This is a genomic window from Chelativorans composti, assembly GCF_039541695.1.
In the GTDB taxonomy this organism is placed as follows: Bacteria; Pseudomonadota; Alphaproteobacteria; order Rhizobiales; family Rhizobiaceae; genus Chelativorans; species Chelativorans composti.
On record NZ_BAABGS010000013.1, the window covers coordinates 1 to 44,473 of the forward strand.

A 44,473-nucleotide genomic window follows, 5' to 3' on the forward strand; every position below is an offset into this window, starting at 1 on the left:
TCGCGCGGGCGGCCCTGCAACCCCAACCAGCGATGCCGCCCGCGCTGGCGCCACCACCATCATTGCACTAACAATCAAATTGGACCCGTCCGTGGGGGCCGATCATCATGACCAACGGCCCGTCGTTCGACTGGCATCTGACCAACCTCAACAACTACACCTTCCTCAATAATGTCGACCGCTCGAGCGGCACCTTTGGCAAGCTCAAGGTCGTGCAGCCGGATTCCGGTATCGCTACCGCTGGCCTGCCTTCGTCCTCGACCTCCGTCGGGCGTTTCGTCCGCGCGGCCTATTATGCGGAGTACACCGAAAAGGCGGATGACCCCGACGCCGCCATCGTGACGCTGGCCCACATCATGAACAACTTCGACCGGCCGCGCGGCGTCTCCATCGACTACCCGACCGAGGGCGGCGGTCACATGGAAGTGCCCGGCCTCTCCGAGACCTCCGACAACCCCTATGCGACGGAGTTCACCTCCTGGACGAGCTTGAGCGACCTCGCCCGCACGCTCTTCTTCGTGCGCGAGTATGGCAGCCTGAACTTCATCCGCATCGACCTGTCCGCGCTCCGCGGCCTTGATGCTCCGCGCATCGTTCCTCTGTCGAAGCTCTCGCAGGCAATGGGCGACGTCACTGACATCCTGCGCAACCCCGCCTGAGCACGCATCCTGCCGGTTCCGTACTATTGCGGAACCGGTATTCACCATCGCATCACGGTATATTGAACCGTGGCGCTCCGGCCGTATGGCCTGCCTCGTCACCCGCGCCTTCAGGCCAGAAGAAGGCGGCCGGATGCGGGTTCCACCGGCCTCAAGCGCCCGTCCGTCCGTTCCTCTTCGCCCTTCCCCAAGGATGATGGGCAGGCGACTTATCCACTATAGAGGCGAACGCTCAGGAACAGTTTCATTGCCGCAACCGGAAAGAAGTGCCAGCGCTGGCCTCGGCCTGGCGTCCAACACCCCGAGAGCAATTCCGAGACCGACATGATTTTACATAGGAACATTCTTTCCTTCGTTTCGTTTTTTCTGTTGGCTTTCAACCTGCGCCCCGCAATTACGGCGATTGGCCCGCTGGTTGGAAACATTCAGATCACGACCGGCCTGTCCAGCACGGCCGTCGGGCTTCTGAACAGCCTCCCCCTGCTCGCCTTCGCGGCATTCGCTTCGCTGGCGGACTTGGGACGCAGGTTTGGTCTCGAAAGAATGCTCGCCTTCGCCATGGCGACCCTGTTTGTGGGTATTCTGCTTCGCTCCGCCGGGCCGGTTTGGGCCCTGTTCGCAGGGACGCTGGTGCTGGCGGCCGGAATCGCGATCGGCAACGTGCTGGCGCCTGCCATAATCAAGCGCGACTATTCCGAGCACGTCGGCATGCTGACCACGGTCTACGCCCTGGTTCTTGCCCTAACGGCTTCCCTTGGATCGGGACTGGCGGTGCCCCTTGAACGCTCTCTGTCCGGAGGATGGCGCGCTTCGCTGGCGGTCTGGGCCATTCCGGCTGCAGCCGCCACGCTTCTGTGGGCGCGGTCCCTGTTGCGCGCGCCGCATTCCGCCTCCTTTCCCGAAATCGCCCCGTCCGCCTCGGTCTGGCGCTCGCCGCTCGCCTGGTGTGTGACGGCGTTCATGGGGTTTCAGTCCCTGGGCTTTTATGTCGTGGTCGCGTGGCTTCCGTCGGTCATCCGCGACAGCGGCTATGACGAAGCGACAGCCGGCCTGCTGATCACCGGCTTCCAGCTTGTCTCTCTGGTCGCGGGCCTGGCCTTTCCCCGTCTTCTGGCATTTCGCCCGGACCAGAGCGCGCTCGCCATCGGGTCAGCGCTGGTCATGACGGCCGGCATCCTGGGCTTTCTCCTCTATCCGGCCGGAACGATCCTCTGGACAGTCCTGACCGGCGTCTCCGCCGGCCTGTCCTTTCCACTGGCGATTGCCTTGATCAGCCTGCGCACGGCTGACCACCACCAGGCGACATCGCTATCGCTCATGTCCCAGTCGATGGGATACCTGCTCGCCGCCTCCGGTCCGCTCCTGTTCGGCATGGCGCACGATCTTTCCGGAGGCTGGATGCTCCCGCTTGCCGGTCTGGCCGCCTGTTCGATCCTGCAGGCCGTCGCCGGTTTCTTTGCCGGTCAGAGCAGGGTCATCGCAACGGCCTGAGCCTTGCCAGGCGAAACCGGTGCCTCGCCGGGACGCTGAGATCCTGCCCGCCTGCCCGGCAATTCGCTTCGGCCGGTCAGACTGCTTTGGCCTTTGGCATCCGCGGCACCCGTCCACGAAATTATGACCGTCACACTGCCGCATCGAGGGGCGCCGTGTCGCTTTGACGACACCACAAAGCCTCGTAACGCCGGGATTGCCGCGATGTGGCCGTGCGGCGTGGGCCAACCCCGTCTTGGCCCGGACGGCCAGTTCGGCGTAGTGCAGCACCGCATCCGTGTTGAAGGGCTGCACCCGATCCCGGAACACCTCCAGCAGGTCGTCAGGGATGACGTCCGGCAGCTCCTCCGCCTGAGCTGTGGCAGAACGCGGATACCGACAGCAATCCGGCCAGCGTGTCACTGGAGATGTAGAGGGTCTTCCGGGACCTGGTCGATCAGCCGGAGCATCATGGCCGCGTTGGGCTGTGGCCGCGTCGCTCTGAAGAGACGCGCCTTCCCACTGCCCCCACACAAAAGCCCGCTGTGACGCGGGCTTAGGTGTGTCTGGCGCCTGATCCTGCCGGCGGCTGCCGGACGTGGAATCATTCCCACTCAATTATCGAATGCAACAAAAACACATTTGTATTCAGTTACTTAATCATAACCGAGTATCACAATGCCACGAAAAATACCATGCCAAGCCTAGGGATACTAGCAGGCGTAAGCACTCGCATACCTGATTAGCCCCCGTAAGCTTCCCCGTCAAGCAGGCATTTCAAAAGTAGAACTTCCGGCGACGCGTTGGCGGTACTCGGCCGGGGTCAGATCGCCGAGCGAATCGTGGGGACGCTCCTCGTTGTACTCGAGCATCCACCAGTACGCGGCCTCGCGCACGTCGTCGAGGCGGGTGAACAGGTGCTGGTCCAGGACCTCCTCGCGGAAGGTCCGATTGAAGCGTTCGATGTAGGCGTTCTGGTTGGGCTTGCCGGGCTGGATGTACCGGATGGCCATGCCGTTGAGCTTGGCCCACTGCACGAAGGCCTCGCCCAGGAACTCCGGGCCGATGTCGGTACGCAGGACCTGCGGCAGGCCGTGGTCGCGCTTGAGCTGCTCGAAGATGCGGACCAGGCGCGTGGACGAGATCGAGGTGTCGACCTCGATGTGCAGCGCCTCGCGGTTGAAGTCGTCGACCACGTTGAAGGTCCGGAAGCGGCGGCCACACGCCAGCGCGTCGGCCATGAAATCCGCTGACCAGACGGCATCGGGCAGCAGGGGAACGTAGAGCGGTACGCGTTCGCGCTTGGGCAGCCGCTGCTTGGCCTTGCGGCGCAGATTGAGCTTCATCGCCTTGTACACTCGGTAGATTCGCTTGTGGTTCCAGTCCGGACGCGCACGGCGCAGGACCCTGCAACACTTCCAGAAGCCGCGGCTCGGGTGATTCTCGACCACCTCGGCCAGGGCCGCGATGATCTCGGCATCCCGTACCGTCCAGTGCACCGGCGGCTGGTACCACGCTGCCCGCGACAACCCAACGCAATCACAGGACCGGCTCAGGGGCCGCGTGTGCACCTCGACCAGGTACCGCACGGCCTCGCGCTTCTGCTCCGGCCCTACAGTTTTTTTGCGATCAGATCCTTCATCGCAGCGTTGTCGAGCGCCAGCTCGGCGTACATCCGCTTGAGCCTGGCGTTCTCCGCTTCCAGGTCCTTGACACGCCGCAGCTCGGAGGCCTCCAGGCCGCCGTACTTCGACTTCCACTTGTAGTAGGTCGGAACGCTGATGCCGGCCTGCCGGCAGATGTCCTTGACCGGCACGCCGGCGTCGGCCTGCTTGAGGATCGAGACGATCTGGGTCTCGGTGAAACGGGACTTCTTCATGGAACCTCCTGGCTGGGGAAAACATGCCAGAAAGTTCTACTTATGGGGTGTCTGCGNTTTGTCAACCTGTCAGGGGCCGTTATGGACCGATTCCGATGCTGCGATCTCACATCGCTGCGCAGTCATTCACTCACTCGCTTTCAAGGAAACCACTTGGCTGCTTGACCCTTGGGAATGGACGGCCAGGTTCGGGCTCTTCGAAACGAGGTACCCCAGCGGCTGATCGAGCACGAATGGATAGAGGACGACCTGAGACGATAGGGCAGAGACGGACACCGCTTTGCCGACGTAACGCAGCGCGGCCTCGACCAACCAAGCTACGGCCTGCTCGTCGCTGACCACGATCGGCTTCATGCGCACGAGGCGCTTGCCCTTCTCGACGCGATCGATCGCGCCCCAGCTTGCCTGCGACTGAAGCACCATGTTGGTCATCCGGTACGTGCCTTCACGCTCGCCATAGGCTTCGCTCATTCGGCGATGGACTTCCGCCGAAGCACAATCACCCTGCAGCGCCGAGAGGCGCCCCACCAGCTCCGCCACCTTGCCGAAGAACGGATAGGTGGCAATGGCCATGCCCCAGGTCAGGGCGGCGATAGGGACGCTCGGGTCGGCCTTTAAGATCGCGACGCCACGCTCGGCGAAGTCGGCGAGTTCCGGGCGTGGCGCAAGCCACAAACGATTCAGCACGGTCCGTGTCTTCTTTCGTGCTGCTACACCCAGTCCAGCAGCATCCAGCAGGGCATTCAGCTCATCGAGCGTGCCGAGTTCGGCGCGCACCTTGAGCGCGGCAGCTGCCCATTCGATCGCTATAAAGCGATCAAAGCCAATCTGGGGTGATGACGACGCCATTCGATTCAATTCGCGTAGCTCACTTTCACGAAGGGCACGATTAGTTCCTCTACAGAGACACCGCCATGAACCACGACCTGGTCATCCTTCGGTACGAACGCTCCGCGTCCTCCTGCGAATAGCGGCATGAAGCTCGCCGGAAGTCCAGCGACATCCAGACGGAAGGTCTTCGGATTGGCTGCCGCCGTCTCCGCGATCAAAGCCTCGCTGCGATAAATCCTGACACGCTCCCCGCGCAGCTCAGACGCGACCCCTTCGTTCGGGCGGCCAATGCCCACCGCTTCGACGTTGCCGTGGTCTGCGGTTAGGTAGACGTGGAATCCGTTGTCCAGCAGCATCGAGAACAGACGATCCACGAAGCCCGACTCGCACCAGCTTGCGATCTGGGCTGCAATGCCACGCTTTCCAAGCACTGCCCCATGGATGATCTCGTCGACGGTGTCCACGACAAGGCCAGCCACTTTCAGAGACGGATGGGTCAGGGCTGCTTCAAGCGCGGGGAGGTCATCGGTGCGTTTGATCGACCTGCGGTACAGCACCTCATTTGCGCGAAGACCATGGTCCTGCCAGAACCGTGTCCATTGCGCCGGTTCCTGAGAGGTTGATTCGATGCTGTCGGCGAACTCACGTGGGCGCAAGCCGGAGAACAACGCCTGCCGGGACACTGAAGTCAGGGTTGGCAGCCACGCAAAGCAGGCACTCTCGTCGAACATCAGCCGCTGCGACCGACTGACCACGGTCTCCCGGATCAGTATCCACTGATCTACGGCCAGCCCGTCAAATACCACCAGCGCGATCTTCTTCTCGCCGTTGCCCCGGCGCATCGCCAGATACCTCGGCACATGGTGGACCATGATTGGCCCTTTGGCGGCGGGCAATGACGGCAGGTCCGCATAATGCTTGCCTACCCATTCACGCAGCCGATCGTCAGCAGAGACAACAAGGTCCTGCATCGCGTCCCTGAGGCTCTCCGCCCGAGCCGCATCCAATCGGTGAAACCGTGAGATGACTTCGCCTAGGCGACGTGAGAAATGGGTCCAGTCGCGGTGTGGTGACTCGATGGTTGGCACTTCCGCCTTAAGGCTCTTGACGCCTTCAAACACCAGGTTCTGCATCGACGCCGGGTCCTGCAACACGCCCGCCTTGACCCATTCAGGCAGGGTGGCCGGCACGCCCTGGACCATCAGCGGGTGTAGCGTGCCATCCAGGAACATCGAGTCGACGATCACCCGGACGTCATGGTGGTCGAAAGGCAGGTCGAGTTTTGCGACGTAATCCGGCGGCGTGGGTTCACCAGTGCGGGTTCCAGTGACTCCCAGCTTGGTGAGATAGCGAAACCAGGCTTCCTGCACGACACGCAGCGTGAGGCTCTTGTGCGCAAACAAGTCGGCGATGGGTATGCCCTTGAAGGCGTTATGCTCACCGACCACTTGCTCCACGTGCTGCGCGAGCACAGGCGGAAGGGCCGCCTCGCGGTAATGGAGACGAAGGAGCTCACGCCAAAAGTCCTCCGACCGTGTGATGAGGTGCGGGCTGATACGGAAGATGTGCGTCAGCACGAACTCCTTGGTCGCCGCTTCGCCCAGCGACTGATGCGCGTGCCTCGCCTGCGCCTCGAACAGCGCGGGCAGCATCTCACTACCCAGCTGCCTCACCACGGTATAGCTCAGCCTAGGGAACAACTCAGCGAGACTCAAGGAGAGCTTGCGCGCCTGACGCAGGTAGTCCCAAGGCAAGTCGGCGACGTTCATTCCCCGCAGATGGAGGATCAAGGCACGGGAGGGACCTGGCTCGCCGCGATCCCACGCCGCCCGATAGCGCTCCTCGTACTCTGCCCGGAACGCGATGCTGTCCTCGAAGGGCAGTACTTCAAAGCCGTGCTCACGCAATCCCGACAACACCTGCTCATCCAGCAGCACATCGTCCGGGTCGGCAACGATCCAGAGCCGGGCCAGATCGACGGGAAACTCCTTCAGGATGCGGTCAACCCAGGCTGTCATGCTGGCGTACCTCCCGGGTGACCAATGCGAAGCATCAGCACCGCATTGAGATCCGGCGTGCAGGCTTCCGCGTCCGCCAGCGCTGCCATGCGTGCCTCGTGCTCAGCTACGAGCCGTTTGCGGCGGTGCTCCCTGACGGCGGGAAGGCCGATCCGACCGATCGCCTGGTAACGCGCCTCGAAGGCGTAGCGCGCCCGTTCACGCTCCTCGGCGAGCCAGGCACGGTGCTCCTCCAGCAGCTCGGTAAAAAGCCGCTCCCCCTGTGCCTTGGCCGCAGCCAGCGACGTTTCGAAGCAGGCCAAGGCGTTCTCCACCTCGACCTTCGGTGCAAGCGTCACGTTCTCGGTCAGCAGCAAATCCCAGATTCGCTTGGCGGTCGGCACGAAGGTGCGGCCATCGTCGGTGACAAACACGGGCAGGAATCGCCGCCGGGAGAAGCTCTCGGAGAGATTGGACGCGCTAATGCTGATCTCCCACAGCGACCACACGCCGTGCACCGTATCGGGCAAGCCGCTGACTGCCGCAATCGGCACGGGCTGACCTGCCACGCAGCGCGGCAGCTCGCTGATGACTGCGCGGGCGCGCGGATCTTCCAGCGTGATCCACTCCATCTCAGGATTCTGTTCGGCGGTACGCGCATCGAAGCAGACGCGGGGAGACTCGCTCCCGTCCGCCCACCTCACGCGCCAAGCGTCGCCTGCCTTCTCAGCGGCTCCACCTCGTGCAGGCAACCCGGCGGTGATCGCACGCTCCAACCAATACTGCGCCGGATGATCTCGCCACTTGCGGGCATCGTCTGCTTCCAGCGCGTGGTCTTCCGTCAACAGATCGGTGTCTTTGCGGCTGGCCGCCACCTTCTCCCGCACCTGGTTGATGACCGCATCGCATTCCTTGTCGATCGAGGACGGGTCTTGCAGTCCATGCACAAACAGTTCATCGAAGATCGGCTCCACCTCCACCGAGTCCATCACATCCGCCGCTTTGTCGACACCGAACTCCTGGGCGATGACGGCGAGCTTCTCCTCCAGCACCTCGCGCACCCGGTGCTCTACCGTGTCTTCTAGCACGAGGTTGATCGCTCGCACGACATGGGGCTGGCCGATGCGGTCCACGCGGCCGATACGCTGCTCCAGCCGCATCGGGTTCCACGGCATGTCGAAGTTGACGATGACATGGCAGAACTGCAGGTTCAGGCCCTCGCCGCCGGCATCGGTGGAGATCAATATCCGGACATCTCGTGAGAAGGCTTGCTGGGCGCGCGTTCTCTCATCCAGGCTCATCCCGCCATTGAGCAGCGCCACCGAAAAGCCCCGGCTCTCCAGGAACTCGGCGAGCATGGCCTGGGTGGGAACGAACTCGGTAAAGACCAGCACCTTGAGCTGCGGGTCGTTCTCCTCCTGCTGGAGCTTGTAGATCAGTTCGAGCAGCGCTTCCGCCTTGGCATCCGTCCCCTGTCGCTCGGTTTCGCGAGCCAGATCCAGGAGCATCTCGACTTCCGACTTCTCCCGCTCCCACCCGCTGGCCTGCACGGCAATGTCGAGCTGGGACTGGCCGTCGAGTTCTGCCCACTCATCCGGGTCAACTGCCTCGAACAGGTTCGCCTGCGCCTGAGGCGCCTCCAGCACGGCCTGGCGCTTCTCCAGGGTGGCGCGGATGGCGGCCGTACTGGACGTCACCAGGCGCTGCATCAGAATCATGAGGAAGCTGATGTGCCGCTGCTTGGCAGCCATCGCCTGGTTGTAGCCGTGCCGGACGTAGTCCGTCACGGCCTCATAGAGCCTTCGCTGAGCGGCATGCCGCTCTTGCCAAGCTACCGGGTGAAGTCGTGTGGACCGAGGCTTGAACAGCGGCTGGCCATCGGCGTCGATGGCGGCCCGCTTCTCTGTGCGGATCACGAATGGGCGCACCCGATCGCGGTCGATGCTGCCTTCGTCCGGAAACGCCTCTCGGTCCAACAACTGCATCAACCGCATGAACTGGTCGGTCTTGCCCTGATGCGGCGTCGCGGATAGCAACAGCAAGTAGGGAGCGGCCTCGGCCAAAGCGGCACCGAGCTTGTAGCGGGCAACCTGCTCAGTACTGCCGCCGAGGCGGTGTGCCTCGTCGATGATCACCAAATCCCAGCCTGCCGAGATCAGATCCTCGAAGCGCTCCCGGTTGTAGGTAGCGAGTTGCTCCAGGCTCCAGCCGCGCCGGCCCTCGATGGGTTTCACTGAATCCAAGGAGCAGATCACCTGGTCGTGCATGCGCCAGAGGTTGTCGTCGCCCTGTGCGCCGTTGTCACGCCACTGGCGGAACGCGGCCAGCTCGGAAGGCTCGACGAAGCGGAAGACCTCGCCGAAGTGCAGCCGCATTTCAGCCTGCCACTGGCGCACAAGACCTTTCGGTGCCACCACCAGCACCCGCCGCACCATGCCGCGCAGCTTCAACTCGCGCAGGATCAAACCCGCCTCGATGGTCTTGCCAAGCCCCACCTCGTCCGCCAGCAGGTAGCGGATGCGATCTCGGCTCATGGCCCGGTTCAGCGCGTAGAGCTGGTGCGGCAGCGGCACCACGCTGGACTGGATCGGTGCCAGCAGCAGGTTGTCCTCCAGCGCGTCGAGCAGCTTGGCGGCCGCCGCCGTGTGCAGGACCTGCTCCACGGTCGGGCGCACGCTGGTCAGTTCGCCCAGATCCTGGGCTCTGACGCGCACCACGGCATCTTTGGCCGGCAGCCAGACGCGATAGGCGACCTCGCCCCACACGTCCTGGCGGTCGATCACCCGGCAGGGTGACGCCTGCCGGGCATGCCAGCACCAGTCACCGACGGCGAAACCACCACTCATGCCTCATCCTTCTTGAGCACTGCCCGTCCCTGTTCGGTCAAGCGGTACCGCTGCTTGCTGCTCTGGGGCTTGTCGGGAATCGTCATTTCCAGCAAACCGGCCTCCAGGGCGGGATGGAGATAGGCATCCCCGAAGTGCTTGCGGTCCTTAAGACCCAAGGCGTCCATCAGTTCCTGCCGTGCCATCTCCCCCGTAGCCTTCATCAATAGCGCGAGGACTTGCGGGGTAACTTGTGGGGTAACTTGGGGGGTGACATGGGGGGTCACTTGCGGGGTGACTTGTTCAGTCGCCCGGGCGAATCGTTGCCGCAGCGCATCCCGTACCTCGAACAGAGTCTCGCTCACAGGCTGAAGCAACTGCTGACGAACCAGGAAATCGGCGATTTGCTTGGCCTGCTGCGTCGTGCTTACACCCAGCCCGCGAATATCGGTCAGGCTGATACGCTCACCAGCTGAGCGTCCGAGCCCGAGGGCCAGCACGTCCGCCTGCTCTCGGGTCAGGTTCACCCCGATGGCCTGGCGGAAACGCTGCATCGCCTCGGTGACCAGCGGCCTGTTGATAAGCACCAGCTTGAACTCTTTACGCGCCTTGTCGTTCTTCAATTGCGGCGGTACGCGCCCCAGGTCGTGCCAGTTGCGGAAGATGGCGCGGATGCCTGTTCCCGCCTGATCCGACAACCCGATTCGCCGGAACGCCTTCACAATGGTCGGGTTGCGTACTTCTTTCTCCGTCGGGTCCAACAGTTCCGCCTCGGTCGCAAAGGCATCGCCGGGATTCCAGAAGATGGTGCGATCGGCGAACAGGCGAATGGATGCTTTACGTCCGTGATCGCCGTAGTCCTGATGGATCAGCAGGTTGATCGCAGCCTCCCGGAAGGCCACATAGTCGGGCGGATCGTCATTGCGGCTAAGTGTCGCGGGGTCGAGCGAAAACGGGTGCTCGGCGATCCGCATGTAGCGGGCAACCAGACCCTGCCATGTCTGGAATATGTTCTCCTCGAAGACGTAGCGGTCATGCCAGCGCTGATCCGCCGACCACTGGTCGAAGGGCGTGTCGATGCGCTGATAGTCCAGCACCGGCCGCGGCAGAATCTGCCGCACATAGCGCCCATCGCCAAACAGCAATACGCCTGCGCGGGTGGGCAGCATGCTGCCGCTCTGTTCGACGATGAAATTCCAGTTGAGCAGAAACTCGATCGGGTCTGCGATCTCCGGGTGCTCCGGATTGCGACGGGCGAACTGCGCTTGATACCACTTGACCGTCTCCAGGTCGAAGCAGCGATCCACCGGGATGTCCGGAAGCGCCATACCGTCATAGCGATCCTGTGCGGCATCGCGCAGGAAACGCTCGAGCTCGCTTGGGGTGCATTGTTCATCGCCCGCGCCTCGGCGGATGTAGCTCTGGCGCGGATCACCTTTGAGATAGACCGGCTTGTCGGCCCGGGATGACTCGGGCACGTGGAAAGCGAAAATATGCTTGCCGTCGATCTCGAACTTCCGCGGCTCAACGGCGATGACGCGGTTCAACTTCTGACCGCCACGCAGCGCAGCCAGAAAATCGTTCTGCACCTTGTCCGGCTCCTCGACCCCGGTGATTTCCAGTTCCCCGTCGCGCTCGCTCACGCCGAACACCAGCCAGCCTCCGGCCGTGTTGGCGAAGGCCGAGACGGTCTTGTAGGCGTCCTCGGGCACGCCGCGCTGCGCGCGTTTGCACTCGAAATCGTTCCACTCGAAGCCGTTCAGGCGCGCGAGCAGCTCATCCTGGTTCATCGTGGCACCTCAATCGCCATCAGGAACCAGCCTCCGTACGCGTCAGCGCCTGGTCATACCAGAGCAGCAACTTTTCGTCTTCCTGCAGCGCTTCGTCCGGAATCTTCTTCGCCACCGAGATGATGGTCTGGTAGTCCTTCTTACTCCACGCGTCCTTGAAGCCGGCGCGCAGCACCTCCAGTCGGAACTCCTTGAGCTTGCGGCCGCTGTGTTGCTGGTACTGCTCGAACTCCTTCAGCAGTGCCTTTTCGCGCTTCTTCTCCAGATCCTGCGCCTTGTTCGGATCCGGCACGTACCAGCGATCCTTGGCCTTGGTGATCAGGCGTGGGTCGCTCTTCTCCAGCCCGCGCAGCTCTTTGAAGTTGGACGAAAGGTAAGCGTGGATCTGGCTCGGGACTTCCCCCGATCCGTCGTACTTCAGGAAGTTGTCCTCCAAGAGCGCCCTCAGCTCCGGCTTGGCCTCATGCTTCTTCCAGCCGGCGCCGAGTTGGGTGGTGAACTCAGGGTGAATCTCCTGGTAAGTCGAGGGACGTCTTTTCAGGAAGTCAGTCAGCCAGTCGATGGCGCTGCGCTCGTCGGAAACGAACAGCTCCATCTGCGGCGCCTGGACGGTTTGCGCGCGCTTCTTGTCGTACTCGGCCACCTGCTCGGGCAGGAAGACCATGCCGTCGCGCTCTGGAAAGCGGCTGCGCAGGCCACTCAAGAACTCGTCCGACGACAGGGGCACCGGCGCATCGTGGCGCACGAACCAGGCCACCATCCGATCGTAGATACGCCGAGGATCGCGCTCGACGATGAACTCCAATTCGCCGTGCTTGGTCTTGGCCACCGGGAGATACTTGAGGTGCGTCTGCACGAAGTCCCAGGCCGAGGCTTCCGACGCGCCCCGTTCGCGGAATCGCTGCTCCAAGCCGCCGTTGGGCTTGTAGGCGGAAATCACCAGGTCCTGCTTGACGGCATTCGGTGACATGACCTGCTGATAGCTTCCCTGTTTCTTGTCCAATGTCGTAACTTCAGCCACCACGAATCCCACTTGCTGAAGAGCAACCTGAATGGCGTTCCACACTGATGCTCGACTATTGGAAAACACCACGGTCATCCAGCGACCGGGCTTCAAAACCCGGAAATACTCAGAAAAACAACGCTGCATCAGGTGCTGATACTCTGGCACCCCTTTCTTTCGTACGCGATCAACAATCGCTTCAGGCTCAGCGTCAGTCTTCACGCCATGCCAGGACTCGACCAGGAAGTTGAGATCGGCGTAGTAGATGTTCTCGCCAAACGGCGGGTCGGTGAAGATGTAATCCACCGAATCGTCGGGCAGCGGCAACCGGGCCGCCGTGCCGGTGGTGATAACAGTATTGTTATTGCTGCTTCTCAGTGCGTTGAACGTTCTAACCAATCGTTCTAGCTTGCCTTCAAGAATTCTCCAGTATGCAGTTTCTTCATGGATCGAGGGCACATAGTAAACGCCGTTGAGCCACTGATTGACGTTAGCCTTTCCAATAAAATGATGTCGATTTAACACCGACAATCCCCAAATCGCCTGCTCCACCATGAACAGCAAGAATGCCCGGATGCGTACGTCGGGGTGCAACTTGGCCTTCTCCCACAGTCGACCCATGGCCTGCGCGGCGCGGGGAAGAAACATGTAATGGATTGCCGCGGTGTTGGTCGTTTTCATCCGCCCTACCCGCGTCATCTGACAGTCTGGAAGCCGATCCGTTGGAAGAGCAGACGGCAATTGCAGCTTTGCTACACGATCCAGTAACAGCATGTCCGCGTTGTCAGGCTTCTTGGCGAACTTGGACTTCCCAACCCTATATGCAATCAAAACGGGAATACGTTTTGGACGTTTTTCGATGTTGTTATTAACTGGGTCAATAAAAGTCTCGAATCGCAAATCCATCTGCTCTTTCGAGCTTTGAGCACCGCAATGTGGGCATGTCAACAGATCCTTAACACGCATGGATTCATCATCCATGGCTGCCGTAGTGAATACCACCTCTCCTGCACAAGATCCGCATGTCAAGACCTCGCTCCACACCGTGTACTCGATGCGCCCCTTGGTCTTGCCGTCGGTGTGCAAGGTCTCGTACATCCAGCCGATCTCGGCTTCCAGCTCATCGAGCAGTTGCCGGCCCGCCCGGGCGAAGGCTTCGACGTCGAACGGAATCGTGTAGTTGGCGGCGATGAAGGTGGCCGCGGGCGACAGGTCGTTGAGGATGACGCGGCGTGCCCCCCACTTGGGCACCGGGCGGCCTTCCTTCTTCCACTCCATCTCCAACTCATGCCGATACGCCGCCGGCGCAAAGGCGCACCACTGCGCCGCCACGCCGGTCATGCCCGAACCCGCAAAGCCGTCGAGCACGATATCGCCCGGCTCGGTGTAGTGCAGGATCGATGGCACGATGGCCAGGTGCGGCACCTTGGTGTGATAGGAATGCGCCTTGTAGATCGGGTCGGTCTTGCCCACCGATACGTCGATGGCCAGCGGCTCGCGCCGGTACGGTTCGTTCGGGTCGTAGGGCTTGCCGTAGTGCTTGACGAAGTCCGCGAGCCACGGATTCGGGCAGGCGGTGTAATACGGCGGATCGGACATGGCGAGGATGGCCTCGTCCGTTCCTTTCGGGAAACCTTCCTGCTTGCGGAATTCCGGGTCTTTCAGCTTCTCGGCGAGCAGCCTCAGAAAGTGCTCACGGCGCGCTTGGTCACTCGAAAACGTCTGCCCAAGGCACTCGACCGGGCCGGTGCTGGTTGTTGGGTTTTGCAACAGATCATTCATCAGTTCGATTCCTCAAGTTCTTCTTCTCGGCGCGTCACGTCCCAGCTTTCTCACTCGATCACAAACCGCAGCTTGCCAGCGTCCTTGCCCTTGCAACGCTCGTTCATGAACGACTCGAAGCGGCGGCGCAATTCGTCAGGCGTAGCCGGCGAGCCGCCGGTGAGCAGCGCCTTCTTGATGTCGTCGCCGGTGACCACGATCTTTTCGAGGCCGGACAGCGCTTCCTGAACCGCTGCGACGAACTCGGGCGTGACCGGATCCGGCAAGGCTTTCGACGCAAGGAAGCCCTTGATCAGGTCACGCTGCTTAGGCCTCAGCAGTTCGAAGTTCGCCTGGATGATCGGGTCGTCGAGGTTGTTCAGCAAGGTTCGCTGCCACCCTTCCAGGAGACGATCGAGTTCGTCGTCCAGGGCCTTGAGCACGTTGGCGGCCGGCAGCAGGTCGCCCTGTTCGTTGGCGGGGCGAAAACCGCAGTGCGGGCATACCGGGCTTGTTTCCAGCTCCCTTTCCACCAGGGATGCGCAGCTCTTGAGCTTGTCCAGTCTGTCTTCGAAGGTGGTGAGCTGGCCGGTGGGCATGAGGGAGATGCCAGCCAAGGCGCGCAGGGTCACCATGCGCAGATCCTTGCGCAGAGCGGACTTGGTCTTGTCCTCCGCCACACCAAGCCGGGCCTTACTGTGTTGCGCCACGTAGGCGGTGATGTAGTCTTTTTTGAGCGCGGCCAGCTGCTTCCGGTATTCAGCGGCCTGCTGCGCACTGCGATCCTCGGCGAGCTTGTCGAGAATGTCCTTGCGCGCAGCCTGTGCCTGCTGCACCCAGGAATGATTGCCAGGCAGCACCATTTCGGCTTGGGAGAGGTAGGCGGCAACATTGCCCAGCTCGGCAACCAGGTCACGCAGGCTCTCCACTGCGGCGAGCGCATCGAGGTTCTTCTTCTGAATCTCGATGTCGTCCTGGGTGATGCGCAGATTCTTGAGCTTGCCAACGGTGTTGTAGGGCGACAGCCCTTCCAGGAAGCCCTTGAGTGCTTCCAGCCGCTGTTGTCTGTCGCGCAGCTCTTCTTCGCGCAGCAGGGATTGACCCCAGAAGCTGAGGCGATTCCGCAGGTCGGTGCCGACGGTCAGCACGCGGTTGACCAACTTGGCGACCGCATCCAGCAGCTCCTTAACGGGCTCCTCCTTGCCCTGAGTCGCCATCTGAGCCAAGCCACTGGGCAATCCCAGCAGCTCGAATAGCGAGCGCAAGACGGCGACATTGATTTCCTTGGGCGGTTCGATGTGCTTGAACTGGATCAGATCGTCCAAGGATCGTTCGGCCAGGAGCGACAGCTTGCCGGCGTCGATCTTGTCGCCGGTGATGGCCAGCACGATGTCGCCTGAGTAGACCAGGCTCGCCAGCACTACCACCAGCAGGTCGGGCTCCAGACGGCAACGCGCGGGAGCAAAGTATTCAACATCAGTGGCGCCGCTAATGAGCTCGCTGCGGTTGAGCACCTGGCCGTGACCTTTGGCTTTCAACCGGTTCAGCACTTCTTGGGCGTACTTGGATCGCGTGGGCTCGATGCGATCGCCGTCCAGCATCTCCAACGCATCGAGGATGGCGATGGCGTCCTTGGTGCGCGTGCCGCCCGCCAGCGCCCTGAGAGCATTGGTGATGAGCTGCTTGCGGTTGGATTCGGTGACCAGCACCGAGAAGGTCGGATATTCCGGCGCCAGATCCGCGAAGTGGGTGCCGAGGGCAAGGCCGGCAGTTACGTTGACGATGTCGCGGAAGTTGGCGCGCTCATCCGGCCCCAACCGGAGCTTGTCGCGCATCGACACGCCCTTGGCCCATTCCTGCAGGGTCTTGGTTTTGCCCTGGTAGGTGACTTCGAAGGCGGTCATCTGCTTGTCCTGCAGCCACTTGCTCATGTCGCGCAGGGCATCCTTGGCCTTGTCCAGGTAGACGGCCTTCGCCGCACCGCTAGCGGTCGATGCCAGTTCCTGGGCTGCGGCGTAGAACGAGAGATGACGCTTGATCGCGTCATCCAGACCCTTCAACCGGAAGAACACCTCGTCCGGCTTGGCTTCGTCGCGAAAACGGGGTGGCTCGAACGGCTGGATGAAATAGATATAGAAGTCGCGCTCGGGCTGGGCGGTCGGCCGATCGTTGGGCGCTCCGAGGAACAGGTAGCCGTTGCGCTCCACGCGGCGTTCCTGCCATTCGACCTGGTGTTGCCAGATCTTGTAGCCGGTGACGTAGGCATGCTCATCGGTGCATTCCATGAGCTGCATGAGCGCGCTGTAGTAAGCGCGGTCCAGCGCGTCGTCCGACAGGGCTTCGGCGCGCTTCTCGATCTGGGCATCGTAGTCGACGTCCTTCTTGAGATCGAGGTAGTACTGCTCGGTGTCCGGTGCCTTGGAGATGAACTGGCCGTTGACCGTCTTGACGATCTCACGCAGGGTCGTCTGCACGGCGGTCAGCAGGTCGTCGGCGGGCTCACCACCCATATCCTCAATGCCGGGCTGGTACAGGCAAAGCGTGTCACGCAGTTCCTCGGCCGTTGGGCCCACCGGCACGTAGATGTCGCCGCCGGTCGTCAGCCGGTGGACAGACAGCCCCTTGATTACCCGCATGGCCATCGCCTTGTAAGCGGGACGCGTAAAGGCCTTTTGTACGCGCTCGGAGAGCACCTCGGCCACCTTCAATACTGGGCCGATATTCGGGTCTGATCGCAGCACCGAGTTGGAGGTGACCGTGTCCCAGAACTTGTCGTAGCCGATCAAGCCGGGGCGATCGGTCGGCACCTCCTCATCCAGGAGAGCCTGGATCTGGTCGCGCAAAGTGACCAGCGCGCCGCGCTTTTCGGTGAAGATCAGCCGCTCGAAGGTGCCGATGTAGTCCGGATGGACGGGAAACAGGCGGACATACTCATCCATCCGCTCGTTCATGTTGCTGTAGAACTTGGCGAAAGGCGTGAGGTAGGTGCGGATCTTGTGCTGCTGGTCCGCCGACTTCTTGAGCAGACGCTCCGCCACCACAAAGCTCACGTCCTGGCGGGCAAGCAGGACCTGGGTGAAGCGTTCGTTCACGCGACGCAGGCTGTCGGCGACATGCTGGAAGCGGCTGCTGTCGAAGATGGCTTCCTGCACGCCGGCCACAAAGCGGAAACGCAGATGCTTGGTGACCTCCCCGATCTCGCGCAGGAAGGACAGGTCCAGCACCAGATCATGGTCCTTGCGGGAGCGCAGGTATTCGAGGAACTCGTCAACGACGAGGAGGACCCCATGGTTGGGGTGCACCTCGTCGAAGGCAGCCATCATCTCCTCGAAGGCGGCCTTGTTGTTGACCACTTTGTCGGCCGGCGGGAATGCGTAGCTGACGCCCTGGTTCTCCAGGAAGATCTCGAGCTCCTGCGTGATGATGTCGCGCAGGGACATCTGGCTGGAGATCTCGATACGGTGCACCTTGAACTTGCCGGCGATCGAACCGGCAGCCTCCGCGACTTTGGGGTGGTGGATCATCGGGACGTAGGCAGCGTCCTCGGCAATCAGCGAGAGCACCGACATCAAGTGCGACTTACCGGTGCCGTAGTTGCCGACCACGAGCACACCCTTGTGGTCGACCGATTCGTCGAACGAGAGCTGCGGGATCATCTGCTTGGTGATCCGCTCGGCCATGTCGTCGGAAATGACGTAGGTGGCGACGAGCTTCTTTGCCTCATCGGGCCGGTTGGCGTCGAGCAGCTGAATGACCGACTCGATCGGCTCGAACTGAATGAGATCCCCGTAGCGCATGCGTTTCCTCTTTACCCCACCGTTTCAATCTCGAACGGGACCAGGCCGTCGAGGCCGTAGTCCTGATATTCCGGATGCCCTATCTCCGCATAGATCAGGCGGCCATCCCGTAACTCTCCCGGCCACACCGCCACCACACGCCGGGCATGAGCGTGGCGCTTGAGCAGATCCAGCGGATCGAGCTTGAGCGACTGATCAAACAGCAGCTCGATGTTGTCGAGCAGGAGTAGATCGCCGCTTGCATATTCATCTGCCAGCTCTCGCAGGGCGACGTTGGCCTGGAGCGCCCGTTGCCGCTGCGGCAGCGCCGCGAGGCGATTTCCCAGCGTGGCCCCGACATTCATTACCTTCGCACCACGCCGATTGGCCAGCTCGGCCATAAGAGCGGTCTTCCCGCACCCAGGGCGCCCAACAAGCAGGATCAGCTTGCTGTGCAGGGCCGCGATTTCGTCTACGAGACGGTCCAGTCGTGTGAGCATCCGGCAGCCCTTCACCCATTGCCGCCATGAGCCCCGCCAGGACCATCGTCGCCCTGGGCTTCCGCCGTCTGCTTCTTGATCCACAGGTCGATTTCCTGGCTCCGGAATCGCCACGTGCCACCGACTTTGAATGCGGGGATCTTCTTGCCCGCCGCCAAGCGATAGACCGTGCGTTTGCCTACCTTGAGGTAGGCAGCCACCTCGTCGAGCGTGAATATCTCTCCAGTGTCGTCTTTCATCGCTTCCCCGCCCGGCAACAGGACTGCGGCCGGTGATGATGGTAATCTTGGCAAGGATACGGCAAACTTTTGCATCTTTGAACAGCCAAGCGGCGGGAGGGGGCGTAAGCTCCCCCGTCAAGTAGACACGGTAAAAGTAGAGTTTCCGGCGGCTTGTTGACGGTACTCGGCCGGTGTGAGGTCGCCGAGCGAGTCATGGGGGGTCTTTCCTCGTTGTACTGGATCATCCATCGCCACGTGGCTTCGCGGACGTCGTCGAGCGTGGCGAACAGATGCTGGTCCAGGACCTCTTCGCGCAAGGTCCGGTTGAAGCGTTCGATGTAGGCGTTCTGGTTGGGCTTGCCCGGCTGGATGTACTGGATCGCCATGCCGTTGGCCTTGGCCCACTGGACGAAGGCTTCGCCAGGAACTCCGGGCCGTTGTCCGTCCGAAGTACCTGTGGCAGGCCGTGGTCCTGCTTGAGCTGCTCGAACACCCGCACCAGGCGCAGCGACGAAATTGAGGTGTCGATCTCGATGTGCAGGGCCTCACGATTGAAGTCGTCGACGACGTTGAAGGTACGGAAGCGCCGGTTGCAGGCCAACGCATCGGCCATGAAGTCGGCCGACCACACGGTGTCAGGCAGCTGCGGCACGTACAGCGGCACGCGCTCCCGCTTGGGCAGGCGGCGCTTGGCCTTGCGACGCAGATGCAGGTTCATCGCCTTGTACACGCGGTAGATCCTCTTGTGGTTCCACTCTGGCCAGCGCCGACGCAGGAACTTGCAGCACTTCCAGAAGCCCCAGCCGGGGTGGTCTTCGACCAGCTCGGCCAGGGCGGCGATCAGCTCGGCGTCGCGCACCGTCCAGTCCAGGGGCGGCCGATACCACGCCGCCCGCGACAGCCCCACGCACTCACAGGACCGGCGCAGGGGCCGCGCGTGCACCTCGACCAGGTACCGCACCGCCTCGCGCTTCTGCACCGGCCCTACAGTTTTTTTGCGATCAGATCCTTCATCGCCGCGTTGTCGAGCGCCATCTCTGCGTACATCCGCTTGAGCCTGGCGTTCTCGGCTTCCAGCTCCTTGACCCGCTTCAGGTCCGACGCCTCCATGCCGCCGTACTTCGCCTTCCACTTGTAGTACGTAGGCGCGCTGATGCCGGCTTGCCGGCAGATGTCCTTGACCGGCACACCGGCGTCGGCCTGCTTGAGGATCGAGACGATCTGGGTCTCGGTGAAACGGGACTTCTTCATGGAACCTCCTGGCTGGGGAAAACATGCCAGAAAGTTCTACTTATGGGGTGTCTGCGGATCGGGGAAGCTTACGCATCCAGCGTGAATCACATTCGTTCCCTTGGCAGGACCTGGCCTGATATCCAGCGTCGCAGGCATTTCGGCTTACGATCCGTCCCACGGATTGATGACCGCCACCCCAGCCGCCTCGAAGGGCGCGGTATCGCGTGACGCCACGATGAAGCCCCGCGATGCAGCGATGGCGGCGATGTAGCCATCCGGCGTCGGGAAGCCACGCCCTCCATTCCTGGCCGCCACGGCCAGCTCTGCGTAGCACCGCGCTGCCTCCGTGTCGAAGGACAGCACGCGATCCCTGAACAGCTCCAGCAGCGCGTTGAGCGCGCCATCCAGCAGGTCCCTGCGCCTGCCCTGCGGCAGTGCCTGGATGCCGAACAGCAGCTCAGCCAGCGTGACGCTGGTGATGTATAGAGTCTCCGCCGCCTGGTCATTCAGCCACGCCACGACCACTGCGTTGGGCGCCGGCTTCATCGCCTCGGATACGACGTTGGTATCGAGGACGATCATTCGAACCTCGGCGGCTCGGCGGGCGTCCTGTCGCGGACACTCTCAAGATCGGCAAAGTCTTCGTCGGTCAAGCCAATCTTCCGCCCGATGGCAGCCAGGGCATCGCCCATGCGCACGCGGCTTTCGGGCTTGACCGCCGCCGCCAGGATCTCGCGCACCTCGGCCTCCGTGCTGCGGCCATGCTGCGCCGCCCGCACCCGCAAGGCCCGGTGCACGTCTTCAGGCACATTTCTGATCGTCAGGACAGCCATGACGCAGTACCTCGCACTATGCCTTCAATGACAGCAAATTTATCACAACGACAGCATTGCTTCAAACCATCTCTGCCCCGGCTATCTGCCGGTCGGCTCCGGGGCCTCCCTGTCAAGCGCCCCGAACTGCGCGCCCGATGATCTGGTGCAGCTCTGTCTGCAAAGCCTGGAAGCGACGCATCAACGCCTCCACGTCCACCGGGCGTGCGCCCTGCCCTCGCTTCTCGGCGAGCCAAAGCTTCAGTAGCCCGGCAACCCGCCCCAGGTCGCCGTTGACCCGCCCCAGGTCGGCCACGGCCTTCAGGTCAAGGACAGAGGGGACCGGGTGGTTCAGCCCTGCCGCCCGCATGTAGGCCGAAAGGGACAAGCCGGCCTGCTCGGCGCGGGCGGCAATTTCTGCCCGCTCATCCGGCGTCACCCACACCTCAATCCTGCTTCCTCGTGGTCGGGTTCCTCCCCCATGCTTGGTGTCGTCTGTCATGACCGTCTGTCCTTTGTCGCGGCAGCGACGGTGCGCCTCGCAGAGCACGATGCCGTCGAGCCGCAGGCGAGTAAGGGGCAGTGTTGGGCCGATGCGCGCTTGCGCGTACCGGTACAACACATATCTTGCCGTCAAAACTCACTGCGAACTTATGCGATCTTTCGCGATCAACGCGCGAATCGACGATCAATCGCACGTCTTCGCACATCATCGCGTTTCGTCGCGTACGTTCGCGCTTCGTCGCATTGAATCGCACATATTCGCGCAACATGGCCTGCACGCGGTCGCGATGGGCACCAAAAGGAAAGGGGCCGTTCGGCAGATTCCAGCGGCCCCTCGATTCACAGACAAAACATGCATCTGCCACGCCACCCAGGGGCCGGACAGTCAACGGCGACACGGGTGTTGAGCCGCCCCTCGGGGGAGGTGCTAACAGATTACACGTGCCCTTCCCGGCCCTTGTTTCTTTTGGTGTCCTGAAGGAAGGCAAGGCCCCTGCCGCGCAGCGGCCAGGGGCCGCGCCTAGTGGATTATCTCTTGGATAATCTTGGAAAGCATCTCCAGATCGCTCATAAACCATTGTATTTATTGAATTTTTTTACATCACCGGGGTGGCGTTAAAGTGGGGATTGGGTGGCGTTAAAGTGGGGATTGGGTGGCGTTAAAGTGGGCCCCATGCAGGCTTGCCGCTCCAGCTGGGGTTCGGTAAGCTTGGGGCCTGGAGATTTCCCATTTGTCCTTGGTGTAGCTCGCCACTCTCCAGCCCAGCGCGTCCAGCTCAGCCAGGGCGCGGCGGACTGTCTGACGCCGGGTCTTGACCGTGTTGGCATTCACCGCTGCGTCGGGCCAAACGTACCCGCACAGAGTGTCGATGTCCGCACGGCCCGACTTGCCTGGGTCGATCCAGGCGCACAGGCGCTGGTGGATGAGGCGCGCAGCATCGGTTCGCAGAGCCCGCACCTCGCCCATGCTGATCCGCACGTGCTGACCGCCCATCACGGCACGGGCCAGAAGGGGGTTAAGCGCCACGTAGAGTTTTCCGTCGTGCTCGTCGCTGGCGTACTCCGAAAGAAGCCTGAAGCCTTGGCGCCGCTTCCCATCCTGCACGATGACCGAGACCTTCCAGAGACGCTCGATGCAGTCACGGATCGGCTTGGCGTTATCCACATTGGCGTAGCCGACTTCACGTGCCAGCGCCCGGTAGCTTCCCCTGACAACCATCGCATCCTGCCGGATCGCATCCCATTTGGGCTCAAGGAACAGCCGGAGCTGCCGGCCCGCCTCCGTTTGCGGCTCGGGTGAAAGCACCAGCCCAGCCGGCCCCGCCATGGCCACCAGGCCCTGCAAGATGCGCAGGTCGTCCGCTCCCAGCGGTTCGGGACCGCTGAACTCCACCCGCCTGCCGTCGCCGAAGTCATAGACGACATCCAGCTTGGCACGCTTGCGCTCGCCCTTCTGGAGACTCCGGAACAGGCCCGGTGCCAGGCAATGGATTGGGTCGTGGCGCGCGTGCGTCAGCTCAAGCTTGTGCACGATGCGCCCCCTTTCTGCGGCCGGTCAGCTCCGAAGCCGACAACGCTGCCGGCAGGAGCACGCCATGGCCGTCCCGCGAATACCAGCGGTCCGGCGGCGCGCTTCCGTAGTTCTGCTTGGAGACCCCAAAGCGGACGAAATGCCTGCGGCGCGCCTCGCCGATAGGTGGCACACCCTTGGGTTCTTCCCCAAGGCGTGCGGCCTCCTCCGAAGTCATGGGTGCAATGAACCCGCACCACCGGGCATTGTCGACAAGCGCCGACGCACCTCGCGCGGCTCCCTGGTGATCGGTAGCCCCCTCTCGTGCGCTGCCCTTGCTGACGTGGTGCAGGAACAAGACGGACGCTCCCGTTTCCAGTGCAAGGCGCTCCAGACAGGCCACCACCGCCGCCATGTCCCCGTTGCTGTTTTCGTCAAGACGATGCATGCGGCTCAACGTATCCAGCACAACGAGGCGCGCCCCCGAGCACCTCTCCACCAACTGGTGCAGCGTGTGCCTGTCCGTGACACTCATGGAGCTGCCTGCGACCGGCTCGACGGTCATCCGGCCCGCAATGGCCGAGCGCGCTGTGTCGCTCAGATGTCTGCCAATGGCATGGATGCGGCAATCAAGGATCGGGGCCGGATCCTCGCCGGCAAAGTAGACCACCTGCCCGGCGCGTGACGGCTCAAGCCCGAGCAGATCACTGCCGGGAGCATCCCCGCCTGCAACAGCCATTGCCGCCTCCAGCGCCCAGAAGCTCTTGCCCGCGCCACCGGGAGCCACCAGCGCCCCGACCGTACCGGCGAGAAAGCCGGGCCAGACGAAGTCGAGCGCAGGCGGATCGTTTTCGAACGCGGCCTGCACGTTGACCGTCATCGTCACTGCCCGCCTCCAGGACGGTCCGCCTGCTGGCAGGACGCTTTCCTCGCCTCGATCCAGGCTTCGACCTCAGCCAGATCCCACGCAACGTTGCGTCGGGTCAACGCGATGCGCCTGGGGAACTCCCCCCGCTGCTCCATGTTGAAGATGGTCCGCTCACTGAGTGGGATCATCGAGTGGAGCTTCTTCCGGTTGATCAACACTTTCTGCCTTGGCTCCATGCAGCAACCTCCAAGTCAATGCGAAGCGTTGCGTGATGGTGCCCGGCAGTGCAAAATCGATACAGTCAAAGATTTGTCGAATTGGTTGACATGCCGCACTTTCCCGTCATCCCTGTCTGGGAGAACTGTGATCCAGGCATTGGTGCTGCAGTCCGCAAGTTGCAGGAGGAGTGGCGGCCGTACTCGATGGCGTCGCGCAGCAAGCGCATCGACCGGCTCATCCAGCAGGTCATCGATCCGGCCGTAGCAGCCTATGCAGCCACGCTGCCGCCCGATCTGCTCCACTTTCTGCCCGGTGCAGGCTCAGGCCTCTCGTTCAGCGACATTTGCCGGCTGGTTGGCCTGAACGACGCTGCACGCCTTCAGCGCCAGTTGCTTCGCCAGTTCGTTTCGAGCCACGGCGTAAAGACTGACCAGGGCCGACGGTTCGTGGCCACACTGGAAACCCTTCTCGCACTCACGCGAGCGTGCGCGCGCAAGCCACCGCTTACCTCGCGTGCGAATGGAAAGCAGGTGGACAGGGATCGCATCCAGGACTTCTGCCGCTACTGCGGCTCCCCAACGGAACTGGCGGCCTACGCCAACGGCCGCCTGGAAAGTGACCCTGACGAGACGCTGCAATTCAGCAGCCTGTACTGTTCACGGCACCGTCCAAAGTTGCCGGATGGTGGGTGGAATCCTGAGCACCAAAGGGCCAGGCGTTCGGCCGCTCAGTTCGACGCGGAGCTGGAGCGTCTCACCCGCCAGGCAGGTAACTGGCGCGAACCGTGCGCCGGGTCAGGCGACTGGCTGGTCGACTGCTACCTTCACCACTACGTGCTCAAGCACCGCCTCCGGTATGGCGATACGTCCGAACTGCGCGATCACGCCAGGCGGATGACAGACGCCCGGCTGACCGACCGCAAGAAGCAAATCGTCATGCTGCTGCGGTACGGCATGAGCCAATCCGATGCCGCCAGCGTCCTTGGCATTCAGCGGCAAGCCGTCTCCAAGGCCAGCGCCAGTATCCCCAGCGTGTTCTGGCAGCTACCCAGCCTTCCCGAATACAGCACCGAGTTCCTGCTGTCAGGCGCGGCGCGAAAACCCGCAGCGCCGCGTTGAGCGCCGCCACGGTTACGGCTTTGGTGCCTTCGTCCACTGGTCGATCATGTCCGCCCAGTCCTGCAACATCTGCCGCCGCTGTTCCCGGTACTCGGCCTTGTTGTAGATGGCCCTGACGCCGCGCTGTTCGTGGGCGAGGCACTTTTCGATCCAGTCGCTGTTGTACCCGGCTTCGTGCAGCAGGGTGCTGGCCGTGCGGCGCAGGTCGTGCGGCCCGAACTTGCCCAGCGGCTTGCCGTCCTTCTGCGCCAGTTGATAGGTCAGCTTCATCACCTGGTTGAGCGTGGCGCTGCTCATGGGCGCACTGGGGTCATAGCGTGACGGCAGGACGTATTCCGAACCACCGGCAAAGGTTTTCAGTGCGACCAGCAGGTCCATCGCCTGCCGCGACAGGAACACCAGGTGCGGGTTGCGCCGCTTCATCCTTTCCTTCGGGATGGTCCACAAGGCCTCGCTGAAGTTGATCTCGCTCCACCTGGCGTTGGTCAGCTCGCTCTTGCGCACCATCGTCAGCAGGAGCAGCTTCACGGCGGCGCGGATCGACGGCGACGTGCCGACCCGCTCCAGGTACTGGTACATGAGGCCGATCTCTTCCGGCGTCAGGGCGCGGTCGCGCGGCGCGAACTTCGCGATGCTGGCCGGGCGGACCAGCTCGGCGGGATTCTCGACCTTCTGCCCACGCTCGATGGCCCACCGAAAGACCTGGTACACGATCTCGCGCGCATGGACGGCGGTGGCCGGCGCGCCCCGCTCGACGATGGCGTCGGTCAGGGCCCGCAGGTCTTCGTGGGTGATCTCGGTCAGCTTGAGGTTGCCGAACTTGACCTTCAGGTCGCGCTCATAGACCGAGCGCCGCATGTCGCGGGTGGAATCGGCCATCGGGTAGCTTCGAAGCCACTTTTCCGCCCAGGCACCAAACGTCTCGGCGTCGCGCACCCGGGCCTTCTCCCTGGCTTTTTCCCGGGCCGGAGACTTCCCCGCCGCGATCATCTTCTTGGCTTCGGCCAGGCGTTCCCGGGCCTCGGCCAACGTGATCCCGCCCGGCCCGTACCGGCCGAAGGTGATGGTCTCCTGGCGCCCGTTGAGGGCGTAGTTGTAGCGGAACGAAATGGTCCCTGAGGGGGTGACGGCCACATACAGGCCGTCCCTGTCCGCCACCTTGTACAGCTTGCCCGTCGGCTTGAGGTTCCGCAGCTTGGTATCGGTCAACATGACACACACGCTCCCTTGCAACACCATGCGTCGTGCGCCCTGCTTGAACCAAAGAGAACCCCTTACAAGTCAACAGCTTACGGGGACGCACCCATGGCACAGCCATCGTGACGCACACGCTTCACCGGCCATCAATACCATGCCTGGAAGACCCCATGTGGAACGACAAAAAATCGTTTTACAGCAACCACTTACACGATTCCAATACCATGGCCACCTGGGAACGAGGCGCATGGCATCGGCGGCAAGGCATGGCACAGGGCCGGTTTCGTGCCATCGACTATGCCATGAAAAATTCGTGCTTGGCCATACCCCAGGTTGCCAGTCCGTGCCAGGTTGAAAGCACAAAAAAGCCCGCAGTGACGCGGGCTTAGGTGTGTCTGGTGCCTGATCCTGCCGGCCGCTGCCGGACGCGGAATCACTCCCACTCGATCGTCCCCGGGGGCTTGGAGGTGATGTCGTAGACGACGCGGTTGATGCCGCGCACCTCGTTTATGATGCGAGTGGCGGTGCGGCCAAGGAAGTCCATGTCGTAGTGGTAGAAGTCCGCAGTCATGCCGTCGACGGATGTCACCGCGCGCAGCGCGCAGACATACTCGTAGGTGCGACCATCGCCCATCACGCCCACCGTCTGCACCGGCAGCAGCACCGCGAAAGCTTGCCAGATCGCGTCATAGAGGCCGGCCTTGCGGATCTCCTCGAGGTAGATCGCGTCCGCCTGGCGCAGGATGTCGAGCTTCTCGCGCGTCACCACGCCGGGGCAGCGGATGGCGAGCCCAGGACCGGGGAACGGATGCCGTCCGATGAAGTGCTCCGGCAGGCCAAGCTCGCGACCGAGCTCGCGCACCTCGTCCTTGAAGAGCTCGCGAAGCGGCTCCACGAGCTTCATGTTCATGCGCTCGGGCAGGCCGCCCACATTGTGGTGCGACTTGATCGTAACCGAAGGTCCGCCCGTGAAGGAAACGCTCTCGATCACATCCGGATAGAGCGTGCCCTGCACCAGGAAGTCGGCGCCGCCGAGCTTCTTCGCCTCCTCCTCGAACACCTCGATGAACAGGCGGCCGATCGTCTTGCGCTTGACCTCGGGATCCGTGACGCCGTCCAGCGCCTGCAGGAACCGCTCCGAAGCATCCACCAGGATGAGCGGCAGGTTGTAGTGCTCGCGGAACATGTTGACGACCGAAGCCGCCTCGTCCTTCCGCATCAGCCCGTGGTCGACCAGGATGCAGGTGAGCTGCTCGCCGACCGCCTCGTGCGTGAGCAGCGCGGCGACGGACGAATCCACCCCGCCCGAAAGCGCGCAGATCACGCGGCCGGAACCCACCTGCCTGCGGATCGCCTCCACCGCCTGCTCGCGGTAGGCGGCCATGGTCCAGTTGCCCTTGAGGCCGGCGATCTTGAGCACGAAATTAGCGATGAGCTTGGCTCCGTCCGGAGTGTGCACAACCTCGGGGTGGAACTGCACGCCGTAATACTTGCGCCTGTCGTCGGCTATCGCCGCGAAGGGAGCGCCGGCCGAAGTACCCACCACGCGGAAGCCTTCCGGCAGTGCCGTGACGCGGTCGCCATGGCTCATCCACACCTGATGCCGCGTACCCGGAGCCCAAAGCCCCTCGAACAGGGCGCAAGAGTCCTCGATATCCAGGAACGCGCGGCCGAACTCGCGATGGTCGCTGGATTCGACCTTGCCGCCAAGCTGCGCGCACAGCAGCTGCTGGCCGTAGCAGATGCCGAGGATCGGCAGGCCGGACTCGAAGAGAACCTTCGGTGCCCGGGGGCTCCCCGTTTCAACAGTCGAAGCCGGGCTGCCCGACAGGATGATGGCCTTGGGCTGGAGGCGCCGGAACGCCTCTTCAGCGGATTGGAACGGTGCGATCTCGGAATAGACGCCCGCCTCGCGGACGCGCCGCGCGATCAGCTGGGTGACCTGGCTTCCGAAGTCGACGATGAGAACGGTTTCTGGATGGTGTGAGATGCTCATGGCGAGGCTTTAATGGAGGTGGGCCGCAAGTGCAACGCCATAAGCCAGCATTGCGGCGTTTTCTGCACCGGATTGCACCGGTTCGAGCGATTTTCTCGTGCTATATGGGCTTTCCGGCATCAGTGTCCACGCCTCCCGAGCATGGCGAAGAAGAATCCGTCGGTGTCGGTTGTTGCTGGCGTGAGCGTGATGCCGTTCGCGCTGATGCGCACCGGCACGCTCGCGTGCGGGAAACGCGCACGCCACAGGGCGTCATGGTCGGCAAGCTCGAAAGCGGGGTTCCTCCGCAGGAACGCCTCCACCTGCCTGCCATTCTCCTCCTCGAAGATCGAACAGGTGATGTAGGCGATCACGCCGCCGGGCTTCACGAGCGGCGAGACGGCGTCGAGGATGGCCGACTGGTCGGCCACGCGCGTCTCGAGCCGCTGTGCAGAAAGCCGCCATTTGGCATCCGGCCGGCGGCGCCAGGTTCCCGATCCCGTGCAGGGCGCATCGACCAGGACCAGGTCGAACTGGCCCTCCATCCCGACGAGCCGCTCCTGGCTGAAGACGATCTGCACGTTGCGGCAACCCGCGCGCCGGATGCGCTCGTGGATCGGCATAAGCCTCTGCGGGTCCGCGTCAAAGGCGAAGATCTGTCCGCGGTTCTGCATGCGCGCCGAACAGGCGAGCGTCTTGCCGCCCGCGCCCGCGCAGTAGTCGAGCACCTGCATGCCGGGCTCCGCGCCGGCGAGTTCCGCGACAATCTGCGATCCCTCGTCCTGCACCTCGAACCAGCCCCGTTGGAAGGCCTCGGTCCCCTGCAGGCTTGGGTGTCGTCCGTAACCTTCGATCGGCGGGATGCGCACGCCTTGCGGCGCGATGCGCGTAGGCTCGGCGCCATGCCGCGCCAGCGCCTTCACCACCCTGTCCCGTGTTCCCTTCAGCGTGTTGGCGCGCAGGTCGAGCGGCGGCCGGTCACAGAGTGCCGCGCATTCCTCCACCCATGCCTCGCCGAAGACCTGTTTCAGCAGCGGCAAGCACCATTCCGGAACGTTGGCGCGCACGGTGTCGGGCATGGGGCTGTCCTTGCGGCCGGCCAGCGCTTCCCGCTCACGCTCGCTAAGCTGTGCGGGCGCGAACGGATCCCCCGCCAGCGCCTCTTCCAGCGCGGCCACATTCAGTCCGTTCTCGAGCAGGAAGGATCCCAGTATGAGCGCCCGGGGCGAATCGTCGTCCAGCAGCCAGGCCGCGGCGTGCCGCCGTCTCAGCGCATCGTAGACGAGATTTCCAACGGCCGCGCGATCACCCGAACCGGCAAAGCGATGTGACAGACCCCAGTCCCGCATGGCGTCTGCGGCCGGTCGATGGCGTGTCTCGATGTCGTCTAGAACTTCAATGGCGGCTCCAAGCCTGCCCCCGAGGCGCATGGCGTATCCTTTCCGGTTGACCCGATCCGGTGTCTAGCTAAGCGCTGAAGCGAGTTTAGGCAACCCGTCCGGACGTGCGACAACCCTCATCCGAAAGAAAAACGGAGACGCCGCCTCAAATGGAAAAGGGGTGCGGATACCCGCACCCCTCCGCCCCCTGGCCCCCAGGGGAAAATATCAGGCCGGATCACTCGGCAGCGGCGGACGTGGCAGTTGCCTCGTACCCGTGCATTTCCTTGAGCGCGCGACGGACACCCGCCTCGTACTCCGGATGAACCAGCTTGAAGTGGCCGAGCTGGCGCTCGATGATGAAGCCCGGAACGCCCTTCATCGCCGCGGCGATGTTCTTGAACAGACGCTCCCGCTGACCATCGTCGAACAGCAGGAACAGCGCGCGCGGCTGCGAGTAGTCGTCGTTGCCGATGCGGTGGTTGTAGCGGTCGGCATCGCCGGAGATGCGCAGCGGCGGTTCCTTCGCGACCGGATTCTCGACCGGACCGTTGAAGGAATTGGGCTCGTAGAACGCGTCCGGGTTGCCGGTCCTGATACCGCCGTAAACGTTCATCTGGCCATCCCGATGGTAGTGATGGACAGGGCAGCGCGGCTGGTTGACCGGAATGGACTCGTAATGCGTGCCGAGGCGGTAGCGGTGTGCATCCGCGTAGGAGAAGATGCGGGCCTGCAGCATCTTGTCCGGGGAGAAGCCGATGCCCGGCACGATGTTCGACGGCGAGAAGGCTGCCTGCTCGATCTCCGCGAAGTAGTTGTCCGGGTTTCGGTTGAGCTCGATCTCGCCGATCGTGATCGGCGGGTAGTCGGCGTGCGGCCAAACCTTAGTCAGGTCGAACGGATTGTACGGGGTCTTCTCCGCATCGAGCTCCGGCATGATCTGAACCTGGACGGTCCATTTCGGATACTCGCCGCGCTCGATCGCGTGGAACAGGGCCTCCTGGTAACTCTCACGCGACTTGCCGATGACCTGCTCGGCCTCTTCGTTCGTATAGAACTTGTGGCCCTGCTGCGTCTTGAAGTGGAACTTCACCCAGTAGCGCTCGCCCGCATCGTTCCAGAACGAATAGGTGTGAGAGCCGTAGCCGTTCATGAACATCGGCGCGACCGGGATGCCGCGGTCGGAGAACAGGATCGTCACCTGGTGCAGGCTCTCCGGCGACAGCGACCAGAAATCCCACATCGCGGTGGCCGAGCGCAGGTTGGTGCGCGGATGGCGCTTCTGCGTGTGGATGAAGTCCGGGAACTTCAGCGGATCGCGCACGAAGAAGACCGGCGTATTGTTGCCGACCAGGTCCCAGTTGCCCTCGGGCGTGTAGAACTTGATGGCGAAGCCGCGCACGTCACGCTCGGCATCGGCCGCTCCCAGCTCGCCGGCCACCGTCGAGAAGCGGATGAGCAGCGGCGTCTCGGCGCCGGGCTGCAGAACCTTCGCCTTGGTGTACTTGGAAATGTCGCCGGTGATCTTGAGCGTACCGTAGGCGCCCCAGCCCTTGGCATGCACCACGCGCTCCGGAATACGCTCGCGGTTCTGGTGGGCGAGCTTTTCGATGAGCTGATAGTCCTGCAGCAGGACCGGGCCGCGCTCACCCGCGGTCAGACTGTTCTGGTTGTCCGGAATCGGAGCACCAGCCGTCGTTGTCATCGTTGGCTTGTCGACCATGCTGTAACCTCACCACTTGGAACGCGCGGCGCGCGTTGCTGAACCATCGGAAATTTGGAACAGTTCTAACTAACCACCGCAGATCCATAATTGCCAATTGAAAATCCTGTGTTCCTTGATAAGGTTTTCTTATTATGCGCGTATCACTGAGACAGCTGGCCTATTTCGAACATCTGGCGGAAGTGCTCCATTTCGGGCGGGCAGCCCAGCTCGCAGGCGTGACCCAGCCCGCACTGTCGGCCCAGATCGCTGAATTGGAGGGCCAGCTCGGCGTGCGGCTGTTCGAGCGCGGCCGCGGCGCGATCAGGCTCACGGCGGAAGCGATCGAGTTGCGCCCCCGCATCCAGCGCATCCTCGCGGAAGTGGAAGATCTGGAGCATGCGGCAAGGCGCGGACGCGACATCCTGCAGGGCCGCTTCGGCCTTGGCGTCATTCCGACCGTCGCCCCCTACCTCCTGCCGCACCTTCTGCCCCGTCTGAAGGAATCCCATCCGGGGCTGCAGCTGGAATTGCGTGAGGCCATCACCGACACGCTTCTGGAGGAGCTGCGCAACGGCCATCTCGATGCGATCATTGCAGCCGAGCCCCTGGAGCGATCGGATGTGGACCAGCTCGCCCTGTTCCGCGATCCTTTTCTGCTCGCTGTTTCCCGTGAGGAAGTGGCCCGGATTGCCCCGCCGGTCGCCCATGAGTCCATGAGCCTCGAGCGCCTGATGTTGCTGGAGGAAGGTCATTGCATGCGCGCGCAGGCGCTGGCGATCTGCAGCAAGGTCCAACCCGTCGCGATGCAGAGCTTCGGCGCCACAAGTCTCGCCACACTGCTGCAGATGGTCTCCCACGGCCTGGGGGTTACGCTCATTCCGGAAATCGCGCGCAACTCGGCAGAACAGCTGCCCGGCATCAGCATCCTGCCCTTCGCCCAGCCGGTACCCTACCGGGACATTTGCCTGGCCTGGCGCAAGACCAATCCCCGCCACAAGGACTTCGAAGCACTTGCAGAAAGCGTGCGGAAAGCGCACCGGACGCTGGTTGCCAGCCTGTCTTCCGCCTTGCCCTGACGCGCAACGTTCGGGCGGACGCCTCACCCCATGAGGCGCTGCTGCGCCCTCACCTCAGGGTGTAGGCCGTAATAAGGGCCGCCTGCTCCGCCTCGCCGATCCCCAGTCCATCGGCAAAATAGGCTGGCACGGACCCATACTCCCGGGAGAGTTCCGAAAATGCGCTGTCGAGATACTCGGGATAAACGAGAAGCAGGTTCTCCATGATCTCGGGATCGCCTCCGGCCGTGGCGAAAGCTTCGACCATGGGCTTGTAGGCCGCAATCAACTGGTTGTTGCTGAGGAGATAATCCTCCAGGATCTCCTCCCTGCTCACTCCCAGCAGCGACAGGAACACCTCAGCCGCCCAGCCGGTCCTGTCCTTGCCGGCCACGCAGTGGAACAGCCGGGGAGTTTCCGGCTGCGCCAGCAGGGATCGGAAGAATGCACCGTAGGCGGCGAGCGCGCTCGGGAGGCTGACCAAGTTCCTGTAGACACCCAGGTATAGGTCCCGGATCCTGTCTGTCGACAGCTCGTGACTGGCCCTGCGCGGATCCTCGAACACGGGCTGCAGGGATGCGGCCAGCGACCCCATATCGTCGCTCAGGACGTTCAGCCAGATATTCTTCGCTCCGTTTATCGGAGTGTCCGGAAAGCGACTCCTCTCCTGGGCGGTCCGGAAGTCGTAAACGGCATGGATGCCCAGATCTTCCAGCTCCTTTGCGGCCTCCTCGGGCAGTCCGGTAAGCTGGGCTGAACGGAAGAGCCGTCCCGGAACGACCAGTGCGCCGTCGGACGTGATCCTGCCCCCGAGGTCGCGGAAATTGGAAATCTGCCCTGTCCACATGGACTTTGTCCGTGCTGTTGATCCCCCCCCCCCCCCCGCAAACCTCTTGCGAAGAACAGTCTACGGGTTAGCCGTCACGGGCAATGCCGGTCAACGCAACCTGCCTCACGAAATGGCGAGGCCCCGGTACCGGGGCCTCGCAAACTCGTGCATCCCGTTCGGCAGGGCGGCTCAGCGCGCGCCCGGATAGTTCGGGCTCTCGCGGGTGATGATGACGTCATGGGCGTGGCTTTCGCGCAGGCCCGCGCCGGAGATGCGCACGAACCGCGCCTTTTCCTGGAAGGTCTTGATGTCCGGCGCGCCAACGTAGCCCATGGCCGCCTTGAGGCCGCCTGCCAGCTGATGCAGCACGCCCGCGACCGGCCCCTTGTACGGCACCTGGCCCTCGACGCCCTCCGGCACCAGCTTCAGCGTATCGCGCACTTCGGCCTGGAAGTAGCGGTCGGCGGAGCCGCGCGCCATCGCCCCGACCGAGCCCATGCCGCGATAGGCCTTGTAGGAACGGCCCTGATACAGGAACACCTCGCCCGGCGTCTCGTCCGTGCCGGCGAGCAGCGAGCCGACCATGGCGGCGTCGGCCCCGGCTGCGATCGCCTTGGCGAGATCGCCCGAGTACTTGATGCCGCCGTCGGCGATGACGGAAATGCCATGCTTGCGGGCGACTTCCACTGCGCCGAGGATGGCCGCGAGCTGCGGCACGCCCACGCCCGCCACGATGCGCGTGGTGCAGATCGAGCCCGGCCCGATGCCGACCTTGACCGCATCCGCGCCCGCATCGATCAGCGCCTGCGTGCCCTCGGGCGTCGCCACGTTGCCGGCGACGATCTTCACGCTGCCGGCGATCTTCTTGGCGCGCGCCACCGCGTCTAGCACTCGCTGCGAATGTCCATGTGCCGTGTCGATCACCAGCACGTCTACCCCGGCGTCGATCAGACGCTCGGCGCGCTCGAAACCATCGTCGCCGACGCTGGTCGCGGCGGCGACGCGCAGGCGACCCTGCTCGTCCTTCGCTGCGAACGGGTTGAGCTGCGACTTCTCGATGTCCTTGACGGTGATCAGGCCCACGCAGTTGCCGGCGTCATCGACCACCAGCAGCTTCTCTATCCGGTGCTGGTGCAGCAGGCGCTTGGCTTCCTCCTGGCTGACGTTTTCCTTCACCGTCACCAGGTTCTCGTGGGTCATCAGCTCGCGGATCGGCTGGTTCGGGTTGGAGGCGAAGCGCACGTCGCGGTTGGTGAGGATGCCTACCAGCTTGCCGGTGGTATGGCCGCCCTTGCCGCCGTTCTCGACCACCGGAATGCCCGAAATGCGGTACTCGGCCATCAGCGCCATCGCGTCGGCCAGGGTCGCGTCCGGGCCTATCGTCAGCGGGTTGACCACCATGCCCGACTCGAACTTCTTGACCTGGCGGACTTCCTCGGCCTGCTCCGCCGGCGTGAGATTGCGGTGGATGACACCCATGCCGCCCGCCTGCGCCATGGCGATCGCCAGCTTCGACTCGGTGACCGTGTCCATGGCTGCCGACAGGATGGGAAGGTTGAGCTCGATGCCGGCAATGGTCGTAGCGATACTGACCTGCCCCGGCATGACTTCCGAGTGGCCCGGCTGTAGCAGCACGTCATCGAAGGTGAGTGCCTCAAATCCTGTCGCAGTCTCTATGATTTTCGCCATTGCCTGTCCTCGGAATAGAAAAAGCCGGCCACCTTGCTGTTGCAGGGGCCTGCTGCGGTTGACTTCCCTTTCAGGATTGGCGCCGGTTCGTACCACTTTCCATGCCGCTTGGAAACCCTTGCGACACAGGAAAATGTGTGTCTGGCGTTGAAATGTCACAGGATTTGGGGGCGGCAGCCCTGCTGCCGTCACGCCTCAGGCCCCTCGCCTGCCGCCTCCTCCCCGCCGGGCGCCGCCTTCCTGCCCTTGAAGTTCCGCGCCAGGATGTAGAGCTCCACGGACTCGGCCCGCGAGGCGGGAGGCTTCACGTGGTGCACCGAGGCGAAATGCTGCTTGAGCATGGTGAGCACCTCTCCCTCGGCTCCGCCCTGGAAGGTCTTGGCGAGGAAGTGACCTCCCGGCTTCAGCACCGAGACCGCGAAATCCGCTGCCGTCTCGCACAGGTGCATGGTGCGCAGGTGGTCGGTCCGCCGGTGCCCGGTCGTGGGCGCGGCCATGTCCGACAGCACCACGTCGGGAGCGCCTCCCAGCGCCTCGATCAGCCGGTCCGGCGCGTCGTCGTCCAGGAAATTCGCCTGCAGGATCGTCGCCCCCGGGATCGGATCGACCGGCAGGTAATCGATGCCCACCACGCTTGGCGCCTCAGGCTTGGACTTCACGATGTTCACCGCTACCTGGCACCAGCCGCCAGGGGCGGCACCCAGGTCCACCACCTTCATGCCCGGCTGCAGGATCTTGTACTTGTCGTTGATCTCGATGAGCTTGTAGGCCGCGCGCGAGCGCATGCCCTCGGCATTCGCCCGGTGCACGTAGGGATCGTTCAGGTGCCGTTCGAGCCAGCGCCGGGACGAGCTCTTGATCTTGCCCTTTTTCTTGACGCGGGTCTTGAGCTGCCTGATCCCCGCTCCTGCCTTCGCATCCTTCATGCTATTCTCGCTGCTGCATGGAACCTCTTGCGGCGCCACACGCCGTCGCGCGCCATCATCTCGCTGAGCATGCCCTCGCGCAGCCCCCTGTCGGCGACCCTGAGCCGCTCCGACGGCCACTGCCGGCGGATCGCCTCGAGGATCGCGCATCCCGCCAGCACCAGGTCGGCCCGCTCCTCGCCGATGCAGGGATTGGCTTTGCGCTGGTCGAAGTTCCAGCTGAGAATGCGCCGGATCATGCTGTCGACGTGCTGCCGGTCGAGCCAGAGCCCGTCCACCCGCCGCCGGTCATAGCGCCTGAGCCCGAGATGCACGCCGGCGAGCGTCGTCACCGTTCCCGACGTTCCGAGCAGATGGAACCGCTCGCTGGAAGCCACATGCTTGAGCCGGTCAGCGCCCTCGAAATTGCGCAACAGCTCGCTTACCGCCTCTACCATCGCCTCGAAGCTTTCCGGCGAGACGTCCCTTCCGCCGAACCGTTCGGCGATGGAAACCACACCGACCGGCAGCGACGTCCAGGCGACGATATTGTCCGACAGCCGCCCGCTGCGCCTCTTGGTGAGGTCCACCAGAGCGATCTCCGACGAGCCCCCGCCGATATCGAACAGCACCAGGCCGTCCGTATCGCGCCCGACCAGCGAGCTGCATCCGGCGACCGCCAGCCGCGCCTCGGTCTCGCGGTCGATGATGGTAAGCCTGAGGCCGGTCTCCTTTCGAACGCGCTCGAGAAACTGCGCGCCGTTGGAGGCCGCCCGGCACGCCTCCGTGGCGATGAGCTGCATGCCGGAGAACCGCTTGCCCTCGAGCTTCTGCGCGCAGATGGCAAGCGCCGCCAGCGCACGCTCCATGGCCGCCTCTCCCAGCTTTCCGCTGGAGGAAAGCCCCTCGCCCAGCCGCACGATTCGCGAAAACGCATCCACCACGCGGAACCGGCCTGGCCGCGTGGGCGCCGCGATCAGAAGCCGGCAGTTGTTGGTTCCGAGGTCGAGGGCGGCATAGAGGCGTTCGTCCGGCCGGTTGAGAGAATACCGGACCAGGTTCTGCCGATCGCCTCTTGCCTTGCCGGATGGAGTTTCACCCCCGGCCGCCGCTGGCGGCGCTCCGGTCCTGGGCTTCAGTTGGTCCGCCGGTGCCGCCTTCTGGACACACGACTCACCACCCCGCATAAAGACGCGTTTGCGGCTGCGCTTTCTCCGGCGCTTTCGCGTGCGTTTTACCGGCTCCGCACCCGAATCGGGGAGAGCCGCTTTTGGCCGGACTGCCATCTGCGTCCGTCCACCCCTGGCGGGGGAGTTGTCGCGAGCCTTACTCGCGACCGGCGGTGTGTCACGTTGCTCGTGGTCCACCGCTGATCCTTTCACGCCGGGCAACCGCCTCGCGGCGGGCGGCGTCTTATCTCACGTTGAATTCAGATTAGCAGTCTCTGAGGAAATGACCAAGAGGCCCGAACGCATTTGCTCCTGCACCGGGCCACAAAGTTAACCGCGTTGAAGAACGAAGTTAACCACGGAGGGCTGGGAAGCTGATCATGTGATGCGTTGCCTCTTCTAATGGCCCGCGGCCGTCGGCGCGCCAGCCCGCTTGCGCGGACTGCCCACGCCCGGTCGGTTTCTTTCAATCCCTACCATCATCTTTCTTTCAAACCCGACCACCGCGCCCATCGCGCGCCCGCGCGGCTTCCCATGCTGCCCGCGCGACCTGCGTCAGGTCCGTTCGCTGAACCCGACGCCGGAACGCCTCGCCGCAAGCCGTTCCGTGCACCTGCACCAGTCCTGCGTCACGCCCTCGCCGCATCGGGGTACGCCTCCCATCCTCACAGAGACCCAGACGAGTGTCCGCAAATCATCAGATCGGCTCACTGCCTTCCCGATCCACGCCCCTCATCGCGCTCCTCTGCCTCCCCTTATCCGGTGCTCTCCTGCCCCAACCCTGAACGAGAGCGCCAGCGTACCGCCGGATCCGGCCGTAGGCTTCCGCACCATCAAAACACCGCTTCATCAGGCAAGCCTGCCGCTCGGGAATTGATTCTGCCGCAAGAGCGATGCTTCCTGTCCCGGACCATCCCGATACTTTCGAACAAACGCCCCAATGTGAATGCAGCTCGGGCTCGATGCGAGCAACCACCGCGGCGACCCCTCTCAACCATTTGATTTTCAGAGCCTTTTCCGCACATCATCCGCGCCCGGATGCCGCGCGATGTTAATTTTGTCATTTTGATGCGATGAGAGGGTTGACTAAAGCCGCCGCATCGTTACATAAGCGCCACGTTGATTTGCTGATGGATCAACCGGCGGCGCTGCTGCTGAGGGTGTCTGGTCGGAACGTCTGACACGGCACCGTCCCTAAATGTTGTTGGGGAATAGGTTAACGGTAGACCAGCGGACTCTGACTCCGTTAGTCCTGGTTCGAATCCAGGTTCCCCAGCCATTTCTCTTCCGATCTCCTTGAAATTGCTGACCTTTTCCGTGCTTCCGATTTGGCTCCGCCGCGTCATCTGCAACTGATGCCCAAAACTGATGCCCACAGGTGATGCCCAATCGCCTCCGGGCTGGAGGGAACAAGAGCGGATGGCACTGCGACGGCACCAGGTCGAGAACCTCGTCTTGCGCGGACCGGTCTTCTACTGGCGGGCCCGCATTCCGGCAGGCTTCAATGCTGCGGGCAGGAACGCTCGCCTCTCATTGAGTCTTCGCCTGTCTGACCGTAAGAAGGCGTCTGTGGTGGCGCGTCGCCTGAACGCGCTGCTCTTGCAGTTGGAACTTGTCCCCAAGGCGCGGATGGCAACGAAGGAACAGCTGGCCAGGATCTTCGCCCTCGAAATCGAGGCGATGCGCGAGGAGATCGAGAACCTTGATCGCATGGCGAGGCGCAATCGGAGCTTGCGCGATCCGGTACATCGCCAGGCTGACCGCCAGGCCGGTCTGACCTACCGCGTGCTGGAGCGCTACGGCCCTTGGGAAGACCTCGATTTCGATCCGGGCAGTGAGGTGTACGCCGAACTGCTCGCCGCCGGAGCCACCGAAGATGACATCCCGTGGATCGCCGAGATGTTCCGGAGCGAGCGCAAGGAGATGCTTGCCGATCGGGCTGGAACCGGCAGGACGTCCTTCATGCGCGATGTCCTCCACCGGATGGCTCAGGTGGGCCTCGATGACACGGTCGCTAACCGGGAGGCTGCTGCGGAAACGATCTATCGCGCCCGTGCGGATGCTTGGCTCGCTTCCGCAGCCGACCCGCGCAAGCCCAGCCTGATCAAACGTCCTGAACCTCCAACGTCGCAGCCGGTCGAAACGATGCCGGTGCCTGAACCCGCTCGGCCGCGCATTCTTTCCGCGCTCCCGCGTGGGGAGCGACGCCGTACGCAGATCTACTCGCCATTCTGCGTCGAGTTTCTACCCGCGCTCCCGCGTGGGGAGCGACGGCGCGATTTGTCCTGCCCTAGGGCATCGAGGTCGTTTCTACCCGCACTCCCGCGTGGGGAACGACCCTGACAGAGATGCACATCGAGGGCGAGCTCAAGGAGTTTCTACCCGCACTTCCGCGCGGGAAGTGACCCGGTATTGAGTGCATCCAGATAACGGAGCACATGTTTCTACCCGCACTTCCGCGCGGGAAGTGACTCTCGCGCGCGCGCGTAGTAGATAATTTTATAAATGTTTCTACCCGCACTTCCGCGCGGGAAGTGACGCTAGCGCCGCAATGGCTTGAACCAATTGCGGAAATCGGGCCTGCAGCGCGAGTAGAGGTCTCAAAGGGGCCCTTGTCGCCGCAGGCGACAAATCCTATCGCACATTTCCTTCACGATTTCAAAGAGCTGGGCCAAGCGCGAATCTCCCGGCCCTTTCGGGCACGCATGGGGTTCGCACAGGAACGGCGGAACCCCTTGGCGCTGCCTCAGAAGATCAAGGGGCCATCGAGATCGGTGGCCGGCTTTGCTCCCACGTGCTCTATCTTTCCGCGCCAGTTGGCGCCCAGATAGTAATAGCGCAGGCTGTCTGTCTCACGGTCGATGATCTGCTCCAGCCGCGCCTTCAGCTTCGTCCATTGGGCAGGATCCACTTCGATCTCGAAGACCGAATACTGCACACGCTGGCCGAAGTCGCGGCAGGCCTTCGCCACGCGGCGCAGCCGTGCGGCCCCCTTGGTCACCAGCACCAGCATGGATCACTTCCAGAACCAGGGCGGATAGGCATCGAGATCGCCGCGCAGATGCCGCGCAAGAAGCTGCGCCTGAAGATAAGGCACGAGCCCGAGTGGCGCATTTTCCTCCAGGAAGGGATGGCGGCGCTGCTCGCGCTTGCGCTCCTGCCAGGCGGAAAGCACGGTCTTGCGCGCCTCTTCCGTGAGAAAGACAGCACCACTGTCCTGCCGCTCGAAGTCGCCGGCCCGCAGCTGGCGGCGGTTGATGAGCGACAGCGCCAGCCGGTCGGCAAGCACCGGCCTGAGCTCCTCCATCAGGTCGAGCGCGAGGCTCGGCCGTCCGGGCCGGTCGCGATGGAGAAAGCCCACCGCCGGGTCCAGCCCCACGCTTTCGCAGGCGCTGCGGCAGTCGTGCACGAGCAGGGTGTAGAGGAAGGAAAGAAGCGCGTTTACGGGATCGAGCGGCGGCCGTCGCGAACGCCCGGTCCAGCGCATCTCAGGGTCGGGCGAGCGGATCAGGTGACCGAACACGGAGAAATATATGTTGGCCGCCTCGCCCTCGGAGCCGCGCAGCCGGTCCGTGTCCTCGTCCGACAGCTCCACCCGGCGCATGATGTGGGCAAGCCGCTCGGTCGCGGCAGCAAGAGCATCGCGTGCGGCAGTGTCCATTTCCCCGTCATGGTCACGCAGCGCGCGCATGAGCACGGACCGCTGGTTGGAAACCTTGCCAAGGACCAGCGAGCGCACGATCTCATCCGGCCGGTCGGCAATGCGGTACTGGGCCCGCCGTAGCAGAACATTGCCGCTCACCGGTCCCTCCACCCGCGCCTGGAAACGGCCGTTGCGGTCGAGCAGCGCGACGGCGATGCCCCTTGCCGCGCAAGCGCCCACCAGCGCCGGCGACAGCAGCACCGGACCAAAAGCGACGATCGAGGCCAGCATGTGGAAGGGCACGCGGCCGCGCTCCGTACCCTCCACCTCAACTACGAGGTTCTCGCCATCCTTGCGCAGGGAGGCGTTCTCGGTGGTGATATACACCGTGTTGAGGAGCTTCTTCATGGCTCCGCCGTGCCCTCCCCCAGAAGCTGCGCGACCATGCGGCTGCGCCAGGCCCTTGCGGGCCGTGCCACGGCGTCCGGCCGGCAGATCTCCTTCAGCGAGCAGGCCCGGCAGCGCTGCCTGAGAACCGTGGGCGGCGGCGTCCTGCCCGATGCCATCACCTCGACGAAGGCCTGCGCCGTCTCTTCCGTGAGCGTGCGCAGCCCGGCATCGAAGGGAACCTCGAGGCGCCGTTTGGTCTCGCCATAGAACAGCGCGCCCCTCGGAACCGGCACGCCGGTCATCTCCTCCAGGCAGATCGCCTGCGCGCAGAGCTGCACCTCGTCGGCGCGGTGAAGCTTGGGCCTGCCGCGCTTGTACTCGATGGGATAGGGGACCTCAGGCCCATCCGCCTGCGGATGGAACTCGACCACGTCGATGATGCCCGTCAGGCGAAGCCGCGCCGAGGCGACTGGCAGGGCCATCACCCGGCGCAGGCCCCGCGCCCAGCGTCCGCCGCCCTTGTCGGCCACGGCGTGCATTACATGCCCTTCCGCGGTGAAGCGGTTGTCCTCCCACGCCTGCTCGAGGTGTATCAGCGCTGCCTGCCGCAGGCAGTAGACCGCATGCTGGAGCGCGGAGATGGGGATGAAATCCTCGCGCTCCATCGGTATTCCTCAGACGAGAAGCGGGAAGGCGGAGCGGCCGCCACTAGAGGAGTTCATCGACCTCCACCCCATCAGGAAGCCCGTCGCGGTCAATCTGGACGATGTAGTCGGAGAAGGAGCGCGGATAGACAACGCCCTCCTTCTTTTCCACCTTCACGCGATCGAACAGATCCTGGGCGCGAGCATTACCCAGATGATTGCCGTGCTTGAAGACGATCAGCTTGCAGGCGCTCATCTGGCCGCGGGCGGCCGAGCGGTCATGGTCAAACATGCTGCGCAGGGCCTCGAAAAAGAGCGCGAGGTCCTCCTCAGAAAAACCCGTGTCCTTGGTTTCATCGCCCGCGAGGCTGGCGGAAATGAAGCCATGGCTGCGATAGAGCGCGTAGGGAAGAATGTGCTTGCGCCCCATGGTGCGCTCCTTCTCCATGTCGCGCTCATTGGTCACCGAGGACCGCGTGATGGATATTTCCTGCGGAACGATCGGATCGATCGACTCTGCGAAGGTCATCTGAATCGGGCCGCGGACCTGACCGGCATTCACCTCGGTCGTCATGACAGCACCGAACGCGCGGATGTCAAAGAAGTTGTCGCACATCCAGCGCGTGATGGCGCGGGCCTGCGCTTCTTCCTTCGGCAGCTTCTTTCCCTTGGTGTCCGGCTGCAGGCCGAGCGCCTTGTAGGCCTCCCGGTGGAGGTTATTCAGGATCGCCCTTTCCCGCATGTAGATCGCATAGGGCGGCTGACCGCCCTTCATCAGATCCACGTAGTTGCGAACCTTCCGCTTCAGGGCGACGTCGGTCACCAGTCCCTTTTGTGTCTGCGGCTCGATGCGCGGCATGTTGCCGTTGTCGGGATCGCCATTCGGATTGCCGTTCCGGACATCAAACAGATAGACAAAATCATAGCGGTTCTTGATCGCGACCATGGTTATTCGTCCCCCTCATCCGCAATTTCCTCGTCATCCGGCACATCGCCCTCGTCATCCGGAACACGCTTGCCGTAGCGTTCCTGGTAGTAACCGATCAGAAACAGGCCCTGCTCCTCGTCGGAATGCTGGGCAGGGAAACCCTCCTGGAACGAGGCGGCCAGTCTTCCCAGATCGGCTCCGATCCCTCGGCCCACGCGCTTGGCGTGCTCGCTATCCTTGATCCACTTGGCGTCGGAATGGCCGTTGCGAAGACGCTTTATGTGGTGCTGCTCGGCATACATGATGAGCTTCGACATGACCTGCGCAGGTGTCGCCGCAGCAGAGGCCAGATACTTGTCTCTTACATTCGTGTTGATGTCGTCGCCGAGGGCAGCGCGCTGCGCCCGTTCAATAATTGCGAACAGCTTGCCCAAACGGCGGGCGGGATTTGGATCATCAGGGTCGGAACGCACGAGATAGTCCTCCTTTGGCAGGCGGCCTTCCTTGCGCATGTCGCGCACGATAACCGCCTTGATCAGCGCAACGCGGATCCTGTCCAGATGATGATCAGACCGGATCCGCATAAGGGTTTGCGCCAGAAGAGCACGCGGGAAACGATCGCCAGTCAGGATCGAGCGGAACAGTTCGCCGGAAAGCAGCGGTGACACCTGCTCGGTGTCGTAGCGGATCCGGTTGTTGCGGTCCCTTCTCGCCGGGGCTGTCCGCAACACCAGCCGGTTGATTGAAACCGGGCGATCGTCGGCGCCCATGTCCAAGCGAATGTCGTTCACATAGTCGCGGTAGTTGCGGGCCAGGTCCTTGAAATCGCTTTCGTAGTAAAAGCGGATGGAAAGGCGGGCCGCGTTCGGCGCAAGGCCAAGCACATGAATGCGCACGCCTTGATCGATTCTCTTGGCAAGATCTCCGGCTTCAAGGGCCAAGTCGGCAGCAATGTCGATACTGCCCCGGCACAGTTTCTCAAGGAGAATGCCAATTTCTTTCCGCGCATCCTCCTCCAATTTGGACAGGTCGGGGTTCAGCCCCAGCATTGATGCAAGCGTAGCCTCCGCCAGCAGGGCCGCTTCCGCATCCTCGGCATCCGCCCAGAAGACCGTCGAGGCATCGCCAATCTGAATGCGGTGATCGCGATCCGACAGCATGCGGTTGAGCGCCGTGGTGTAGGCAAAGGCCGCGTATTCCGAGACCGGCGCGTTGTTCCCCTTCTCGTGGCCGTAGGACGTGAAGGCGTCGAGGTTGAAGGAGACGATGGAGGCGCCTGACGACTGGGCGCCCCAGACACCCTTGATCGAAGGATGCAGACGCGCAACAGGCCCACGTTCGCCAGTCACCAGACAGATTTGGGGATTGTCGTCCTTCGGGGCGTTGATTTTCGCCCACAGGGCTTTGGATGCTGGCCTGTCGTGAAGATAAACCTGATCGAGACGTTCGCTTTCCAGCGCAAAGACCACGTTCTGGTCCCTGTAATCATCCTGCCACAGGGGCGGTGCGAACTGGTCCGGCGTCCATTTCTGCAGAAATAAAAGAAGCGCCCGCAGGCCGGGATCGTCCGCGCCGGCGAGTTCCCGCTCATGGCGCTCCCGGAAAGCCGCGTGCTCGCGGTCCGTGCGCTTTCCCTTGCCAGCGGTCACACCAGCGCATAGGACGTCTTTTCCCAAAGGAAATTGGATGAGATGTTGGAGGATTTCTTGGCGGGCTGCGGCACAAGCATCTTGCGCGGCTTGCGCTTGCGCCCCTCCCCCTCGAAAAGTGGCGAGACACTCGCCACTGTGCCGTCCTCGTTAAGGCCGACGACCAGGCCGATGTTTTCCATCGAATATCCAAACGGTGGCACGTCCTTCAGCCGCGTGTAGGCGCGGGTGAGAGAAGTGATCCACCCCCATTGAACGGGTCCACCTTGAAGTATGGTTTTGACCCTGAAGGAGGACCACAATGGCAAACAAGCGACACAAGCCCGACGAGATCGTCACG

At 63.1% G+C, this 44,473-nt stretch carries 32 protein-coding genes, 1 tRNA gene and 2 pseudogenes; 6 read left to right on the plus strand and 29 right to left on the minus strand.

Annotation, left to right across the window (positions count from 1 at the left end):
• The first annotated feature begins 107 nt into the window (after positions 1–107).
• Together ABD906_RS03805 and ABD906_RS03810 are read left to right on the plus strand one after the other, a co-directional pair.
• On the plus strand, positions 108–659 hold the full coding sequence (locus ABD906_RS03805; protein WP_345098307.1) for a linear amide C-N hydrolase: 552 nt from the start codon (positions 108–110) through the stop codon (positions 657–659).
• A gap of 324 nt (positions 660–983) precedes the next feature.
• Positions 984–2,150 (plus strand): CynX/NimT family MFS transporter, encoded by a 1,167-nt coding sequence (locus tag ABD906_RS03810; RefSeq protein WP_345098308.1) that lies wholly within the window; start codon positions 984–986, stop codon positions 2,148–2,150.
• 743 nt (positions 2,151–2,893) lie between these two features.
• Here ABD906_RS03810 and ABD906_RS03815 read toward each other — a convergent pair.
• From ABD906_RS03815 to ABD906_RS03890, 16 genes and pseudogenes are all read right to left on the minus strand, one after another.
• A protein-coding gene (locus ABD906_RS03815; RefSeq protein WP_345098309.1) for an IS3 family transposase occupies positions 2,894–4,008 on the minus strand; the annotation gives its coding sequence in 2 pieces (ribosomal slippage) (positions 2,894–3,756 and positions 3,756–4,008; 1,116 coding nt in all).
• Between the two features lie 126 nt (positions 4,009–4,134).
• Positions 4,135–4,857, minus strand: coding sequence for a hypothetical protein (locus tag ABD906_RS03820; protein ID WP_062194120.1), 723 nt, complete (start codon positions 4,855–4,857; stop codon positions 4,135–4,137).
• A 5-nt stretch (positions 4,858–4,862) separates the two neighbouring features.
• The gene (pglZ, locus tag ABD906_RS03825) at positions 4,863–6,857 is read right to left on the minus strand and encodes a BREX-3 system phosphatase PglZ (protein WP_345098310.1); all 1,995 of its coding nucleotides are present in this window, start codon (positions 6,855–6,857) and stop codon (positions 4,863–4,865) included.
• On the minus strand, positions 6,854–9,682 hold the full coding sequence (locus ABD906_RS03830) for a helicase-related protein (protein WP_345098312.1): 2,829 nt from the start codon (positions 9,680–9,682) through the stop codon (positions 6,854–6,856). The genes pglZ and ABD906_RS03830 overlap by 4 nt, the downstream gene beginning before the upstream one ends.
• Positions 9,679–11,451 carry a Fic family protein gene (locus tag ABD906_RS03835; RefSeq protein WP_345098313.1) on the minus strand — a complete coding sequence of 591 codons (1,773 nt, stop codon included), beginning with the start codon at positions 11,449–11,451 and terminating at the stop codon, positions 9,679–9,681. The genes ABD906_RS03830 and ABD906_RS03835 overlap by 4 nt, the downstream gene beginning before the upstream one ends.
• 19 nt (positions 11,452–11,470) lie before the next feature.
• The gene (locus ABD906_RS03840; protein ID WP_345098314.1) at positions 11,471–14,236 is read right to left on the minus strand and encodes a DNA methyltransferase; all 2,766 of its coding nucleotides are present in this window, start codon (positions 14,234–14,236) and stop codon (positions 11,471–11,473) included.
• Between the two features lie 50 nt (positions 14,237–14,286).
• Positions 14,287–18,012, minus strand: coding sequence for a DUF6079 family protein (locus ABD906_RS03845; RefSeq protein ID WP_345098315.1), 3,726 nt, complete (start codon positions 18,010–18,012; stop codon positions 14,287–14,289).
• Between the two features lie 11 nt (positions 18,013–18,023).
• Positions 18,024–18,491, minus strand: a complete 468-nt coding sequence (gene brxF, locus ABD906_RS03850; protein WP_345098316.1) for a BREX-3 system P-loop-containing protein BrxF — start codon at positions 18,489–18,491, stop codon at positions 18,024–18,026.
• 11 nt (positions 18,492–18,502) lie between these two features.
• The gene (gene mads1, locus ABD906_RS03855; RefSeq protein WP_345098317.1) at positions 18,503–18,730 is read right to left on the minus strand and encodes a methylation-associated defense system helix-turn-helix domain-containing protein MAD1; all 228 of its coding nucleotides are present in this window, start codon (positions 18,728–18,730) and stop codon (positions 18,503–18,505) included.
• A 117-nt stretch (positions 18,731–18,847) separates the two neighbouring features.
• Positions 18,848–19,963 (minus strand): annotated as a pseudogene (locus ABD906_RS03860) (IS3 family transposase).
• A 144-nt stretch (positions 19,964–20,107) separates the two neighbouring features.
• Complete coding sequence (locus tag ABD906_RS03865) at positions 20,108–20,527, minus strand: type II toxin-antitoxin system VapC family toxin (protein ID WP_072756440.1); 420 nt, start codon at positions 20,525–20,527, stop codon at positions 20,108–20,110.
• Positions 20,524–20,778: a FitA-like ribbon-helix-helix domain-containing protein gene (locus tag ABD906_RS03870; RefSeq protein ID WP_162123419.1), complete on the minus strand. Its 255-nt coding sequence runs from the start codon at positions 20,776–20,778 to the stop codon at positions 20,524–20,526. Before ABD906_RS03870 ends, ABD906_RS03865 begins: the two co-directional genes overlap by 4 nt.
• Positions 20,779–20,890: 112 nt before the next feature.
• A complete protein-coding gene (locus ABD906_RS03875) occupies positions 20,891–21,259 on the minus strand; it encodes a plasmid mobilization protein (RefSeq protein WP_345098318.1) in 369 nt (122 codons plus the stop codon).
• Positions 21,260–21,898: 639 nt separating this feature from the next.
• On the minus strand, positions 21,899–22,792 hold the full coding sequence (gene repC, locus ABD906_RS03880; protein WP_345098319.1) for a replication protein C, IncQ-type: 894 nt from the start codon (positions 22,790–22,792) through the stop codon (positions 21,899–21,901).
• Positions 22,779–23,651 (minus strand): helicase RepA family protein, encoded by an 873-nt coding sequence (locus tag ABD906_RS03885; RefSeq protein ID WP_059939467.1) that lies wholly within the window; start codon positions 23,649–23,651, stop codon positions 22,779–22,781. The genes repC and ABD906_RS03885 overlap by 14 nt, the downstream gene beginning before the upstream one ends.
• A gap of 2 nt (positions 23,652–23,653) precedes the next feature.
• Positions 23,654–23,875, minus strand: a complete 222-nt coding sequence (locus ABD906_RS03890) for a helix-turn-helix transcriptional regulator (RefSeq protein ID WP_059939464.1) — start codon at positions 23,873–23,875, stop codon at positions 23,654–23,656.
• Between the two features lie 90 nt (positions 23,876–23,965).
• Between ABD906_RS03890 and ABD906_RS03895 the strand changes: the two genes are divergently transcribed.
• Positions 23,966–24,976 (plus strand): LuxR family transcriptional regulator, encoded by a 1,011-nt coding sequence (locus ABD906_RS03895; RefSeq protein WP_345098337.1) that lies wholly within the window; start codon positions 23,966–23,968, stop codon positions 24,974–24,976.
• A gap of 12 nt (positions 24,977–24,988) precedes the next feature.
• Here ABD906_RS03895 and ABD906_RS03900 read toward each other — a convergent pair whose 3' ends face one another.
• The 4 genes from ABD906_RS03900 to katA all read right to left on the minus strand — a co-directional run bounded on the left by ABD906_RS03900 (position 24,989) and on the right by katA (position 31,250).
• Positions 24,989–26,188, minus strand: coding sequence for a tyrosine-type recombinase/integrase (locus ABD906_RS03900; RefSeq protein WP_345098320.1), 1,200 nt, complete (start codon positions 26,186–26,188; stop codon positions 24,989–24,991).
• 418 nt (positions 26,189–26,606) lie between these two features.
• Positions 26,607–28,169: a glutamine-hydrolyzing GMP synthase gene (gene guaA, locus ABD906_RS03905; protein ID WP_345098322.1), complete on the minus strand. Its 1,563-nt coding sequence runs from the start codon at positions 28,167–28,169 to the stop codon at positions 26,607–26,609.
• 119 nt (positions 28,170–28,288) lie between these two features.
• Positions 28,289–29,578: an RsmB/NOP family class I SAM-dependent RNA methyltransferase gene (locus ABD906_RS03910; protein ID WP_345098323.1), complete on the minus strand. Its 1,290-nt coding sequence runs from the start codon at positions 29,576–29,578 to the stop codon at positions 28,289–28,291.
• Positions 29,579–29,765: 187 nt separating this feature from the next.
• Complete coding sequence (katA, locus tag ABD906_RS03915) at positions 29,766–31,250, minus strand: catalase KatA (RefSeq protein WP_345098324.1); 1,485 nt, start codon at positions 31,248–31,250, stop codon at positions 29,766–29,768.
• A 131-nt stretch (positions 31,251–31,381) separates the two neighbouring features.
• Between katA and ABD906_RS03920 the strand changes: the two genes are divergently transcribed.
• Positions 31,382–32,308 (plus strand): hydrogen peroxide-inducible genes activator, encoded by a 927-nt coding sequence (locus ABD906_RS03920; RefSeq protein WP_345098338.1) that lies wholly within the window; start codon positions 31,382–31,384, stop codon positions 32,306–32,308.
• 49 nt (positions 32,309–32,357) lie between these two features.
• Here the strand turns inward: ABD906_RS03920 and ABD906_RS03925 are convergent, their stop codons facing one another.
• The 4 genes from ABD906_RS03925 to ABD906_RS03940 form a co-directional block, all read right to left on the minus strand.
• The gene (locus ABD906_RS03925) at positions 32,358–33,134 is read right to left on the minus strand and encodes a tyrosine-protein phosphatase (protein WP_345098325.1); all 777 of its coding nucleotides are present in this window, start codon (positions 33,132–33,134) and stop codon (positions 32,358–32,360) included.
• Between the two features lie 171 nt (positions 33,135–33,305).
• Positions 33,306–34,805: an IMP dehydrogenase gene (gene guaB / locus ABD906_RS03930; RefSeq protein WP_345098326.1), complete on the minus strand. Its 1,500-nt coding sequence runs from the start codon at positions 34,803–34,805 to the stop codon at positions 33,306–33,308.
• A 188-nt stretch (positions 34,806–34,993) separates the two neighbouring features.
• The gene (locus ABD906_RS03935) at positions 34,994–35,731 is read right to left on the minus strand and encodes an RlmE family RNA methyltransferase (protein WP_345098328.1); all 738 of its coding nucleotides are present in this window, start codon (positions 35,729–35,731) and stop codon (positions 34,994–34,996) included.
• Positions 35,728–36,996, minus strand: a complete 1,269-nt coding sequence (locus tag ABD906_RS03940) for a Ppx/GppA phosphatase family protein (RefSeq protein ID WP_345098329.1) — start codon at positions 36,994–36,996, stop codon at positions 35,728–35,730. The genes ABD906_RS03935 and ABD906_RS03940 overlap by 4 nt, the downstream gene beginning before the upstream one ends.
• Before the next feature lie 1,088 nt (positions 36,997–38,084).
• Between ABD906_RS03940 and ABD906_RS03945 the strand changes: the two genes are divergently transcribed.
• A tRNA-Gln gene (locus ABD906_RS03945) sits at positions 38,085–38,158 on the plus strand.
• 140 nt (positions 38,159–38,298) lie between these two features.
• Complete coding sequence (locus ABD906_RS03950; protein WP_345098330.1) at positions 38,299–39,222, plus strand: DUF6538 domain-containing protein; 924 nt, start codon at positions 38,299–38,301, stop codon at positions 39,220–39,222.
• 403 nt (positions 39,223–39,625) lie between these two features.
• Here ABD906_RS03950 and cas2 read toward each other — a convergent pair whose 3' ends face one another.
• The 5 genes and pseudogenes from cas2 to cas8c form a co-directional block, all read right to left on the minus strand.
• Positions 39,626–39,892 carry a CRISPR-associated endonuclease Cas2 gene (cas2, locus tag ABD906_RS03955; RefSeq protein WP_345098331.1) on the minus strand — a complete coding sequence of 89 codons (267 nt, stop codon included), beginning with the start codon at positions 39,890–39,892 and terminating at the stop codon, positions 39,626–39,628.
• 3 nt (positions 39,893–39,895) lie between these two features.
• A complete protein-coding gene (cas1c, locus tag ABD906_RS03960) occupies positions 39,896–40,930 on the minus strand; it encodes a type I-C CRISPR-associated endonuclease Cas1c (RefSeq protein ID WP_345098332.1) in 1,035 nt (344 codons plus the stop codon).
• Positions 40,927–41,577, minus strand: coding sequence for a CRISPR-associated protein Cas4 (gene cas4, locus ABD906_RS03965; RefSeq protein WP_345098333.1), 651 nt, complete (start codon positions 41,575–41,577; stop codon positions 40,927–40,929). Before cas4 ends, cas1c begins: the two co-directional genes overlap by 4 nt.
• A 43-nt stretch (positions 41,578–41,620) precedes the next feature.
• A complete protein-coding gene (cas7c, locus tag ABD906_RS03970; RefSeq protein ID WP_345098334.1) occupies positions 41,621–42,502 on the minus strand; it encodes a type I-C CRISPR-associated protein Cas7/Csd2 in 882 nt (293 codons plus the stop codon).
• 2 nt (positions 42,503–42,504) lie between these two features.
• Positions 42,505–44,315, minus strand: a pseudogene (cas8c, locus tag ABD906_RS03975) (type I-C CRISPR-associated protein Cas8c/Csd1).
• Positions 44,316–44,473 lie beyond the last annotated feature (158 nt).

What these genes read in the sequence shown, in the direction of transcription:
- ABD906_RS03925 (WP_345098325.1), bottom strand. Translation starts at nt 33,134, where the DNA reads ATGTGGACAGGGCAGATTTCCAATTTCCGCGACCTCGGGGGCAGGATC.
- ABD906_RS03935 (WP_345098328.1), bottom strand. Translation starts at nt 35,731, where the DNA reads ATGAAGGATGCGAAGGCAGGAGCGGGGATCAGGCAGCTCAAGACCCGC.
- guaA (WP_345098322.1), bottom strand. Translation starts at nt 28,169, where the DNA reads ATGAGCATCTCACACCATCCAGAAACCGTTCTCATCGTCGACTTCGGA.
- brxF (WP_345098316.1), bottom strand. Translation starts at nt 18,491, where the DNA reads ATGCTCACACGACTGGACCGTCTCGTAGACGAAATCGCGGCCCTGCAC.
- ABD906_RS03845 (WP_345098315.1), bottom strand. Translation starts at nt 18,012, where the DNA reads ATGCGCTACGGGGATCTCATTCAGTTCGAGCCGATCGAGTCGGTCATT.
- ABD906_RS03875 (WP_345098318.1), bottom strand. Translation starts at nt 21,259, where the DNA reads ATGACAGACGACACCAAGCATGGGGGAGGAACCCGACCACGAGGAAGC.
- ABD906_RS03910 (WP_345098323.1), bottom strand. Translation starts at nt 29,578, where the DNA reads ATGCGCCTCGGGGGCAGGCTTGGAGCCGCCATTGAAGTTCTAGACGAC.
- katA (WP_345098324.1), bottom strand. Translation starts at nt 31,250, where the DNA reads ATGGTCGACAAGCCAACGATGACAACGACGGCTGGTGCTCCGATTCCG.
- ABD906_RS03820 (WP_062194120.1), bottom strand. Translation starts at nt 4,857, where the DNA reads ATGGCGTCGTCATCACCCCAGATTGGCTTTGATCGCTTTATAGCGATC.
- cas7c (WP_345098334.1), bottom strand. Translation starts at nt 42,502, where the DNA reads ATGGTCGCGATCAAGAACCGCTATGATTTTGTCTATCTGTTTGATGTC.
- pglZ (WP_345098310.1), bottom strand. Translation starts at nt 6,857, where the DNA reads ATGACAGCCTGGGTTGACCGCATCCTGAAGGAGTTTCCCGTCGATCTG.
- ABD906_RS03890 (WP_059939464.1), bottom strand. Translation starts at nt 23,875, where the DNA reads ATGGAGCCAAGGCAGAAAGTGTTGATCAACCGGAAGAAGCTCCACTCG.
- guaB (WP_345098326.1), bottom strand. Translation starts at nt 34,805, where the DNA reads ATGGCGAAAATCATAGAGACTGCGACAGGATTTGAGGCACTCACCTTC.
- cas4 (WP_345098333.1), bottom strand. Translation starts at nt 41,577, where the DNA reads ATGGAGCGCGAGGATTTCATCCCCATCTCCGCGCTCCAGCATGCGGTC.
- ABD906_RS03950 (WP_345098330.1), top strand. Translation starts at nt 38,299, where the DNA reads ATGGCACTGCGACGGCACCAGGTCGAGAACCTCGTCTTGCGCGGACCG.
- ABD906_RS03810 (WP_345098308.1), top strand. Translation starts at nt 984, where the DNA reads ATGATTTTACATAGGAACATTCTTTCCTTCGTTTCGTTTTTTCTGTTG.
- ABD906_RS03885 (WP_059939467.1), bottom strand. Translation starts at nt 23,651, where the DNA reads ATGACGGTCAACGTGCAGGCCGCGTTCGAAAACGATCCGCCTGCGCTC.
- ABD906_RS03870 (WP_162123419.1), bottom strand. Translation starts at nt 20,778, where the DNA reads ATGGCTGTCCTGACGATCAGAAATGTGCCTGAAGACGTGCACCGGGCC.
- ABD906_RS03895 (WP_345098337.1), top strand. Translation starts at nt 23,966, where the DNA reads ATGCCGCACTTTCCCGTCATCCCTGTCTGGGAGAACTGTGATCCAGGC.
- cas1c (WP_345098332.1), bottom strand. Translation starts at nt 40,930, where the DNA reads ATGAAGAAGCTCCTCAACACGGTGTATATCACCACCGAGAACGCCTCC.
- ABD906_RS03835 (WP_345098313.1), bottom strand. Translation starts at nt 11,451, where the DNA reads ATGAACCAGGATGAGCTGCTCGCGCGCCTGAACGGCTTCGAGTGGAAC.
- ABD906_RS03940 (WP_345098329.1), bottom strand. Translation starts at nt 36,996, where the DNA reads ATGGCAGTCCGGCCAAAAGCGGCTCTCCCCGATTCGGGTGCGGAGCCG.
- cas2 (WP_345098331.1), bottom strand. Translation starts at nt 39,892, where the DNA reads ATGCTGGTGCTGGTGACCAAGGGGGCCGCACGGCTGCGCCGCGTGGCG.
- mads1 (WP_345098317.1), bottom strand. Translation starts at nt 18,730, where the DNA reads ATGAAAGACGACACTGGAGAGATATTCACGCTCGACGAGGTGGCTGCC.
- ABD906_RS03900 (WP_345098320.1), bottom strand. Translation starts at nt 26,188, where the DNA reads ATGTTGACCGATACCAAGCTGCGGAACCTCAAGCCGACGGGCAAGCTG.
- ABD906_RS03805 (WP_345098307.1), top strand. Translation starts at nt 108, where the DNA reads ATGACCAACGGCCCGTCGTTCGACTGGCATCTGACCAACCTCAACAAC.
- ABD906_RS03865 (WP_072756440.1), bottom strand. Translation starts at nt 20,527, where the DNA reads ATGATCGTCCTCGATACCAACGTCGTATCCGAGGCGATGAAGCCGGCG.
- ABD906_RS03840 (WP_345098314.1), bottom strand. Translation starts at nt 14,236, where the DNA reads ATGAATGATCTGTTGCAAAACCCAACAACCAGCACCGGCCCGGTCGAG.
- ABD906_RS03830 (WP_345098312.1), bottom strand. Translation starts at nt 9,682, where the DNA reads ATGAGTGGTGGTTTCGCCGTCGGTGACTGGTGCTGGCATGCCCGGCAG.